The 57,671-nt window shown below is 68.9% G+C and carries 49 protein-coding genes, 2 tRNA genes and 1 pseudogene (1 of these 52 running past the window's edge); 25 read left to right on the forward strand and 27 right to left on the reverse strand.

The window, feature by feature from the left end:
- Window positions 1–346 precede the first annotated feature (346 nt).
- Window positions 347–419: transfer RNA gene (locus PSS76_RS09225), tRNA-His, on the reverse strand.
- Between the two features lie 83 nt (window positions 420–502).
- Entirely contained in the window at window positions 503–1,102 is a 600-nt protein-coding gene (gene orn / locus PSS76_RS09230) for an oligoribonuclease (RefSeq protein WP_013416560.1), read from the reverse strand.
- An 83-nt stretch (window positions 1,103–1,185) separates the two neighbouring features.
- On the opposite strand from orn, the gene PSS76_RS09235 reads away from it, so the two are divergent.
- Window positions 1,186–2,790 (forward strand): helicase HerA-like domain-containing protein, encoded by a 1,605-nt coding sequence (locus PSS76_RS09235; RefSeq protein WP_221278061.1) that lies wholly within the window; start codon window positions 1,186–1,188, stop codon window positions 2,788–2,790.
- Window positions 2,791–2,809: 19 nt separating this feature from the next.
- Here the strand turns inward: PSS76_RS09235 and PSS76_RS09240 are convergent, their stop codons facing one another.
- The 7 genes from PSS76_RS09240 to PSS76_RS09270 form a co-directional block, all read right to left on the reverse strand.
- Window positions 2,810–3,928, reverse strand: a complete 1,119-nt coding sequence (locus tag PSS76_RS09240) for an NDMA-dependent alcohol dehydrogenase (protein ID WP_013416558.1) — start codon at window positions 3,926–3,928, stop codon at window positions 2,810–2,812.
- 97 nt (window positions 3,929–4,025) lie between these two features.
- Window positions 4,026–5,369, reverse strand: coding sequence for a diaminopimelate decarboxylase (gene lysA, locus PSS76_RS09245; RefSeq protein WP_081182134.1), 1,344 nt, complete (start codon window positions 5,367–5,369; stop codon window positions 4,026–4,028).
- A gap of 140 nt (window positions 5,370–5,509) precedes the next feature.
- Window positions 5,510–6,313 (reverse strand): mycolate reductase, encoded by an 804-nt coding sequence (gene cmrA, locus PSS76_RS09250; RefSeq protein WP_064077577.1) that lies wholly within the window; start codon window positions 6,311–6,313, stop codon window positions 5,510–5,512.
- A gap of 45 nt (window positions 6,314–6,358) precedes the next feature.
- Window positions 6,359–8,389, reverse strand: a complete 2,031-nt coding sequence (locus PSS76_RS09255) for an FAD-dependent oxidoreductase (RefSeq protein ID WP_337456124.1) — start codon at window positions 8,387–8,389, stop codon at window positions 6,359–6,361.
- Window positions 8,390–8,408: 19 nt separating this feature from the next.
- The gene (locus tag PSS76_RS09260) at window positions 8,409–8,963 is read right to left on the reverse strand and encodes a PadR family transcriptional regulator (protein ID WP_005512143.1); all 555 of its coding nucleotides are present in this window, start codon (window positions 8,961–8,963) and stop codon (window positions 8,409–8,411) included.
- Window positions 8,964–9,063: 100 nt separating this feature from the next.
- Window positions 9,064–9,195, reverse strand: coding sequence for a putative transporter small subunit (locus PSS76_RS09265; protein WP_037084035.1), 132 nt, complete (start codon window positions 9,193–9,195; stop codon window positions 9,064–9,066).
- Between the two features lie 47 nt (window positions 9,196–9,242).
- Window positions 9,243–10,931, reverse strand: coding sequence for a sodium:solute symporter family protein (locus PSS76_RS09270; protein WP_081182126.1), 1,689 nt, complete (start codon window positions 10,929–10,931; stop codon window positions 9,243–9,245).
- Between the two features lie 578 nt (window positions 10,932–11,509).
- Between PSS76_RS09270 and PSS76_RS09275 the strand changes: the two genes are divergently transcribed.
- Entirely contained in the window at window positions 11,510–12,856 is a 1,347-nt protein-coding gene (locus PSS76_RS09275; protein WP_242420590.1) for an MFS transporter, read from the forward strand.
- Window positions 12,857–12,916: 60 nt separating this feature from the next.
- Here the strand turns inward: PSS76_RS09275 and PSS76_RS09280 are convergent, their stop codons facing one another.
- On the reverse strand, window positions 12,917–13,744 hold the full coding sequence (locus PSS76_RS09280) for an acyl-CoA thioesterase (protein ID WP_013416553.1): 828 nt from the start codon (window positions 13,742–13,744) through the stop codon (window positions 12,917–12,919).
- 89 nt (window positions 13,745–13,833) lie between these two features.
- Here PSS76_RS09280 and PSS76_RS09285 point away from each other — a divergent pair, with 89 nt between their 5' ends.
- Window positions 13,834–14,403, forward strand: coding sequence for a TetR/AcrR family transcriptional regulator (locus tag PSS76_RS09285; RefSeq protein WP_037084038.1), 570 nt, complete (start codon window positions 13,834–13,836; stop codon window positions 14,401–14,403).
- A 7-nt stretch (window positions 14,404–14,410) separates the two neighbouring features.
- On the opposite strand, the gene PSS76_RS09290 is transcribed toward PSS76_RS09285, so the two are convergent.
- Both PSS76_RS09290 and PSS76_RS09295 read right to left on the reverse strand, forming a co-directional pair.
- Complete coding sequence (locus tag PSS76_RS09290) at window positions 14,411–15,256, reverse strand: alpha/beta fold hydrolase (RefSeq protein WP_242420589.1); 846 nt, start codon at window positions 15,254–15,256, stop codon at window positions 14,411–14,413.
- 21 nt (window positions 15,257–15,277) lie between these two features.
- Window positions 15,278–15,925, reverse strand: a complete 648-nt coding sequence (locus PSS76_RS09295) for a TetR family transcriptional regulator (RefSeq protein WP_069856568.1) — start codon at window positions 15,923–15,925, stop codon at window positions 15,278–15,280.
- A 133-nt stretch (window positions 15,926–16,058) separates the two neighbouring features.
- Here PSS76_RS09295 and PSS76_RS09300 point away from each other — a divergent pair, with 133 nt between their 5' ends.
- From PSS76_RS09300 to PSS76_RS09310, 3 genes are read left to right on the forward strand one after another with little or no spacing between them, the layout of a single operon-like run.
- Complete coding sequence (locus PSS76_RS09300; RefSeq protein ID WP_242420588.1) at window positions 16,059–17,144, forward strand: ferredoxin reductase; 1,086 nt, start codon at window positions 16,059–16,061, stop codon at window positions 17,142–17,144.
- A 33-nt stretch (window positions 17,145–17,177) separates the two neighbouring features.
- A complete protein-coding gene (locus PSS76_RS09305) occupies window positions 17,178–18,362 on the forward strand; it encodes a fatty acid desaturase family protein (protein WP_005512154.1) in 1,185 nt (394 codons plus the stop codon).
- Between the two features lie 14 nt (window positions 18,363–18,376).
- Complete coding sequence (locus PSS76_RS09310; RefSeq protein WP_013416549.1) at window positions 18,377–18,589, forward strand: hypothetical protein; 213 nt, start codon at window positions 18,377–18,379, stop codon at window positions 18,587–18,589.
- Window positions 18,590–18,657: 68 nt separating this feature from the next.
- Here the strand turns inward: PSS76_RS09310 and gdhA are convergent, their stop codons facing one another.
- Complete coding sequence (gdhA, locus tag PSS76_RS09315) at window positions 18,658–20,001, reverse strand: NADP-specific glutamate dehydrogenase (RefSeq protein WP_172504590.1); 1,344 nt, start codon at window positions 19,999–20,001, stop codon at window positions 18,658–18,660.
- A gap of 357 nt (window positions 20,002–20,358) precedes the next feature.
- On the opposite strand from gdhA, the gene PSS76_RS09320 reads away from it, so the two are divergent.
- Window positions 20,359–21,765 (forward strand): glycoside hydrolase family 183 protein, encoded by a 1,407-nt coding sequence (locus tag PSS76_RS09320; RefSeq protein WP_083282795.1) that lies wholly within the window; start codon window positions 20,359–20,361, stop codon window positions 21,763–21,765.
- Window positions 21,766–21,904: 139 nt separating this feature from the next.
- Entirely contained in the window at window positions 21,905–22,867 is a 963-nt protein-coding gene (locus PSS76_RS09325) for an esterase/lipase family protein (RefSeq protein WP_337456125.1), read from the forward strand.
- A gap of 29 nt (window positions 22,868–22,896) precedes the next feature.
- Here the strand turns inward: PSS76_RS09325 and PSS76_RS09330 are convergent.
- A tRNA-Arg gene (locus PSS76_RS09330) sits at window positions 22,897–22,973 on the reverse strand.
- A gap of 48 nt (window positions 22,974–23,021) precedes the next feature.
- Window positions 23,022–23,978: a LysR family transcriptional regulator gene (locus tag PSS76_RS09335; protein WP_064077176.1), complete on the reverse strand. Its 957-nt coding sequence runs from the start codon at window positions 23,976–23,978 to the stop codon at window positions 23,022–23,024.
- 88 nt (window positions 23,979–24,066) lie between these two features.
- Here PSS76_RS09335 and PSS76_RS09340 point away from each other — a divergent pair, with 88 nt between their 5' ends.
- The 12 genes from PSS76_RS09340 (at window position 24,067) to PSS76_RS09395 (ending at window position 37,347) form a co-directional block, all read left to right on the forward strand.
- Window positions 24,067–25,191: an XdhC family protein gene (locus PSS76_RS09340; RefSeq protein ID WP_013416545.1), complete on the forward strand. Its 1,125-nt coding sequence runs from the start codon at window positions 24,067–24,069 to the stop codon at window positions 25,189–25,191.
- A 106-nt stretch (window positions 25,192–25,297) separates the two neighbouring features.
- Complete coding sequence (locus tag PSS76_RS09345; RefSeq protein WP_013416544.1) at window positions 25,298–26,182, forward strand: FAD binding domain-containing protein; 885 nt, start codon at window positions 25,298–25,300, stop codon at window positions 26,180–26,182.
- Window position 26,183: 1 nt separating this feature from the next.
- Complete coding sequence (locus PSS76_RS09350) at window positions 26,184–26,681, forward strand: (2Fe-2S)-binding protein (RefSeq protein ID WP_005512166.1); 498 nt, start codon at window positions 26,184–26,186, stop codon at window positions 26,679–26,681.
- Window positions 26,678–29,074, forward strand: coding sequence for an aerobic carbon-monoxide dehydrogenase large subunit (locus PSS76_RS09355; protein ID WP_337456126.1), 2,397 nt, complete (start codon window positions 26,678–26,680; stop codon window positions 29,072–29,074). Before PSS76_RS09350 ends, PSS76_RS09355 begins: the two co-directional genes overlap by 4 nt.
- 13 nt (window positions 29,075–29,087) lie before the next feature.
- The gene (locus PSS76_RS09360; RefSeq protein WP_005512169.1) at window positions 29,088–29,972 is read left to right on the forward strand and encodes an XdhC family protein; all 885 of its coding nucleotides are present in this window, start codon (window positions 29,088–29,090) and stop codon (window positions 29,970–29,972) included.
- Window positions 29,963–30,553, forward strand: a complete 591-nt coding sequence (locus PSS76_RS09365) for a nucleotidyltransferase family protein (protein ID WP_337456127.1) — start codon at window positions 29,963–29,965, stop codon at window positions 30,551–30,553. Before PSS76_RS09360 ends, PSS76_RS09365 begins: the two co-directional genes overlap by 10 nt.
- Window positions 30,554–30,588: 35 nt before the next feature.
- Entirely contained in the window at window positions 30,589–31,449 is an 861-nt protein-coding gene (locus PSS76_RS09370; RefSeq protein ID WP_044991273.1) for an AAA family ATPase, read from the forward strand.
- 10 nt (window positions 31,450–31,459) lie between these two features.
- Complete coding sequence (locus tag PSS76_RS09375) at window positions 31,460–32,125, forward strand: SRPBCC family protein (protein WP_005512177.1); 666 nt, start codon at window positions 31,460–31,462, stop codon at window positions 32,123–32,125.
- Window positions 32,122–33,423 (forward strand): vWA domain-containing protein, encoded by a 1,302-nt coding sequence (locus tag PSS76_RS09380; RefSeq protein WP_337456128.1) that lies wholly within the window; start codon window positions 32,122–32,124, stop codon window positions 33,421–33,423. The genes PSS76_RS09375 and PSS76_RS09380 overlap by 4 nt, the downstream gene beginning before the upstream one ends.
- The gene (locus tag PSS76_RS09385; RefSeq protein WP_044991249.1) at window positions 33,404–35,434 is read left to right on the forward strand and encodes a bifunctional copper resistance protein CopD/cytochrome c oxidase assembly protein; all 2,031 of its coding nucleotides are present in this window, start codon (window positions 33,404–33,406) and stop codon (window positions 35,432–35,434) included. The genes PSS76_RS09380 and PSS76_RS09385 overlap by 20 nt, the downstream gene beginning before the upstream one ends.
- Window positions 35,435–35,631: 197 nt before the next feature.
- The gene (gene ssb, locus PSS76_RS09390; protein WP_064078128.1) at window positions 35,632–36,105 is read left to right on the forward strand and encodes a single-stranded DNA-binding protein; all 474 of its coding nucleotides are present in this window, start codon (window positions 35,632–35,634) and stop codon (window positions 36,103–36,105) included.
- Window positions 36,106–36,204: 99 nt separating this feature from the next.
- A complete protein-coding gene (locus PSS76_RS09395; RefSeq protein WP_005512181.1) occupies window positions 36,205–37,347 on the forward strand; it encodes an alpha/beta hydrolase family protein in 1,143 nt (380 codons plus the stop codon).
- Window positions 37,348–37,513: 166 nt separating this feature from the next.
- On the opposite strand, the pseudogene PSS76_RS09400 reads toward PSS76_RS09395, so the two are convergent.
- Window positions 37,514–37,672, reverse strand: a pseudogene (locus tag PSS76_RS09400) (TetR/AcrR family transcriptional regulator); the annotation flags it as partial.
- Between the two features lie 128 nt (window positions 37,673–37,800).
- Here PSS76_RS09400 and ettA point away from each other — a divergent pair.
- The 5 genes from ettA to PSS76_RS09425 all read left to right on the forward strand — a co-directional run bounded on the left by ettA (window position 37,801) and on the right by PSS76_RS09425 (window position 46,025).
- Window positions 37,801–39,474, forward strand: a complete 1,674-nt coding sequence (ettA, locus tag PSS76_RS09405) for an energy-dependent translational throttle protein EttA (protein WP_022596787.1) — start codon at window positions 37,801–37,803, stop codon at window positions 39,472–39,474.
- A gap of 4 nt (window positions 39,475–39,478) precedes the next feature.
- Window positions 39,479–39,901, forward strand: coding sequence for an acyl-CoA thioesterase (locus PSS76_RS09410; RefSeq protein ID WP_013416534.1), 423 nt, complete (start codon window positions 39,479–39,481; stop codon window positions 39,899–39,901).
- A 121-nt stretch (window positions 39,902–40,022) separates the two neighbouring features.
- Complete coding sequence (locus PSS76_RS09415) at window positions 40,023–44,888, forward strand: NAD-glutamate dehydrogenase (protein ID WP_064078597.1); 4,866 nt, start codon at window positions 40,023–40,025, stop codon at window positions 44,886–44,888.
- Complete coding sequence (locus PSS76_RS09420; protein ID WP_005512191.1) at window positions 44,885–45,352, forward strand: acyl-CoA thioesterase; 468 nt, start codon at window positions 44,885–44,887, stop codon at window positions 45,350–45,352. The genes PSS76_RS09415 and PSS76_RS09420 overlap by 4 nt, the downstream gene beginning before the upstream one ends.
- Window positions 45,345–46,025 carry a DUF8010 domain-containing protein gene (locus PSS76_RS09425; protein ID WP_337456129.1) on the forward strand — a complete coding sequence of 227 codons (681 nt, stop codon included), beginning with the start codon at window positions 45,345–45,347 and terminating at the stop codon, window positions 46,023–46,025. The genes PSS76_RS09420 and PSS76_RS09425 overlap by 8 nt, the downstream gene beginning before the upstream one ends.
- Before the next feature lie 7 nt (window positions 46,026–46,032).
- Here PSS76_RS09425 and PSS76_RS09430 read toward each other — a convergent pair whose 3' ends face one another.
- From PSS76_RS09430 to PSS76_RS09480, 11 genes are all read right to left on the reverse strand, one after another.
- A complete protein-coding gene (locus PSS76_RS09430; RefSeq protein ID WP_022596784.1) occupies window positions 46,033–46,560 on the reverse strand; it encodes an FAS1-like dehydratase domain-containing protein in 528 nt (175 codons plus the stop codon).
- 78 nt (window positions 46,561–46,638) lie between these two features.
- Window positions 46,639–47,220, reverse strand: a complete 582-nt coding sequence (locus tag PSS76_RS09435) for a TetR/AcrR family transcriptional regulator (protein ID WP_145236811.1) — start codon at window positions 47,218–47,220, stop codon at window positions 46,639–46,641.
- A gap of 2 nt (window positions 47,221–47,222) precedes the next feature.
- Window positions 47,223–48,455, reverse strand: a complete 1,233-nt coding sequence (locus tag PSS76_RS09440) for a cytochrome P450 (RefSeq protein WP_337456130.1) — start codon at window positions 48,453–48,455, stop codon at window positions 47,223–47,225.
- A 58-nt stretch (window positions 48,456–48,513) separates the two neighbouring features.
- A complete protein-coding gene (locus PSS76_RS09445; protein WP_005512200.1) occupies window positions 48,514–49,455 on the reverse strand; it encodes a 3-carboxyethylcatechol 2,3-dioxygenase in 942 nt (313 codons plus the stop codon).
- A 16-nt stretch (window positions 49,456–49,471) separates the two neighbouring features.
- Window positions 49,472–50,335 (reverse strand): alpha/beta fold hydrolase, encoded by an 864-nt coding sequence (locus tag PSS76_RS09450; protein ID WP_337456131.1) that lies wholly within the window; start codon window positions 50,333–50,335, stop codon window positions 49,472–49,474.
- Between the two features lie 11 nt (window positions 50,336–50,346).
- Entirely contained in the window at window positions 50,347–52,071 is a 1,725-nt protein-coding gene (gene mhpA / locus PSS76_RS09455; protein ID WP_337456132.1) for a bifunctional 3-(3-hydroxy-phenyl)propionate/3-hydroxycinnamic acid hydroxylase MhpA, read from the reverse strand.
- 206 nt (window positions 52,072–52,277) lie between these two features.
- Window positions 52,278–52,991 carry an IclR family transcriptional regulator gene (locus tag PSS76_RS09460; protein WP_013416525.1) on the reverse strand — a complete coding sequence of 238 codons (714 nt, stop codon included), beginning with the start codon at window positions 52,989–52,991 and terminating at the stop codon, window positions 52,278–52,280.
- An 87-nt stretch (window positions 52,992–53,078) separates the two neighbouring features.
- Window positions 53,079–54,215, reverse strand: a complete 1,137-nt coding sequence (locus PSS76_RS09465; RefSeq protein WP_337456133.1) for an esterase-like activity of phytase family protein — start codon at window positions 54,213–54,215, stop codon at window positions 53,079–53,081.
- Window positions 54,216–54,221: 6 nt separating this feature from the next.
- A complete protein-coding gene (locus tag PSS76_RS09470; protein WP_084923037.1) occupies window positions 54,222–54,995 on the reverse strand; it encodes a glucose 1-dehydrogenase in 774 nt (257 codons plus the stop codon).
- Window positions 54,996–55,023: 28 nt separating this feature from the next.
- A complete protein-coding gene (locus PSS76_RS09475) occupies window positions 55,024–56,715 on the reverse strand; it encodes an FAD-binding protein (RefSeq protein ID WP_064078592.1) in 1,692 nt (563 codons plus the stop codon).
- Between the two features lie 131 nt (window positions 56,716–56,846).
- Window positions 56,847–57,671 carry the 3' portion of a glycoside hydrolase family 13 protein gene (locus tag PSS76_RS09480; RefSeq protein ID WP_013416522.1) on the reverse strand. The gene runs 780 nt beyond the window's last position, so only the last 825 of its 1,605 coding nucleotides appear in the window; its start codon lies beyond the right edge, outside the window — the gene reads right to left on this strand; the stop codon is at window positions 56,847–56,849.

Here is a 57,671-nt window from a genome sequence, read left to right on the forward strand (position 1 = left end):
CATCGAAGATGCTGCGCGTCACAGTAGAGAACGGATGAACATACGGTTAAGAACAGGTCTCACTGAGTGGGACTTGTGAGTTTTTCCTGGTCAGGCGCGTTTGTTCCTACTGTCCGGTAACGAACGGTGAAATAGGTCACGTTTCTTGTTCTACCTCGCGTTTTGCGCACTTGTCGCGCGATGCGGGGTTCCGCACGCGCGACAAGTGCGCAAAACGCGGGAGTGGGGTAGGGGCGGCTGGGAGGCGGCTGTCGCGCGGCACGAGCGCGGGTTGGGGCCGACACAGAGTCCCGGGGGCGGCGCGGAAACGAGAAAAGCCCCGGCGGATGCCGGGGCTTTTCTTCGGGGTGACTGACGGGACTCGAACCCGCGACAGCCAGGATCACAACCTGGTGCTCTACCAACTGAACTACAGTCACCATCGCTGTAACTTCCGGCGGGGCCGGTTGCTGCAGCGAGATGAATACTAGCCTGTCGATCGAGGAAAGTGCCAATCGGCAGGTCAGGCGGGGCCCAGGGCCTCCACCACGGCGGCGATCTCGGTGGTCGACGGACCCGGATCGGCGACGAACGCCGTGCGGCGGTAGTACTGCAGTTCGCGGATCGACTCCTTGATGTCCGCCAGCGCGCGGTGCGACAGGCCCTTCTCCGGCTGACCGAAGTAGATCCGGGGGTACCAGCGCCGGCACAGTTCCTTGATGGAGCTGACGTCGATCATGCGGTAGTGCAGGTGAGAGTCGAGTTCGGGCATGTCGCGGGCGATGAAACCGCGATCGGTCGCGATCGAGTTACCGGCCAGCGGCACCGTGCCGGCGACGGGTACGTGCTCGCGGATGTACGCCAGCACCATCTGTTCGGCCTCGGCGAGCGTCACCGTCGACGCGCGCACCTCTTCCGTCAGTCCCGACTTCGCGTGCATCTGGGTCACGACGTCCGGCATGTCCGCCAGCGCCTCGTCGTCGGCGTGGATCACGATGTCCACGCCTTCGCCCAGGATGTTGAGGTCGCTGTCGGTCACGAGGGCCGCGATCTCGATGAGCTTGTCCGAACCGAGCCGAAGCCCCGTCATTTCGCAATCGATCCATACCAATTTGTCTTGCACGAGAAACACAGTAGTCAGGGACCGTCGGGATATTGTCCACGGTGGAGAACTTCCCGCACGCTTTCTGCTCGAGGAGGACGTCCATGACGGTTGATCCGAGTGCCGACGGCGCGCAGTCGCCCGCGGGGAACGGCCGAATCGCCGCCGCCGCTGCCGAGATCGCGTCCGGCTACGCGTCGGACGGGGCGGCCGTGGAACTGGGAGCGATCGTCGTCGACGACGTCGTGGATCCGTCCGCGCGCGTGCGCATTCCGCTCGCCACCCTCAACCGTCACGGACTCGTGGCGGGGGCGACGGGCACCGGCAAAACCAAGACACTCCAGGGCATCGCCGAACAGCTCTCGGCCGCCGGGGTTCCCGTCGTCATGGCCGATGTGAAGGGCGACCTGTCCGGGCTGTCCGTCGCGGGGGCCTCGAACGACGCCATAGTGACGCGCGCCCGCGAGACGGGCGACGCGGACTGGTCTCCCGCGCGCTACCCGGTGGAGTTCCTCTCCCTCGGCACGGAGGGGAGCGGCATTCCGGTGCGCGCGACGATCACGAGCTTCGGGCCGATCCTGCTCGCCAAGGTGCTCGGACTCAACGCGACGCAGGAGTCGACCCTCGGGCTCATCTTCCACTGGGCGGACACCCGCGGGCTGGCGCTGCTGGACCTGAAGGATCTGCGGGCGGTGATCGCGCACCTGACGTCCGACGAGGGCAAGGCCGACCTGAAGGGCATCGGAGGAGTGTCGGCGGCCACCGCGGGGGTGATCCTGCGGTCGCTCGTGAACCTCGAGGCGGACGGCGGTGACACGTTCTTCGGTGAGCCCGAATTCGAGACGGAGGATCTGCTCCGCCTCGCCGACGACGGCCGCGGGATCGTCACGCTGTTCGAGCTCGGCGCCCAGGCAGCACGACCGGTGATGTTCTCGACGTTCCTGATGTGGGTGCTGGCGGACCTGTTCCAGACGCTGCCCGAGGCCGGGGATCTCGACAAGCCCAAGCTCGTCTTCATCTTCGACGAGGCCCACCTGCTGTTCGCGGACGCGTCGAAGGCGTTCCTGGCGCAGGTGGAGCAGACCGTGAAGTTGATCCGTTCCAAGGGCGTCGGCGTGTTCTTCTGTACGCAGTTGCCGACGGACGTGCCCAATGCCGTCCTGTCGCAGCTCGGGGCCCGGGTGCAGCACGCGCTGCGCGCCTTCACCCCGGACGATCAGAAGGCGCTCACGAAGACGGTGCGCACGTATCCGACGACCGCGCACTACGACCTCGCGAAGGCGCTGACATCGCTGGGCACGGGCGAGGCGATCGTGACGGTGCTGTCGGAGCGGGGTGCACCGACGCCGGTGGCGTGGACCCGGATGCGGCCACCGCGCTCTCTCATGGGCACGATCGGCGGCGACGGCATCCGCTCCGCGGTTGCGGCGAGCACACTGCAGCCGAAGTACGGGCAGACGGTCGACCGGGAGTCGGCGTACGAACTCCTGAGCGCCAAGGTGGCCGGGGCGCCGAACGCAGACCCGGCGCTGGACGTGCCGCCGGTGCCGGACCTTCCCGACCTGCCGCCGGCGCCGGACGAACCGAGTGTGACCGAGCAGATCCTCGGTAACGCTGCCGTGAAGAGTTTCCTGCGGTCGGCCGCGTCGGCGGCGGGACGAGAGATCTCGCGGAGCATCTTCGGTACCGGGCGCCGCCGACGGCGGTGACGCCCGGTACCGAACGCGATCAGTCGAACAGCACGACGCCGCGAATGTTCTTGCCTTCGTGCATGTCGATGAAGCCCTGGGCGATGTCGTCGAGCTTGTAGGTGGTGGTGACGAGCTTGTCGAGTTCGAGCTTGCCGGCCTTGTACATCTCGACCATCCACGGGATGTCCGCGCTCGGGGCGGAGGCGCCGAACAGCGACCCCTGGATGCGCTTCTGGTACAGCGTCAGCTCGAGCAGGCTGATCGGCAGCCCGACGTCCTCCATCTTGCCGAGACCGGTGACGACGCACGTGCCGGCCTTGCGGATCGACGAGAAGGCCTGCGCGACATGCTCACCGGTGGTGACACCGACCGTGACGACGGCCGCGTCCGCGCCCTGCCCGTTGGTGAACGAGCGCGCGATCTCGGTGGCCTCCTCCATCGTGGCCACAGCGTGGGTGGCACCGAACTCGAGAGCCGCATTGCGCTTGAACTCGACCGGATCGACCGCGATGATGTGTGACGCCCCCGCGTGCGCCGCGCCCTGGACGGCGTTGATGCCGATGCCGCCGATGCCCATGACGATGACCGTGTGCCCGGGGTAGACCTCCGCCGAGTTGACGGCGGCGCCCCAGCCGGTGCCGACGCCGCAGCCCAGCAGGCACAGGGTCTCGAGGGGGAGATCCTTGTCGACCTTGACGGCGGAATCGATGCTGACCGTGGTGTATTCGCTGAACGTGCCGAGTCCGCAGGTCTGCGCGACGGGTGCGCCGTCGAGCGTCAGCCGGTAGCTGTTCGGGTCGTCGGGGCGGCCGCCGGTCATGATCGCGGCGCCGCGGTCGCAGAGGTTCTGCAGGCCCTTGGCGCACCAGCGGCAGCGGCCGCAGCCGGCGAGGAACGAGAAGATGACGTGGTCGCCCACCTCCCAGCCGACGGTGTGCGGTCCGACCTCGACGACGATGCCGGCGCCCTCGTGGCCGCCGCAGATCGGGTAGCGGCCCACGCCGTGGTCGCCCTTGGCGATGTGATCGTCGGAGTGGCACAGGCCCGACGCGACCATCTTGACGGTGAGCTCGTTCTGGCGGGGGCCCTCGAGTTCGAGTTCGACCACCTTGTAGGTGCCGGGCGCTTCGGTGATGACGGCGGCGCGGGTCTTCACAGGGTTCCTCCTGGCTGGATCGCAATGTTGTGGTGCGCATCACTATCTGCCCGGACGGTCTGTTTCCGTATGACCGGTCTCACTCACTGGAACCGGGTTACAGTCCGACGTCGCGCGACAGCAGATCCGCGGCCGTCTCCCGGCGGATCAGTTCGCGCGCGGAGCCCCCGCGGACTGCCACCATCGGCGGTCTCCCGACGCTGTTGTAGGTCGACGCGAGGCAGTGGTGGTAGGCGCCGGTGCACGGCACCGCCAAGACGTCCCCGGGATGCAGATCGCACGGCAGGGACACGTCGCGGGCGAGTACGTCCCCGGCCTCGCAATGCCGTCCGACGACCGTCACAGGCATGTGAGCGCCGGTCGGATGCCGGTTGGCGACCGCGACGTCGTAGTGGGCGCCGTACAGCGCCACCCGGGGGTTGTCGCTCATACCGCCGTCGACCGCGACGAATGTCCTTCCACCCGAACCGGTCTTGATCGACACCACGCGGTACAGCGTGACGCCGGCGCGTGCGACGATTCCGCGTCCGGGCTCGAGGGTGATGTCCGGTCGCGGGAACCGATTGCGGGCGCACGCCTCGTCGAGCGCGTCGTCGAGGACTCCCGCCAGGCGGGTGAGATCGATCTGCGGATCGCCCGGGAGATACGGGACGGCGTGCCCGCCACCGAGGTTCAGGTTGGTGAGGATCACCCCGTGATCGCGTCGGATCTGCTCCATCCGGCCGATCATCCGCTCGACGGCCGATGTGAAGAGTTCGACGTCGGTGATCTGGGAACCGAGGTGACAGTGCAGTCCGACGAGTTCGAGAGACGGTTGCTCGAGCACGAGGCGGACTGCGGCGTCGAGGTGACCGCCGTTGATCGGGAACCCGAACTTCTGGTCGTCGACGCCGGTCGTGACCGCCGGGTGGCCGTGGATGTCGATGTCCGGAGTCGCACGGACGAGCACCCTCTGCCGGCGTCGGGCGAGGGAGGCCAGCAGTCGGATCTCGGTGTGCGAGTCGACGACGATCCGCCCGACCCCGACGCCCACCGCGGTGCGAAGTTCCGTCGCCGTCTTGGCGTTGCCGTGCAGGATGATCCGGCTGGGATCCACCCCTGCGGACCGCACGATCGCGAGTTCGCCCTCGGAGCAGACGTCGAGGGACAGGCCCTCGCTCGTCACCCAGTCGGCGACGGCGCGGGTCGTCAGTGCCTTGGCGGCATAGGCGATCTCGGACTCGGGGAAGGCGGTTCGGTAGGCGCGGCACCGGTGGCGGACGTCGTCCTCGTCGAGCACGTACGTCGGCGTGCCGTACTGGTCGGCGATGTCGTCGAGCGCGACGCCGCCCACCCGGATCCGGCCGCGCTCGTCGTGATCCGTGGTGACCGGCCACAGTGCCGGATCGAGACGCGGGGCCATCGCGGCGCGGAGCGAGGGAAATATGTCGAGCAGGGTCACCGGCGTCTCCTGGGGGGTGCCCGCGTTCCGGTCGGAGCGGGTTCACCTTCAGGACTACGCCGACGCCCTGCTCGGTGGTCGGTTCTTGACGGGGACTTGACGGGGGCCGCGGCAGCCCTGACGCGCGGTTGACGCCGCGGTCAGCCGCCCAGCTTCTTGTAGAACGTGCCGACGATGGGTGCGATCGCGGCGCGCGGGCTGTACTGCCCCGCGACCGACATGCCCTTGCTGAGGATGCCGGGCACGATTCGCATCTTGTTCTCCGCGAGCGCGTCCAGCGACACCTTCGCGACGTACTCGCTGGAGATCCACAGGAAGTCGGGTACCAGCCTGTCGACGATCGACGCCTCGGCCGGGTCCGGAGTCTCGGTGCGCACCGGGCCGGGCGCGAGGAGGGTGACGTTGACGCCGCTGCCCTTCAGTTCGCCGCGCAGCGACTCGGAGAACGTGTTCACGAACGCCTTCGTCGCCGCGTAGGTGGCGTTGTTCGGGATCGGCATGTTCCCGGCGGCCGAGCCCACCATGAGGATCGCACCGGACTTGCGGGCGACCATGCCCGGCAGAACGGCGAGCGTCAGGTCGTGCACGGCGACGGCGTTGAGCTCGACCTGGTCGCGCTCGTAGCTCGGATCCAGGTCGACGACCGGACCGAACGTCGCGATGCCCGCGTTGTTGCACAGGATCGAGATCTCCCGCTCGGCCAGTTCGGCGACGAGCGGGGCCCGACCGTCGCGGTCGGACAGGTCGACGGCGCGGACCTCGACCTCCACGCCGTGCTTCTCGCGCAACTCGGCGGCGAGCTTCTCCATGATGTCGCCGCGGCGGGCGACCAGAATCAGCGAGTGTCCGCGCGCGGCCAGTTCGGCGGCGAGGGCCTCGCCGATGCCGGAGGAGGCGCCGGTCACGACCGCGCGGGCGTCAGGGGTGGGATTCGGCAGGCTCACGACAGTGCAGCGTAGCGGGTCGTCGGGAAGGCGGTGGTCACGCGCTCAGATCCGCGCCGCGAGACGCGTGCCCTGTTCGATTGCGCGTTTGGCGTCGAGTTCGGCGGCGACGTCGGCGCCACCGATGACGTGCGTCGTGACGCCGGCCACGGTCAACTCGTCGACCAGGTCGCGCACCGACTCCTGACCCGCGCAGACCACCACGGTGTCCACCTCGAGTGTGCGTGGATTCTCGCGCTTCTCGCCGAAGGTGATGTGCAGGCCCGCGTCGTCGATGCGTTCGTAGTTGACGCCGGAAAGTTCTTGCACTCCCTTGGCCTTCAACGCGGCGCGGTGCACCCAACCGGTGGTCTTCGCGAGTCCGGCGCCGATACGGCCGGGTTTGCGTTGCAGTAGGAACACCTCGCGGGGCGACGGCGACGGCTGCGGGACGGTGAGTGCGCCGGGCGCCGATTCGGGGTCGGTCACCCCCCACTCACGCTTCCACTCCGCGACGTCGAGCGTGGGGGAGTGCGCGTGGGTGAGGAATTCGCTCACATCGACGCCGATGCCACCCGCACCGATCACCGCGACGGACCGGCCGACGGGCCTGCCGTCGCGGACCGCCTCGGCGTACGAGAGCACCTTCGGGTGGTCGATGCCCGCGATGGCGGGCACGCGCGGGGTGACGCCGGTCGCAATCACCACCTCGTCGTAGCCGGCGTCGATCAGGTCCACCGCGTCGACGCGGGTGCCGAGGCGCACGTCGACGCCCGCGAGATCGAGCTGACGCCGGAAGTACCGGATGGTCTCGGCGAACTCCTCCTTGCCGGGGATCTTCTGCGCGATCCCGAACTGGCCACCGATCTCGTCGCGCGCCTCGAACAGCGTGACGGCGTGCCCACGCTGGGCCAGGTTGAGCGCCGCGGACGACCCGGCGGGTCCGGCGCCGACGACGGCGAGGTTCTTCTTGCGCCGTGTCGGCAGCAGCGTCAGCTCGGTCTCCCGGCCGGCTCGCGGATTGAGCAGGCACGAGACGTGCTTGTTGACGAACGCGTGGTCGAGGCACGCCTGGTTGCACGCGATGCACGTGTTGATCTCGTCGGCTGCGCCCGCTTCGGCCTTGCGTACCCACTGCGGGTCGGCCAGCATGGGCCGTGCCATCGAGATCAGTTGCACCTCACCGCGCGTGAGGATCTCCTCCGCGATCTCGGGCATGTTGATCCGGTTCGACGCCACCACCGGAATCGACACGTGCTTGGCAAGCTTCTCCGTGACGTCCACGAACGCGGCCCGTGGCACCGACGTCACGATGGTTGGCACCCGGGACTCGTGCCAGCCGATGTCGGTGTTGATGACGGTCGCGCCCGCGGCCTCGACTTCCTGTGCGAGCGCGACGATCTCGTCCCAGCTCTGACCGCCCTCGACCAGATCCGCCATCGACAGCCGGAAGAGGATCACGAAGTTCGGCCCCACCGCCGCGCGAGTGCGGCGCACGATCTCGACGGCCATCCGGCGGCGGTTCTGCGGTGTACCGCCCCACTCGTCGGTGCGTTTGTTGGTCCGTTCGCACAGGAACTGGTTGACGAAGTAGCCCTCGCCGCCCATGATCTCGACTCCGTCGTACCCGGCCGAGCGGGCCAGGCGGGCGCAGCGTACGAAGTTGCGGATCTGCCACCGCACGCCGCGGCTCGTCAGTCGGCGCGGCCGAAAGGGATTGATGGGCGCCTTGATCGACGACGCGCTGACACTGAAAGGCTGGTAGCTGTATCGGCCCGCGTGCAGGATCTGCAGCGCGATCTTGCCGCCCGCATCGTGCACGGCTCGGGTGATCGTGCGATGCCTGCGGGCCTCGAACCGGTTGGTGAGCTTGGCGCCGAACGGCAGCAGCCACCCGGTCCGGTTGGGGGCGTAGCCGCCGGTGACGATGAGGCCGACGCCGCCGCGGGCGCGTTCGGCGTAGAACTCGGCCAGACGCGCGGTGTTCTTCGCGCGGTCCTCGAGTCCGGTGTGCATCGAACCCATGACGACACGGTTCCTCAACGTCGTGAATCCGAGGTCGAGGGGTGCGAGCAGATGCGGGAACGGGGAAGTCATGCCGGGCCTTTCGGTCGGGTCAGGGCTGTTCCGAGTCCGCTTCGGACCCGAGGGCGGCGAGCACCTCGTCGCACCAGTCGACGAAGCCCTGCTCGACGCGGATGCCGCCGCGCAGGACGAGGAACTGGTGCAGGGCGCGGCCGCTGCGGGGGCGGGACTCGGGAAAGTCGTGGTCGGCGATGCGGTGGTACAGGTCCAGGCGCGCGGCGTGCTCGTCGCGGTGCCGGCGCACCTCGGCGAGCAACGAACCAGGGTCCCCGTACGAGGCGCCGCGGATCTTCACGGCGAGTTCGTTGCGCAGGTGTCCCGGTTCGGTGGGCTCGGCGATCCAGCGGGCAAGTTCGGCCCGTCCGGCGGTCGAGACGCGGTACACCTTCTTGTCGGGGCGGCCGTCCTGTGCGATCGCTTCGCCCGTGACCCATCCTGCGTCGTCCATCCGCTTGAGTACGCGGTAGATCTGCTGGTGGGTGGCACTCCAGAAGAAGCCGATCGATCTGTCGAACCGGCGCGCGAGTTCGTACCCCGAGCCGGACTGCTCGCTGAGGGACACGAGGATCGCGTGTTCGAGTGCCACACGCCCATTCTCTATGCAACGAGGTGAATATGCAATCGGGCGTATAAACAGAACGGGTGTCCCGGAACGCTCCGGGACACCCGTTCTCCGGGAAGAGTCGTCAGACGAGGTCTCGACCCGTCCGGCGGGCTGCCACCCACTCGCGGATCACACCGCGCGTGATGACGAACAGTGTCGCGGCCACCAGAACCGGCCAGATCAGGACGTACACGGTCAGCACTGCAGCATTCACGAAAAGCCTCCTGGGGCGAATCGAGTGGGTCGGACGAGACGCGGTGGTCAGTTGCGCGCCGGCGTCTCGTCCCGCGTCGGGCGGTCGTCGTCTGCGCCGGTCGGCCGATCGAAGTCGCCCACTCGTTGCTCGATCGTCGCGAAGTCGAAAGTGTCGGGATTGCGCACCGACATCGCGAAACAGACGACCGTGCTCACGGCGTAGGCGACGAGTGAGCCGCTGAGGGTCGCGTAGTCGTGGAGGAATCCGATGCCGAAGGGCGCGGTGACGACGACGGCGACGATGCCGACGATCTTGGCGATTCGGAGTCCGAAGAAGCCGAACGCCATCAATCCCGCGACCACACCCACGCCGACGACCGAAGCGACGTCGATGAGGAACCCGGATGCGCCGTCTGTGGGAAGCCAGCCGAACCGCACCGGCAGGAAGGTCGCGACGGCGGAGATCGTCGCCACCGTGAACGCCTTGTTGGAGACCTTGTTCCAGTAGAAGCTGGCGATGACCGGGAAGACGAGTGCGCCCCAGAGTGCGCCGACGAACACCAGCAGATCCAGAATGTTCAGCCTCATGCTGGCGAACGCGACGGCCAGTGCGGTCGCGACGATCATGGTCGCGCGGCCGATCAGCAGCATTCGGCGCGGATCGGCTTTCGACCTGCCGGCGACCGTGTGGCCGTAGCCGTCGGTCATCACGATGGACGACAGCGCCGCCAGGTCCGAGTCGGCGGTCGAGGACAACGCGCCGAGGACGAGCAGGAAGAACAGAGCGACGAGAATCGCGGGCAGGTAGGTGCCGGCCATCTGCGGGATGAGGTTGTTGACATCGCCGTCCAGCGGTTCGATGCCGAGATAGAGCGCGAGCACGCCGAACATGCCGATCCCGATCACGGTCGAGCCGTAACCGACGGCGGCCGTGACGAACGTCGGTTTGATGAGGTCCTCGCGGACCGCGAACAACCGTTGCGCGATCGTCTGATTGCCGATCGCGTACGCGAGTACCGCGGCGATGTACGGCGCCCCCTGGTTGAAGAAGGCTTCGCTGGAGAAGAAATTGCCCTGGGCGGGAGTCAGATTCGCCGCGCCCGTCTCGAACGCGGCCGGGAACCCGGCGGCGAAGAACACGATCGGGATCAGTACGACGACGGCGCCGAGCATTCCCAGCAACTGGATCACATCGGTCAGCACGGACGCGCGGAATCCGGACCACAGCGTGTACAGCAGCACGCCGCCCGCGATGACGAGCACGCCCTGGATGAAGTTGAGTGGCGACAGCAACGAGATCAGCACGCCGCCCGCGATGAAGTTGGACATCAGGCTGATGAGGCTGCCGACGACGTTGGAGCCGGCCAGCATGAGCTGGCTGGACCGTCCGTGGCGCGCGTACATGATCTCGGCGAGCGTGTGCGCCCGCGGCGCCAGCGTCCGGATCCGCCGGCCGAAGGGGTAGATGAACAGGATCATCAGTGCGCCCCACAGCCCGTAGTGGATGGGGCCGGAGATCCCGTAGGTGTATCCGGAGGTCGCCGACGCGTACATCGACGACGCCCAGATCCAGGTGGCCGTCATGCTGGCGGCGGAGATGCCGAAACCGACGTGGTTTCCGGCGGTCATGAAGTTGTCGGCGTTCTCGTTCTTCCTGCCGATGCGAAGGGATATGAGAAATGTTCCTCCGTAGAAGAACAGCAGCAGCAGGACAATTGCCACGGCACTGAATTGGACGAGTTCGGGAACGTCCATTCGTTACCTCCTTGACATTTATTCGCACAAAAACGGGTCGCGAAATTCCGACGCGAGCCGGCGCCGGCGAGGGGTGCCGTGAGCCGCGCGGTGGCGCTGCGCACGGGGCGGTGCCGGTGCCGCTGCGCAGCCGTGTTCGCGACTCCGGGAGTGCGAAATCTGTTCGGTCCGAGCGGGTCATGTCCCTCGACGCGGCTCGTGGACCGACGGGGCCGAGGCGGCACACGACGCCCGTCGGCGCGGGAGTTGCCCGCGCCGACGGGCGTGCGGATGCGCACGAGGTGCGGTATTCGCAGGTCGTGCGCGAGGATCGACGAGTTCCGGATCAGGAGTCCGCGCGTATTGTGCACAGAATCGTCGAAGCATTCCCATCAGTCGCCGTGAAGTGTAACACGCACAAAATTGCTTCCGGGATTTCGTCCCGCGAAATTGAAAGGCCTGCAGAAATTTGATAGAAGGATGGACTCCCTTTTTTGCAGGTGGTTCCGGGGTGCGGGTGATCGGGCGCCGACGTCGGTCGGCGACACGGACGCGCACGTCGTCCTGCGGTTCTCGCCCGACTACGTAGGCTCACCGCCATGGGTGCGGAAGTGGTCGGCGAAGCAGGCATCGGGCAGGCGGCGTCCCGCCGGCAGGTCGCGGCGTGGGGACTGTGGGACTGGGGCAGCGCGGCTTTCAACGCCGTCATCGTCACGTTCGTCTTCTCCGTCTACCTCACCGACGCGGTGGGTGACGACCTCCCGGGATCGATCTCGGCGAGCACCTGGCTCGGGTGGTCACTCGGCATCGCAGGCTTCTTCATCGCCGTCCTCGCGCCGGTCAGCGGCCAGAGGTTCGACGCGACCGGGCGCCGCAAACGGTCGCTCGCCGTGCTGACGTTCCTGACGGTCGCGACCATGGCGGCGATGTTCCTCGTCGTCGACGACTACCACTACCTGTGGCTCGGACTGGTGCTGCTCGGTGTCGGCTCTGTCATCTTCGAGCTGGCGGGTGTGCCGTACAACGCGATGATGCGGCAGGTGTCCACCCCCGAGAACATCGGCCGAGTATCCGGTTTCGGCTGGGCCATGGGCTATTTCGGCGGCATCGTCCTGCTGCTCGTGTGCTATCTCGGGTTCATCGCGGGCGACGGCGACAGCCGCGGACTGCTGGGGCTGACCACCGGAGGTGGCCTCAACATCCGGCTCGTCGCGCTCCTCGCGGCAGCGTGGTTCGCGGTGTTCGCCTTGCCGGTTCTCTTCGCGGTGCCGGAACTTCCGCGCAGTGCCGCCGATCCCGGCGCCGCCAAGGCGGGATTCGTCGAGTCGTACCGCGTCCTGTGGCGCGATCTGAAGGACCTCTGGGAGGCGGACCGGCGGACGGTCTGGTTCCTGATCGCCAGTGCACTGTTCCGCGACGGGCTGGCCGGAGTCTTCACGTTCGGTGCCGTGCTCGCGGTCAACGTGTACGGGATGGCGTCGGACAGCGTCCTGCTGTTCGGAGTCGCTGCCAACGTCGTCGCCGCACTCGGCGCGATCGTCGCCGGGCGTCTGGACGACCGGGTCGGCCCGAAGGCGGTCATCGTCGCGTCACTGGTCTCGATGATCGCGGTCGGTGTCGTGCTGATCGGTGTCTCGGGGACGCTGCTCTTCTGGATCTTCGGCCTCTTGCTGTGCCTCTTCGTCGGGCCCGCACAGTCGTCGGCTCGCACCTTCCTCGCGCGCATCACCCCGCCGGGCCGGGAAGGTCAGTTGTTCGGTCTCTACGCCACCACGGGCCGCGCGGTGTCGTTTCTCGCGCCGACACTGTTCGGTTTCTTCGCCTGGTGGTTCGGCGCCGACCGGGCGGGCATCGTCGGGTTGCTCGTCGTCCTGGGGATCGGCCTCGCCGCGCTGGCCGCGGTGCGGGCACCGGAGCGCGACACGGCCGAGTCCCTCCCCACGTGACGGCCGGATGTCACACGCGTCCAGTTCAACTGACTGTGTGTGACATGCAGTCACCGGAGATCAGTCCTTGAAGTACACCAGCTGGTGGGTGGTGGCGAGCAGGGCTCCGTCGTGGCCCCAGATCTCACCGGACTGGTCGAAGTAGCCCTTCCCGAACCGCTGCGCTCGGGCGGTGGCGAGGACGGCGTCGTCAGCCTGCGCGGCGAGCAACGTCGCGTCGGCGTGGAAGTACACCGTGAGTGAGACGGTGCCCGCGGGCAGGTACCGACCCAGACGCAGGAACGCGCGTGGGTAGAAGACGTCGCACAGCGATGTCAGTGCCGGAAAGTCCAGCGCTCGCGGCGGGGCGTCGCGCACCCACATCGTGGTCGTCGAATCCGGCTGTCCGCCCGCTTCGGGAGTGGGGAGCTCGCCGGCGACGAACCGCATCTCGTAATTGCGCGCCCACGCGATGAAGTCGGGGAAACCTGCAGCGGCCACGTCATCGGCGGGCGGGGCCGGGGGCGCCTCGATCTCGGTGGACGCCCACGTATCCCGGCGATTGCCGAATACCGCGGTGGCCGTCGTCGTGACGACGCCGTCCTGGGCGAGTTCGATGCTCCAGTGCTGCGTGGACCGATTCGTCCGCGTCGGGCGGGCGGACACCTCGAACGCGCCGTCGGCGATGGGACCCGCGAAGTTCACCGTGAGGGACAGCGGGTCGCCCAGACGTTCGGGATGTTGCAGGACCGCGCGCAGCAGGGTCGCGGCAGTGATGCCACCGAACGGACCCACCATGTTCGCGTACGCGGGGGAGGTGTGGCCCAGGAAGACGCCGGGCGCGCCCAACTCGGGGGAGAGTTCGACGGCCACGTCGAACGGGTGCGTAGGTGCGACGATCTGGGTCACGACCACTCCTGACGGCTGACGATCCGGTTCTAAGTATGACAACATACATAAAAGCGGACGGCAACCGTGCGACGGCGGAAGGTGACGACATGGCGAGGCGGCAGGACCCCGGGGCCGGGCCCCGGGCCGCAATGATCGACAGCGCGGTCGCGCTCATCCGTGAGCAGGGCGTCGCTGCGACGTCGTTCGCCGACGTGCTCGCGCACAGCGGCGCGCCCCGCGGTTCGATCTATCACCACTTCCCGGGCGGTAAGTCGCAGCTCGTCGAGGAGGCCACCCGGTCCGCCGCCGCCTACCTGGGCCGCGGTGTGGCCCGGGTACTCGAGTCGGGTGACACCGTGTCGGCGCTGCGGGCGCTCGTCGATCTGTGGCGACGCGGGCTCGAGGCAACGGATTACGAGGCGGGATGCCCCATCGTCGCGGCGGCTCTGGGCACCGAGCGCGGCGCGCGTGAGGTCGCCGGCGTCACCTTCGCCGAGTGGTGCGAGCTGATCGCCGCGAGTCTCGTCGAGGACGGGGTGCCTCAGGACCGGTCGGCGTCGCTGGCGGTGTTGGTGGTCAGTGCTCTCGAGGGCGCGCTCGTGATGGCCCAGGCGCAGGGCACGTCGGCGCCACTCGACGCCGTCGTCGACGAACTCGAGGTGCTGCTGCGCGCGTGACCGTAGGTCAGGCCTGCGCCACGCGGGCGAGGATCGCGTCCGCCAGCGCGTCCGGATGCTCCTCCGGGATCCAGTGGCTCGCGCCGTCGAGGACCACGAAACGGTAGGACGCATCGACGAACTCGGCGCACCGCTTGGCGGCCGCCGGCCCGAGCGCCGGGTCTGCGGTACTCCACACATACGTCGTCGGCACCCGGACGGGCGGTAGATCGCCGAACGCCCGGGTCATAGCGCGGTACCAGTTCATCGCTGCCGTGAGCGCACCTGGCTGCGACAGCAGACGCACGTGCTCCTCCACCAGTTCCGGGTCGTTCCCGTCGCCGAACATGGCGCGCAGGCGACGCGAATCGTCTTCGAGCAGAACGGCTTCGGCCTTCCCTTCCTGGCGGAGCAGGCCGATGTAGCCGGACCGGCGCTGCTGATCGGCATCCTCCCTCAGCGCCCACCCGAGCGCGGCCGGGTGCGGAACCGAGACCGCGGTGAGGCTGCGGATCCGTTCCGGATGGCCCCCGGCGACCTGCCAGGCGACGGCCGCACCCCAGTCGTGGCCGACCAGGTGCGCCGACTCGATGTCGTAGGCGTCGAGCAGTCCGACGACGTCGCCGACGAGACGGTCGAAGCGGTACTCGTCCACCCGCTCCGGCCGGGCGTCGGGGGAGTAACCGCGCTGGTTCGGGGCGATCACCAGCAGACCGGCGCGCACCAGGCGCGGGGTGACCGGGCGCCACGACGCCGAACTCTCCGGGAAACCGTGCAGCAGGAGGATCGGGGTTCCGTCGTCGGGGCCCGCGACGGTGACATCGAAGGTCAGTTCGCCCAGGCGCACGCGATCGGTCCGTGAGTCGTCGGTCATTGCGCCACGGTAGCGGAATCGCTATGGGCGCGCCGGTTTCCACCCGCCCATGCCGATCGTGATCAGCCGCAGTTGCTTCGCGGTGCGGTCGACCACCGCCCGTTCCTCGGCCGAACCGGGGCGATCGACCTCGAGCAGATCGACGACCGCGGCCAGCATCGCCTGCACGATCAGGTCTGCGGCCATCTCGAGGTCCGGGGCATCCCAGTCGCCCAGCGCCGGCATGCGTCCGAGGTCGATGGTGAGTTCGCTGACGAACAGGCGCAGTTCGGTCGCGATCGCGCGCCGCACCTCCGGGACGCCGCCGTACCGTTCGCGGGCGACGAACCGGAACTCGGCCTCGTGGGCGCGCACCTGGCGCACGAGGATGTCGAGGGAGTCGCGGGCGTTTCTGCTGCTCGGAGTGCGCCGGGCGTCCCGCAGCATTCGGCGCAGCACGCGCATGCTGTCCTCCGCCAGCACGACGCCGAGTTCGTCCATCGACGCGAAGTGCCGGTAGAAGGCCGTGGGCACGATGCCCGCGGCGCGCGCGACCTCACGCAGGCTCACGCTCGCGAAAGTGCGGTCGGCGTGGAGTTCGAGTGCCCGGTCCAGCAAGGCCTGCCGCGTGCGCTCCTTGCGCTGCGCGCGGGTCTCCACCGGTTCGGTCACGGCGTCGAGTCTAGGCATCGGGTCCCGGGCACCGTCCGGGTCGTGCAGTGATCGCCGTCACGCGCCTCCGGGATTGACAGGTAGGGGGTAATCGCGTTCACACTAATCAGTGTACGAGTGTGCACTGAAAATCTCTCGTGAGGAGATGATCATGACGACGACTTCCCCGGAGCGAGCGCGCCGACGGCCGCTGCTGTCGCTGCTCGAGGCGCTCGCCACCCCCCATGCGGTCGACCGTTACCTCGAGTTGCTCGACCCGATGGCGACCGCTCGCGACATGCGGGCCCGCGTCGTGCGGGTCGAGCGCTCCACATCGGATTCGGTGGTGCTCGATCTGCGGCCCACCAGGCAGTGGCGCGGCTTCGCGGCGGGCCAGTTCGTGCAACTCGGCGTCGTCATCGACGGCGTGCGGCACACCCGGTGCTATTCGCCCACCGGTGCCCAGGGCGGGGCGCGGGACTCGATCCGGCTGATCGTGCGGGCGCACCCCGGCGGGCTGGTCTCGCAGTATCTCGTCCGCGAAGCGGCCGTGGGCATGGTGCTCGACCTGTCCACGGCGGCAGGCGAATTCACACTGCCCGAGCCGCGACCGGCGCAGGTGGTCCTCGTCAGCGGCGGTAGCGGGATCACTCCGGTGCTGTCGATGCTGCGCACCCTCGTCGACGAGGGGTTCGCCGGGTCTGTCGCGTTCCTGCACTACACCCGCACGCTGGACGACGTTCCCGTCCCGGGCGAGTTGCGGGCGATCGACCGGGCGCACGACAACGTGACTGTCCGCGTCGTCGAGACCTCGGTCGACGGGCGGTTCCGGCGCGAGCACCTCGACGCCGTGGCGCCGTGGTTCGGTCCGGAATCGGAGGTGTTCGTGTGCGGTCCGGACACGCTCTCGGCGGCGGTCGAGGAGATGCTCGACGCCGAAGGATTCGGTGAACAGATGCACACCGAACGGTTTCGGATCGACCCGCCGGCGGCCTCCGGACCGGCGGACGGCGTCGTGTCCTTCACGCGCAGCGGCGTCACCGCGGAGAACACCGGAGCCAGCCTGCTCGACCAGGCCGAGGCCGCGGGTCTGCAGCCGGAATTCGGCTGCCGGATGGGCATCTGCTTCTCGTGCACCGCGGTCAAACGGTCCGGGCGCACCCGCAACCTGCGCACCGGTGATACCCACGACGACCCGGAGCAGTCGATCCAACTGTGCATCTCGGCGCCGGTCGGGGACGTCGAGATCGATGTCTGACCTACCGGTCCACCACGACCAGAGGAGAAACCCATGTTCGGACTGAGCGTTCCCGGGTTCCTGGCCCTGCCCGGGTTTCTGAAATTCGGTGGCCGCGACCCCGAGCCCGAGGTCACCGTCATCGGCTACGACGACGTCGAGGCACTCGGCCGGGAACTCGACGCGCTGCGTGACGAGGTCGTCGCCGATCTCGGCGCCGCAGACCGCGAGTACATCTACCGGATCATCAAGGCGCAGCGCGGTTTCGAGGTCGCCGGCCGCGGCCTGATGTACCTGGGATTCCTGCCGCCGTTCTGGTTGGCGGGAGTGGGGGCACTGTCGATCTCGAAGATCCTCGACAACATGGAGATCGGGCACAACGTCATGCACGGCCAGTACGACTGGATGCGTGAGCCCGGCCTGAACTCGCGGGTGTTCGAGTGGGACACCGTGTGCCCGGCGGATCAGTGGAAGCACTCGCACAACTACATGCACCACACCTACACGAACATCGTCGGCCGCGATCGCGACATCGGGTACGGCATCCTGCGGATGGACGAGGCGCAGCGCTGGAACCCCTACTACCTGGGCAATCCGCTGTATGCGACCGCACTGATGTTCCTGTTCGAGTGGGGCGTGATGCTGCACGACCTCGAGGCCGAGAACGTGATCCAGGGCAAGCGCAGGTGGTCGGACGTCAAACCGCTCGTGCGGGGCTGGTGGCGCAAGGCCGGCCGTCAGGTGCTCAAGGATTACGTGCTGTTCCCGGCACTCACCGGCCCGCTGTTCGTCTCGACCCTGCTCGGTAACGCCACCGCCAACGTGGTCCGCAACGTGTGGGCGTACTCGATCATCTTCTGTGGTCACTTCCCGTCCGGCGTGCAGAGTTTCACCGAGGACGAGACCGCCGACGAGACGCGCGGCCAGTGGTACCTGCGGCAGATGCTCGGCAGCGCCAACATCACCGGAAGCCCGTTGTTCCACATCATGTCGGGCAATCTGTCGCACCAGATCGAGCACCACCTCTTCCCGGACATCCCGGCGCACCGGTACCCGGAGATGGCGCCGCGGGTCCGGGAACTGTGCGAACGCTACGACCTGCCGTACAACACCGGCGGCTTCTTCCGGCAGATCGGCACCGTGTGGGCCAAGATCTTCCGGTTCGCGTTGCCGCCGTCGCTCGTCGGCCGGGCGCCGGTGAGCGGTGTTATCGTCGAGCGTCGGAAGACCGCTGCATGAGAGGCACGTCGAACATGGTGGGGAAGTTCGAGCGAGGTAAGGACACGGTGCAGGAACTGACCGAGTCCGCGGCCACACACGTCGGCGCGATCGCGGTAATCATCGCCGGTGCCGTCCGGGACGTCACCCGGGAGGTGGGCGACTGGATCACCGACGGCATCGAGATGCGCGAGGCGGCACGGAAAGCGCGCGAGGACGGTGAGCGGCCGGACGCCGACGAGAGCTGATCCCTGACAAACGAATCGGGCCCGGCACCTGTCACAGGTGCCGGGCCCGACTTCTGTCTGCGGGTCGATCAGATGACGCCCATGGCGAACATTCCGTCGGCGACCTTCACGAAGCCGGCGATGTTGGCGCCCAGGACGTAGTCGCCCGGCTTGCCGTACTCCTCGGCCGTGGTGGAGCAACGCTCGTGGATGCCGCGCATGATCTTCGACAGGCGCTCGTCCGTGTAGGAGAAGCTCCAGGAGTCACGCGATGCGTTCTGCTGCATCTCCAGCGCGGAGGTCGCGACGCCACCGGCGTTGGCTGCCTTGCCCGGCGCGAACGCGATGCCGGCCTCGCGGAACACCGCGATACCACCCGGCGTGGTGGGCATGTTGGCGCCCTCGGCGACGGCCTTGACGCCGTTGTTCACCAGGGCCTTCGCCGACACGTCGTCCAGCTCGTTCTGCGTGGCACACGGCAGCGCGATGTCGCACGGCACGTTCCAGATGTTGCCGCCCGGGAAGTACTGCGCGTCCGGACGCTCGTCGACGTACTCGGAGATGCGGCCGCGACGGACCTCCTTGATCTCCTTGAGCAGTTCCAGATCGATGCCGGCGTTGTCCACGATGTAGCCCGAGGAATCGGAGCAGGCGATGGACGTGCCACCGAGCTGGTGGATCTTCTCCATCGCATAGATGGCGACGTTGCCCGAGCCGGACACGACGGCCTTCTTGCCCTCGATGGAGTCGCCCTTGGCGGCCATCATCTCGGCGACGAAGTAGGCGGCACCGTAGCCGGTGGCCTCCTTGCGGACCATCGAACCGCCCCACGTGAGGCCCTTGCCCGTGAGGACGCCCGACTCGTAGGAGTTGTTGAGGCGCTTGTACTGGCCGAACAGGTAGCCGATCTCGCGTCCACCGACGCCGATGTCACCGGCCGGGACGTCGGTGTACTCACCGATGTGGCGCTGCAGCTCGGTCATGAAGGACTGGCAGAAACGCATGATCTCGGACTCGGACTTGCCCTTGGGGTCGAAGTCCGAGCCACCCTTGCCGCCACCGATGGGCAGGCCGGTGAGGGAGTTCTTGAAGATCTGCTCGAAGCCCAGGAACTTCACGATGCCGAGGTTGACGCTCGGGTGGAAGCGCAGGCCGCCCTTGTACGGGCCGAGCACGCTGTTGTACTGCACGCGGAAACCACGGTTGACGTGGATGTTGCCGTTGTCGTCCTGCCACGGCACACGGAAGATGATCTGCCGCTCGGGCTCGCAGAGACGCTCGATCAGGGCGCCGTCGGCGTAGTTCGGGTGCCGATCGAGAACCACGGTGAGCGACTCGAAGACCTCGGCGACCGCCTGGTGGAACTCCGGCTCGCCAGCATTGCGAAGGAGTACCTGCTTGTAGATCTCCTCAACGCGGTCGCGTACAGACAACATTCACCTACCTGATTCCGTGAGAACTTATTAATCTTTCCGTTACACGATAGTCCGCGAGGGTGCACGACTTCGACGGTTACCTGCGGAAAGTGAGATTAGCCACGTGTGAACATCGTGTTACGTGGTTGCGAAGATTGCTAGGAGACCCGTCTCGGGGCCGGTGGCACGAGTTCGAGTCCGGCGTCCGAGGGTCGGTGCAGAGTCACAGTTTCCCCAGCAGTCACACAGGAAACGTCGTGATCGGGGGTTTTCCGTGGTTTGATCATTGACCGACGAACGTATTCGGGGGAATCAGCGGTCGGGCCGCACTGGGGTTGTCTCCCTCCGTCTCCACCTGTGGAAGGGAATCGGTCTGTGAGAGAAGCAAATCGGAGGTGGGCGGCAGCTCTGTCGGCCGCCGCGGTCACCGCCGGACTGTCGGTCGCGATGGCGACGCCGGCCGCTGCAGTCGGTGGCCCGTGCGGTCAGGGCGGCGGCAGCCTCGGGAGTTCTGGGCTGACGGGCAGCCTGATGGGCAGTCTGGGCGCGGGCAGCCTCGGAAGCGCGACGGGATCGCTGGCCAACTCGCTGCCCTGGATCACCGGCGCGCCCAACGGCGCGCTACCGGTGTTGTCCGGCCCCACCAAGGCACTCGAGATGGTGACGGGGCCGGGCAGCCCGAACGACACGATCGACCGCTTCAGCGTCGCCGGCACCGACCTCGGGATCATGTGGGACAACGGGGCCGGGCAGGTGCTGATGGCCTTCGGTGACACCGTGGGCGACTGCGGTATCGACGGCGACCAGTGGCGCAGCAACGTCCTGTTTCGCAGCAACGACGCCAATCTGGCCGACGGAATGCGCATCGACAGTTCTCCGCTCGACACCCCTGGCGGGAACTTCTCGCGACAGGTCATCAAGGGGTTGCTGAACCTGCCTCCGGGAACGATGCCCGAGTTCACGGTGATCCCGACCGGCGGCGTCGCGGTCGACGGCGTGCAGTACGTGCGTTGGATGTCGGTCCGTTCGTGGGACGTGCCGGGAGAGTGGACCACCAACTACTCGGGCCTGGCCTTCTCCACCGACAACGGTGAGAACTGGACCACGGATCCGGCCACCGTCCGCCTCAACCGCGAGGGCGTGCTGGACGGTCTCGACCTGCCCGGCGTCCCGAATCTGGCGACCAGCAACAAGAACTGGCAGATGAGTGCGTTCGTGCCGGATCGGGGCGACGGCTACGTCTACGAGTTCGGAACGCCCTCCGGTCGATCGGGGGAGGCGCGCCTCGCCCGTGTACCGAAGGCGGACATTCGTAACCTCAACGCTTACGAGTACCGAACCGGTTCGGGGTGGAGCCAGGACATCGCCGACGCCGTTCCGGTGATCCGCGGCAACGTCAGCGAACTGTCGGTGCAATGGAATCCGTACCTGGGCAAGTACGTCGCGATGTACACCGACATGGGCGGTCTGAAGATCCGGCAGTCGTCGGACCTGATCAACTGGAGTGGCACGCAGACGTTGATCGGCTCGACTGCGTTGCCGTCGCTGTACGGCGGTTTCATGCATCCGTGGACGAACAAGAACGGCACCGACAAGAATCTCTACTTCGTGCTGACCACGTGGGACCGCTACAACGTGATCTACATGAAGACCGATCTGAGCGGCATGCGGGTGGCGTCCACCGACACGTTCGATCGCCCGGACCCGGCGATCACCGGCGAGCAGAGGCTCGAGGGCTTCCAGACCCCCGAGGGCTTCGTCGAGCCCGACGCGGTCGAGTGATCGATCGCAGTTCGTAGCAAGTGGCCCGTCCCCGTCCACCGGGGGCGGGCCGCTTGCAGTTCGCGTCCGAAACCTCACGCGGGTGCTGGGTTTCGGTCGGTCGGTCGGGGTTCTGGTGGAACAGCCGAGGGGGATCTACATGCGTGCGTTCTTCGCCGCGGTCTGTGCGTCAGCGTTGTGGGCGCTCGCCCTGTCCGTTGTGGCGACGCCAGGCGTCGGGGCCGATCCGCTACCCGTGCCGCACAATTTCTTCGAAGGTATCGCGCTCGAGACGGCAAACCCTGGCGGCTCGATTCCGGGTTCGAACGACTGGGCCTGTGTGCCGACCGAGGCCCACCCGAATCCGGTGATCCTCGTCCACGGCACGGGTGCGAATCGGCAGACAAATTGGGCCACATACGGTCCCCTGCTGAAGAACGAAGGCTATTGCGTCTTCGCGCCCACCTACGGCACGCGTCCGGACGCGACGTGGCCGATGAGTGCCTTCGGCGCACTCACGCCGCTCGAGCAGAGCGCACAGGAGTTGTCGGTCTTCGTGGACGAGGTGCTTGCCGCCACCGGCGCGAGCAACGTCGACATCGTCGGCCACTCGCAGGGCACCCTGATGCCGAACTACTACGTGAAGTTCCTCGGCGGCGCGGCGAAGGTGGACAAGTACGTGTCACTGGCTCCGCTCTGGGGTGGGGCCGGCTCCTTCGGCGCCGGCGAGATCACGGCCCTCGTCGAGCAGTTCGGGCTGAAGGCATTGCAGGAGCAGACGTTCGGACGGCTGTGCGCGTCCTGCCTGGACATGGCGCCGGGCGCCGATTTCATCGAGAAGATGAACGAGGGCGGCAGTCCGTATGCGCCCGGCGTCGCGTACACGAACATCGCCACCAGGTACGACGAGCTCGTCGTGCCGTACACCAGTGGTCTCGTCCCCGGTCCGAACGTGACGAACATCGTCGTCCAGGATCGGTGCCCACAGGACTACTCGGAGCAGGCAGCGCTGGCCGCCTCGCCCGTCGCAGCCGGATATGTGCTCAACGCGCTCGATCCGCAGTACCCGGAACCGGTGCCGTGCGTGATGGTTGCCCCGTTCACCGGTACGCCGGTGGGATGATCACATGCCGGTTCGGTCGCTGCAGTTTGTGGTGCCCCCGGCAGGAATCGAACCTGCGACCTAGAGATTAGAAGGCTCTTGCTCTATCCAACTGAGCTACGGAGGCGCGGCCAAGAGCATACCTGCTGAATCGGGGTGATTCGCGCATCCGGGGTCAGCTCCAGAGTGTGACGTGCACCTTGGGTTTGAAGTGGGCGACGTCGACTCCGGTGCCGCGGATCATCGCCTGGATGCATCGCGGTGTGCTGACGAAGTGCAGCAGTTCGGTCGCGGCGGGCTGGAGGTGCTGGTGGTGCAGGGTCGTGGCGCACCATTCGCCCGCCGCGCGCAGTTCCGGACCTTCGACGAGGTCGAGAGAGCCGGCCGACAGTTCGTCGTCGATCGCGAAGCCGAGTGCCAGCGTCAGCGCCGATGACCGCCGGACCGCCTCCACCGCGGCGGCGTCGCTCTGGAAGATCCGTTGCCGCTCGTGGGGGATGTCGAGTGCGCGGAGCATGTGCCGCATCACGCCGTCGCCGCCGGCCGCGGACGGTCCGAGGAACCACTGCTGCTCGCGCAGTTGCCGCAGCGACGGCCGGGTCCGCGCCATCGGGTGCTGGGGTGCGCACACCGTGAGCACCTCGTACTGCAGGAACGGGTGCAGGCACAGCGGCTGCCGCTCGCCCAGGACCCGCGGCCCCAGCGCGACGTCGACGGCCCGCGAAGAGATCAGATTCGCGAACTGACGGACGGGGTGGACGCTCAGCTCGACCGACAGATCCTTCGCGCGCCCGGCAAACAGGTCGATCAGCCCGGGGGCGGCGTGTTCGGCGAACAGCGGGGACGCCGCGATCCGCAGGAGACGCCGGCCGTTGCCGGCCTGGCTCACCTCGAGCGCCGTCTGCTGCTGTAGCCCGAGGATCTCGACGGCCCGGCTCGCGAGGCGCAGCCCGCCCGGTGTGAAAGCGAGCCCCGACGGCCGTCGGCAGTACAGGGGGTCGTCGAGTTCCTTGCGGAGCTGGGCGATATGCATGGAGACACCCGAATCCGTCATGCCCAATTCACGCGCTGCCGCTCGAACCGATCCGAGCCGCACCACCGCGGAATAGGCTCGCAGTTGAGCGGGTGTCACGCCCTCGAGGGTACGGGCCGAGGAAGATCGACATCTGCGAATGGACCGGCCTCACCTGCGGCGACGGCCGGGGCTGGAGGCTGAAGCCATGCGCGACGTTCTGTCCGATCTGCTCGCGATCTGGCGCTCGGACGAGACGGCCGGACTCGCCACGGTGGTCGCCACCTTCCACTCCGCGCCGCGCGCTCCGGGGGCTGCGATGGTGGTCGCCCCCGACGGCCGCGTGTCCGGTTCGGTGTCCGGCGGGTGCGTCGAGGGCGCGGTTTACGAATCGGCGTCCGAGACGGTCCGGACGGGGAGGCCGACCCTCGAGCGGTACGGCGTCAGCGACGACGACGCGTTCGCGGTCGGGCTCACGTGCGGCGGCATCCTGGACGTGTTCGTCGAGCCGGTCTCTCGCGCCACGTTTCCCGCACTCGCAGACGTCGCCGACGACATCGCGGAGCGGCGTCCGGTGGCGGTGGCGACGGTCGTCGACGACGTCGCCGGTCGCGTCGGGCAGCACCTGGTAATCCGACCCGACGACGTCTCGGGGACGCTCGGTTCGGACCGGCTCGACGCCGCGGTCGTCGACGACGGCCGCGGTCTGCTCGCGGCCGGCCGGACCGCGGTACTTGCGTACGGGCCGGACGGGCAGCGGCGCGGCGAGGGCATGCGGGTGTTCGTCGCGAGCTATGCGCCGCCGCCCCGGATGCTGGTGTTCGGGGCGATCGACTTCGCGGCCGCGGTCGCTCGGCAGGGGAAGTTCCTCGGATACCGGGTGACCGTGTGTGACGCGCGCGAGGTGTTCGCGACCGCGTCGCGCTTCCCGACCGCCGACGAGGTCGTGGTCGACTGGCCGCACCGGTACCTCGAAGCGCAGGCCGACGCGGGGGAAGTCGACGGCCGCACGGCGATCTGTGTGCTCACCCACGATCCCAAGTTCGACGTCCCGTTGCTGGCGGTCGCGCTCCGACTGCCGGACGTCGGGTACGTCGGGGCCATGGGCTCACAGCGCACCCACCGCGACCGATTGGACCGGCTGCGCGAGGCCGGTCTCACCGACGTGGATCTGGCCCGGCTGTCGAGCCCGATCGGTCTCGATCTCGGGGCCCGCACTCCCGAAGAGACGGCGGTATCCATCGCGGCGGAGATCATCGCGCGGCGCTGGGGCGGCGGCGGGCTACCGCTGCGTGACCTGCGCGGACGTATCCATCACGAGCGAAACGGGTGATCGGGGCGGCCGTGTCGAGTCGAGATCAAGCTTTCGCTGAATCGCGCTTGACGCCCCGCCTGACCGGGCACACGCTGGAGGGTGTCCGGGCTGTGAGGAGTGCCACATGCAGGTTCCGGGACTGTTCGAATACGAGCGCGCCACCGACGTCGAGAATGCGATCGCCCTGCTGGATCGGCTGGGCGACGAGGCGCGGATCGTCGCGGGTGGCCACAGTCTTCTACCGATGATGAAGTTGCGGCTGGCGAACCCCGAATATCTCATCGACATCAACGACCTGGCGGCCGAGCTCGGCGACATCACGGTCGAGGCGGACGCGGTGCGGATCGGGGCGATGGTCCGGCATCGCCAGATTCTCGAGTCCGACGATCTGGCTCGGCTGCTGCCGATCTTCCGGGACGCCGAGAGGGTGATCGCGGACCCGGTGGTGCGGAACCGCGGCACGATCGGCGGGTCGCTGTGCCAGGCCGATCCGGCCGAAGACCTCACGACGGTGTGCACGGTGGTGGGCGCGGTCTGTGTGATCCGTGGGCCGACCGGGGTGCGGGAGGTGCCGATGGAGGAGTTCCTCGTCGGGCCCTACGAGACGGCCGTCCGCGGCAACGAGATCCTCACCGAGGTGTGGATTCCCCGGGTGCCGTCGGGATCGAGTGCGTACACGAAGGTCGAACGGCGGGTGGGGGACTGGGCGATCGCGGCCGCCGGCGCCGCGGTCCGGTTGGACGGTGACCGCATCGCGGCGGCGCGGCTCGGTCTCACCGCGGTGGTGCCCGACGCCGAGCGTCTGGCCGACGTCGGGGACGTCCTGCGCGGGCAACCGGCCGACGAGGAGAACTTCCGGCGGGCGGGCGAACTGGCCGGGCAGGCCTGCGAACCCGTCACGGATTCGCGCGGCACCGCCGCCTACAAGCGGCATCTCGCCGAGGAACTGACCGTCCGATCGCTGCGGACCGCCGCAGAGCGGGCGCACACCGGACGGACGGAGCTGTGAGATGCAGGTGACGATGACGGTCAACGGCGCGGAGGTCGCCGACGACGTGGAGCCGCGCATGCTGCTGGTGCACTTCCTGCGGGACCGACTGGGCCTCACCGGAACTCACTGGGGATGCGACACCAGCAACTGCGGGACGTGTGTGGTCGCGGTGGACGGCGAACCGGTGAAGTCGTGCACGATGCTCGCGGTGATGGCCGACGGGCGCGCGGTCCGCACCGTGGAAGGGCTGGCCACCGACGGCGTCCTCGACCCGGTGCAGGAGGGCTTCATGCAGTGCCACGGCCTGCAGTGCGGATTCTGCACGCCCGGCATGATGATCACCGCCCGCGCACTGCTCGACCGCGACCCCGACCCGGACGAACAGACGATCCGCGAGGCGATCTCGGGCCAGATCTGCCGGTGCACCGGTTACACCACGATCGTCCGGTCCGTCCGGTGGGCGGCCGAGCACGGCGGCGCGACCACCGACACCGTCACCACGGGAGGCGCGTCGTGACCACGCTCGACCACCCGCAGACGGACCCCGACCGCCCCGTCAACGACGGCAAGCCATGCGGGCACGGTCGCATGCTCCGCAAGGAGGACCCGCGGTTCATCCGCGGCCAGGGACGCTATGTCGACGACGTGCAGTTGCCCGGCATGCTGCACCTGGCGATCCTGCGGTCGCCGGTGGCGCACGCGCGGGTCGTGCGGATCGACACCACGGCCGCGCAGGCGCACCCGAAGGTCGCGGCGGTCGTCACCGGCGTCGATCTCGCCGAGAAGGGCCTGGCGTGGATGCCGACTCTGTCGAACGACGTGCAGGCGGTGCTCGCGACGGACAAGGTCCGGTTCCAGGGGCAGGAGGTGGCGTTCGTCGTTGCCGAGGACCGGTACTCGGCGCGCGACGCGCTCGAGTTGATCGATGTCGAGTACGAGATCCTGGACCCGGTGATCGACGCCCGCCGAGCCCTCGCCGCGGACGCCCCCGTCATCCGCACCGACCTGGACGGCAAGACCGACAACCACTGCTTCGACTGGGAGACGGGAGATTCCGCCGCCACCGCGGCCGTGTTCGACAGGGCCGACGTGGTGGTACGGCAGGAGATGGTCTACCCGCGCGTGCATCCGGCACCGATGGAGACGTGCGGCGCGGTCGCCGACTACGACGCCGTCGACGGCAAGCTCACGCTGTGGTCGACCAGCCAGGCCCCGCACGCGCACCGCACGCTGTACGCGCTGGTCGCAGGGTTGCCCGAGCACAAGATCCGGGTGGTCTCGCCGGACATCGGCGGCGGTTTCGGCAACAAGGTACCGATCTACCCGGGCTACGTGTGCGCCATCGTCGGGTCGCTGCTCACCGGCAAACCCGTCAAGTGGATGGAGGATCGTAGCGAGAACCTCACCAGCACCGGCTTCGCGCGGGACTACATCATGGTCGGCGAGATCGCCGCCACGCGGGAGGGGAAGATCCTCGCGATCCGCACCGACGTCCTGGCCGACCACGGTGCGTTCAACGGCACCGCGGCCCCGGTGAAGTACCCGGCCGGGTTCTTCGGCGTGTTCACCGGTAGCTACGACCTCGAGGCCGCGTACTGCCACATGACCGCGGTCTACACGAACAAGGCACCGGGGGGAGTCGCGTACGCGTGCTCGTTCCGGATCACCGAAGCGGTATACCTGGTGGAACGGTTGGTCGACTGTCTCGCGTTCGACCTCGACCTGGACCCCGCGGAGCTGCGGCTGCGAAATCTCTTGCGCCCAGAGCAGTTTCCGTACACCTCCAAGACCGGGTGGAAGTACGACTCGGGCGACTACGCGACGACGATGCGCAAGGCCATGGACATGATCGGCTACGACGACCTGCGCCGCGAGCAGGCCGAGCGGCGTCGGCGCGGCGAGCTGATGGGCATCGGGATGTCGTTCTTCACCGAGGCGGTCGGCGCCGGACCGCGCAAGGACATGGACATCCTCGGGCTCGGCATGGCCGACGGCTGTGAACTCACCGTGCATCCGACCGGCAAGGCCGTGGTCCGGCTGTCCGTGCAAACCCAGGGCCAGGGGCACGAGACGACGTTCGCGCAGATCGTCGCGGAGGAACTCGGCATCCCGCCCGAGGACATCGACGTGGTCCACGGCGACACGGACAACACCCCGTTCGGACTCGGCACGTACGGCAGCCGGTCGACGCCGGTGTCGGGCGCGGCGGCGGCGCTGGTGGCCCGCAAGGTCCGCGTCAAGGCGCGGATCATCGCGTCGGGGATGCTCGAGGTGTCCGTCGCCGACCTGGAGTGGGAGAAGGGCAACTTTCACGTCAAGGGCGACCCGTCGGCGGCGGTGACAATCCAGGACATCGCGATGCGCTCGTACGGGGCCGGCGATCTGCCCGACGGCATCGAGGGCGGGCTCGAGGCCCAGATCTGTTACAACCCGGAGAATCTCACGTACCCGTACGGCGCGTACTTCTGCGTCGTGGACGTCGACCCGGGCACCGGGCAGGTGAGCGTGCGCCGCTTCCTCGCCGTCGACGACTGCGGCACCCGGATCAACCCGATGATCATCGAGGGTCAGGTGCACGGCGGCATCACCGACGGAATCGGCATGGCGCTCATGGAGATCGTCGCGTTCGACGAGGACGGCAACTGTCTAGGCGGGTCGCTCATGGACTACCTCATTCCGACCGCGCGTGAGGTGCCGCACCTCGAGACCGGGTACACCGTCACCCCCTCGCCGCACCACCCGATCGGCGCCAAGGGGATCGGCGAGAGCGCGACGGTCGGCTCACCGCCGGCGGTGGTGAACGCCGTCGTCGACGCCTTGAAACCGTTCGGGGTGCGGCACGCGGACATGCCGTTGACACCGTCGCGGGTGTGGGAGGCGATGCAGGGTCGCGCGACACCGCCGATCTGACGAAGGAGTTCGCATGGACCTGAGTGCGCGCGCCGCCGAACTGACGGGCGAGCGGCGTCCGTTCGTGCGTGCGACGGTGGTCCGCGCCCAACAGCCCACGTCGACCCGGCCCGGCGATCGGGCGATCGTGTTGCCGGACGGCATGATCGAGGGATTCGTCGGTGGACACTGTGTTCAGAACTCGGTGCGCCGCGCGGCGCTCGATGCCGTCGCGTCGGGGGAGAGCGTGCTGCTGCGCATCCTGCCCGACGGCGGACCGGCCTTCCCGGACGCGCCGGGCGCCGACGTCGTCGTGAACCCGTGCCTGTCCGGTGGGGCGATGGAGATCTTCCTCGAACCGTGCCTGCCGGCCCCGATCGTGCGGGTGGCCGGCGCCACGCCGGTCGCCGACGCCGTCGCCCGGGTCCTCGAGGTTCTCGACGTCGACGTCCGCCGGGGCATCTCCGTCGGCGGCGGGGAGGCCGCGGTGATCGTCGCGAGTCTCGGCGGCGACGAACCTGCCGTGATCCGCGAGGCGCTGGACTCGGGAGTCGGTTACGTCGGACTGGTGGCGAGCAGCAGGCGCGGCGCCGCGATCGTCGACGAACTCGACCTCGACGAACCGGAACGGGCTGTCGTGCACACCCCGGCAGGGCTTCCGATCGGTGCCCGAACTCCGGGGGAGATCGCGGTGTCGATCGCGGCCGAACTGGTGCGCGCGATCCGGATCGGGCAGCTGGATTCGGCTGCGGCCGAAGCGGAACCGGATGCGGCCCTCACTGTCATCGATCCGGTGTGCGGCATGACGGTCCTCGTCGGCGCGGACACGCCGCACCTGCAGATCGACGGGGAGGACTACTGGTTCTGCGCGCCGGGCTGCCGCCGCGCCTACGAGAAGGAGCGTGCGCGATGTTCGTGACCGGACTGGTGCTCGCCGCCGGATCGTCGCGGCGGCTGGGTCGGCCGAAACAACTCCTGCCCTACCGCGGGGCGACGCTGCTCGACGCGACGCTCACGGTGGCCCGCGCCTGCCGCTTCCACCAGCTGTTGGTGACGGTGCCCGGATCCGCCGACGCCATCGAGGACCTCGTCGACCTCGGTGGATGCACCGTCGTGCACTGCCCGGACGCCGCAAGCGGATGCTCGGCTTCGGTGAAAGCCGCCCTGCCGCACATCGACCCCCTCGCCTCCGGGATCGTGCTGATGCTCGGTGACCAGCCCGGGGTGTCTCCCCGTGCGGTCCGCGCGCTGGTCGAGCGGGGCCGTCTCGAGAACATCGGACTGTGTCGCTACAGCGACGGCGAGGGACATCCGCTGTGGCTGGGGCGGGACGTGTTCGGCGACCTCGCCGACCTGTACGGCGACAAGGCCGTGTGGAAGCTGTTCGACCGCGACGACATCGACGTGTTCGACGTGCCGGCGGAAGGCCGGATACCCCTCGACGTCGACACGTGGGACGAGTACCGGGCGCTGCTCGACCAGGACCGGGACGCCTCGTGACCGAGGCCGTCACCGCGATCGTCCCCGACGTCGACATGCTGATCCGCCGCTTCGACGAGCGGGACTATCTCCTCGACGAGGGCACCGCCACGGCGCTGTTCCTGGCGCTGCAACTGGGGCGGCCGTTGCTGCTCGAGGGGGAGCCCGGGGTGGGGAAGACGACCGCGGCCAAGGCGCTCGCTGCCGCGTTGACCACACCGTTGGTGCGACTGCAGTGCTACGAGGGCCTCGGCGCCGACGAGGCCCTGTACGACTGGAACTACCAGCGGCAACTGCTGGCCGTGCGGGTCTCCGAGGCGCGCGGTGACCGGCTGCAGGAGGCGGACCTGTTCACCGAACCGTTCCTGCTCGAACGCCCGATCCTGCGCTGCGTGCGGCACCGCGGGCCGATCCCACCGGTGTTGCTGATCGACGAGATCGACCGCGCGGACGACGAATTCGAGGCGCTGCTGCTCGAGTTCCTCGGCGAGGCGGCCGTGACGGTGCCCGAGATCGGTACGTTCGTCGCGGACCGGCCGCCGATCGTCGTGCTGACGTCGAACCGCAGCCGGGACCTGCACGACGCACTTCGCCGACGCTGCCTCTACCACTGGATCGACTACCCGGCTCCGGAGCGGGCCGCGGCGATCCTGCGTCGCACGGTTCCCGGCGCGACGCAGCCGCTGATCGCGAGCGTCACCGACTTCCTGGGCGTGGCCCGCCGTCTCGACCTCGACAAGGCGCCGGGCGTCGCCGAGGCCGTCGACTGGGTGTCGGCACTCGCCGCGCTCGGCGCCGCCGACCTCGTGGCGGCCGATGCGCTCGCGAGCCTCGGCGCGATCGCGAAGACCCCCGACGACCGGACCGTGCTGGCCGAGGCGGTGACTGCGTACGCCGCGTGCGGGAGGACAGGATGAGAGGACGACGATGAAGATTGCAGACCAGTTCACGGTCGACGCCCCCATCGAGCGGGCATGGGAGGTGCTCACCGACCTCGAGGGCATCGCACCGTTGTTGCCGGGCGCGCGGATGACGGGCCGCGAGGGCGACGACTACCTCGGCACCGTCAAGATCAAGGTGGGGCCGGTCACGACCGAGTTCGCCGGCCGCGCCTCCTTCGCCGAGAAGGACGCCCGGTCCCACACCGCGGTGATCGACGCGCGCGGCAAGGAGAAGCGGGGCAGCGGCAACGCGTCCGCCACCATCACCGCGCGCCTGCACGAGGAGGGTGACGCGACGCGGGTGACCGTCGACACCGACATGAAGGTGGTCGGCAAGCTCGCCCAGTTCGGCAGCGGGATGATCTCGCAGGTGTCCGCGAAGCTCATGGGGCAGTTCGCGTCGTCGCTCGAGGACCGGCTCGCTTCCGAGACGAGTGGCACTGCGACGGGTGCGCTGCCTCCGCCCGACAACGGCCCCGGCGTCGCTGCTGTGTCCGGGCTGACCGGGCCGGTCGCCGTCGAACCGGACGTCGAGCCCATCGACCTCGTGGCACTGTCCGGGATCGGGGCCGCGCGCCGGCTGCTGCCCTGGATCGCCGCGGCGGTCGCGGCCGCCGTCGTCTTCACCGTCCTGCGAGCGCGCCGGCGGTGACGGCCCCCGACGCTCGGGCCCCACTGCTGCGCGGGGTGGACCTCGCGGCGTTCGCCGTCGCGTTGGTGTCGCGGGCGCGATCGGTCGGGATCGCGGTGTCGGCGAGCGGAGCGGCGCGGTTCACCGAGGCGCTGCGGGTGCTGCCGCCGACCGACCGGCGCCGGCTCTACTGGACCGCCCGCATCACGCTCGTCGGCCGCCGGATCGATCTCGAGCGATTCGATGCCGTGTTCGCGACGGTGTTCTCCGACGCGGTCCTCACGCTCGACCCGGCTGCCCGCGCCGCTGCACGGAACGGCCCGCACGATCGTTCCGTACGGCCGGAGCCCGGTCCGTCGGTGCACGAGGGAGATACGAGGGGGGAGCGGACGGCACTGCCGTGGGTGACGCGCGCCGGAGCGTCCGACGACGAGACCTCGGCGGCCGTCGGTGCCTGCAAGCGGTTACCCAGCCCGCGCGAGGATCTCGCGGGCGAGCCGTTCGACGCGTTCGACGACGCAGATCTGCGGGCACTCGGCGCACGGCTCGAGCGGGCGCGGCGACGATGGCCGGCACGGCGGAGCCGTCGGCGCGAACCGCATCGGCACGGCCGGGTGGATCTGCGGGCGACGATGCGTCGTGCGGGACGTACCGGGTTCGAGCCGGTCCGGGTGGCGCGGGACCGGCCTCGCCCCCGTCCGCGTCGCATCGTGCTGGTGTGCGACGTGAGCCGATCCATGCGCGGGTACGCCGACGCCTGTCTGCATCTGATGCGCGCGGTCGTGCTCGGATCCCGGCCCGGCGACGCCGAGGTGTTCGTGTTCTCGACCCGGCTCACTCGGCTGACGCCGACGCTTGCGCACCGCAGCGCCGAGGTCGCCGCCCAGCGCGCGACCGAACGAGTCGTCGACCGATTCGGCGGCACTCACATCGCCCGCAGCCTCGACGCACTGTTGTCCTCGCCACACGGGTCGTCGTTGCGCGGCGCCGTCGTGATCGTCGCCTCGGACGGCTGGGACAGCGACGACCCGGCCGACCTGGCGGGGGCGGTGGCCCGGGTCGGCCGCCGCGCCCACCGACTCGTCTGGCTCAATCCCCGCGCCGCCCAACCGGGTTTCGAGCCGCTCGCCGGGTCGATGGCCGCGGCGTTGCCGTACTGCGACGACTTCCTGCCCGCGCACACCGTGGCGGCGCTGGCGGAGGTGCTCGAGATCGTCGGGGGCCCGCCCGCGCTCCGGCAGCCGCGGCCGGGGCGAGGCACGAGTCCGACAGATTGTCGTAGGTCCTACCCTGGTAGGCATGGCAACACCCGTGCGTGAGCAGACCGAGCACGCTCCCGTTCCCTCGTCCCGTCCCGGTTCCGGCCTGTTCTTCGCGGTCAGCGGCGTCTTCGCCGGCCTCGTCGCCGCCCTCGTGGTCGCCATGTCGGCGTCGCAGGCGCTGGTGCTGATGGGCATCCCGGATCCGGGCCCGCTCACCACGTACGGCCTGCCGGCCCTGCGCGCGGTCAGCGAGATCGCCGCCGTCATCGCGATCGGCTCGCTGCTGTTCGCGGCGTTCATGGTGCCGCCCCAGAAGTCGGGCGTCCTCGACATCGACGGCTACCGGGCGGTGCGCACCGCCTCGCACGCCGCGTTCGTGTGGGCGGTCAGCGCGGTGATCCTGGTGCCACTCACGCTGTCGGACACATCGGGTCAGCCGTTCTCGGAAGCCGTCAAGCCGTCGAACCTGTTCTCGGCGATCGGTCAGGTGGAGACGGCCGTCGCGTGGCAGTGGACCGCGATCATGGCCGTGGTCCTCGCCGTGCTGTGCCGGATCGCGCTGCGCTGGTCCTGGACGCCGTTCCTGCTGGCGCTGGGAGTCGCGACGATGATGCCGTTGGCGCTGACCGGGCATTCGTCCTCGGGGGGCTCGCACGACGTCGCCACCAACAGCCTGATCTGGCACCTCGTCGGCGCAGCGTTCTGGGCGGGCGGCCTCTTCGCCCTGCTCGCGCATGCCCGCCGTCGCGGTGCCCACACCGATGTCGCCGCCCGACGGTTCTCGTTCGTGGCGACCATCTGCTTCGTGGCGATGGCCATCAGTGGCGTCGTCAACGCGCTCGTCCGCGTTCCGCTGGACGACCTCTTCTCCACCACCTACGGGCGCCTGATCGTCGCGAAGATCGTCGCGCTGGTGGTGCTCGGTGTGTTCGGCTTCCTCCAGCGTCGACGCGCGCTGCCCGCGCTCGCCGCCGACCCGGAGTCGCGGGGCGCGCTCATCCGGTTCGCGGGCGCCGAGGCCCTCGTGTTCGCCGCGACGATCGGCATCGCCGTCGGACTCGGCCGCACTCCGCCGCCCCCGCCGTCGTCGGTGCCGACGCTCACCGAGGTGGAACTCGGCTACAACCTCGACGGTCCGCCGACCTTCGCGAAGCTGATGCTGGACTGGCGTTTCGACCTGATCTTCGGCACCGCCGCGATCGTCCTCGCCGTGCTGTATTTCGTCGGTCTGCGGACCCTGCGCAAGCGCGGCGACAGCTGGCCGGTGGGCCGGACCATCGCGTGGTTCGCCGGCTGCCTGGTTCTGCTCATCGGTACGTCGTCCGGTGTCGGCCGGTACGCACCGGCGATGTTCAGTGTTCACATGGGCGCCCACATGGCGCTGTCGATGCTGGCGCCGGTGCTGCTGGTGCTCGGCGGACCGTTCACCCTCGCGCTGCGGGCGATGCGCCCCGCCGGCAAGGACGGCGTCCCGGGCCCGCGCGAATGGCTACTGGCGTTCCTGCACAGCCCCATCTCGCGTTTCCTCACCCACCCGCTGGTGGCGTCGGTGCTGTTCGTCGGCGGCTTCTACGCGCTGTATCTCGGCGGCATCTTCGGGGCTAACGTCGACAGCCACACCGCGCACCTGCTGATGAACGTGCACTTCATCCTCAGCGGCTACCTGTTCTACTGGGTCGTGATCGGCGTCGACCCGTCGCCGCGGCAGTTGCAGCCCATCACCAAGCTGGCCATGGTGTTCGGGTCGCTGCCCTTCCACGCGTTCTTCGGTATCGCGCTCATGAGCATGGGCGAGGTCATGGGCGCGACGTTCTACCGGTCGCTCGGCCTCGACTGGAACACCGACCTGCTCAACGACCAGCAGTTGGGCGGCTCCATTGCGTGGGCCACCGGCGAGGTTCCACTGGTGCTCGTCATGCTCGCGCTGCTGGTGCAGTGGTCGCGCAGCGACCAGAAGACCGCCAAACGCGTCGACCGTGCCGCCGAGCGCGACGACGACGCGGACCTGGCCGCGCACAACGCGATGTTCGCCGAACTCGCGCGACGTGACCGGGAGGCCGGCCACTAGCACACACCGCCGACAGGCCCCGGGCGTCCGGGCGCCTTCGGCGCACCCTGTGGATGGCGATTCGGTTCATCCACAGATCACCCCGCCGGCCCGTTTCCGGGCGCGATCCACGGCACAGTCGAATGCACCGTCCCGACCGGGGCGGTGCATTCGCCGTCTCGGGGACCCACCCGAGCGGCCGATCCAGGGGGATGGCGATGTACGAAACGCACGGCACGGTGGTGGGCACCGTGATCACCGACCCGATCAAGCGTGAGACCACGTCCGGCGAGGAGGTCATGAGCTTCCGGATGGCGAGCAACGTCCGTCGGCGCGACCGCGAATCCGGCGAGTGGGTCGACGGCGGCACCCTGTACCTGACGGTGAGCTGCTGGCGCCGGCTCGTGCAGGGCGTGGGTGCGTCGCTGATGAAGGGCGACCCGATCATCGCGCACGGCGAACTGCGCACCAACGAGTACAAGACGCGCGACGGCGAGCCGCGCTCCGACCTCGAGATGAGGGCCACAGCGGTCGGTCCGGATCTCGCGCGCTGCAGCGCCCGGCTCGACCGGGCGGGCCGGGCGCGGGGCGGCGCCACCGACGGATCCGAGGGCGAGGCTCCTTCCGAATCGGAAGGCAGGGACGGGGAGGCCGGTGCCCGTGAGGAACGGGTCGAGGCTCTCACCGGGTAGGTCGGAAAGGTTCGGCGTTTCGCTGGGCGAACCATCCGGTGGTCTGCGACAGTGACTGCGGCCCAGGCCGAACGGAAACGAAAACCCGAGGGAGCGAACATGCGTCGATCGATCGGTGAGTCACTGCGTCGCGCGACCGCGGTCGGGGCGGCGTTCGCCCTCACCGCGCTGGTGCCGGCGGTGGCGTCGGCGGGCGGTGCACCCGCCGACGCCACGGCGGGGAAAGTGCAGTCCGTCGAGGCTCTGCCGGCAGGGCTCGGACTGCCCGGCGCCGCGCGGGAGTACCGGATCACGTACATCACGCGCGATGCGGTCGGGCGTCCAGCGGAGAGCTCCGGAGTGGTCTTCGTCCCGCAGGGCACTCCGCCCGAGGGTGGGTGGCCGGTGTTGTCGTGGGCGCACGGCACGGTGGGTCTGGGCGACGCGTGCGCGCCCTCGCGGAATCCGCGCAGCCAGCGCGACGCGAACTATCTGGGCCATTGGCTGTCCCAGGGGTATGCCGTCGTGGCGACCGACTACATCGGGCTCGGCACCCCGGGCGTCCATCCCTATCTCCAAGGGGCCTCCGAGGCGACCGCGGTGATCGACATGGTGCGCGCGGGCCGGGCCGTGGTGCCGGAGCTGTCACCGCGGTGGATGACGATCGGGCAGTCGCAGGGCGGGCACGCGGCGCTGTTCACCGCGCACGACGCGACTCGCTATGCACCCGAACTCGACTTCCGCGGCGCCGTCACCACCGGCGCGCCGTCGAACCTCGAGACGGCGTTCTCGATCGGCGGACCGTGGATTCCGCCCCTCGGACTGGACGGGCTGACGGTGTTCGCGACGTACATTCTCGCCGGGATGCGCGCGACCATGCCGCAGGTCGACGTCGACAGCTACCTCACCCCGCGCGGCAAGGAACTCGTCGACGCGGCCGAGACCCTGTGCTACGACGAACAGTCCGAGGCAGTGAAGGGCGTGTCGGTGGGCGAGTTGCTGACCAGATCGCTCGGCGAACCCGCGATGCATGCCGCCATGACCGAGTATCTGGGCGTGCCCACCACCGGTTACGACCGGCCGCTGTTCATCGCGCAGGGGCTGCTCGACACCGTGGTCCCGGCACCGCTGTCGTTCAAGCTCATCGCCGACCTGCGGCTGGCCGGCGTCGACGCCACCTACATGACGTACCCGACCAACCATGACGGGACGATGGCCGCGTCGCTGCCGGACTCGACGCCGTTCGTCCGGCAGCGCCTGTGACCGGTCGACGAGCGGTGAGAGAAGTTCGGGGGCAACCGGTTTGGTGCGGGTGATGATCCTCGGATCGAACAACCGATGGCCGTCCCCGGCGCAGAGCAGCGCGCAGCCGACTGCCCGGCCGTGAGCCGGGCACGGATGTCGCCGAGCACCTCGACGGGGCGGCGATCGCGTGTGAGACGAGATCCTCGCGCGTGCCGAAGATCGAGTACACCGTCTGCCGGGTGACACCCGCAGCGGCGGCCACGGCGGCGATGTCGACACCCTCGAACCCGGCGCTGCCGATCAATCCGAGAGTGGCGTCCAAGATCTTCTTCCGCGACCGCACCGCGTCATTTTCGGGTACCGGTCGCGCACGCGGGAGGGGTGCGGGACCGGCGCGGTAGGCTGGCGGTCGAGTCGTACGTTCTCGCAGCCGGTGAGCTGCGCTTTTCCAGTCCAGATTGGAGCCTTTGGGTGGCTGAGTTTATCTACACGATGAAAAAGGTGCGCAAGGCGCATGGTGACAAGGTCATTCTCGACGACGTCACCATGAGCTTCTACCCGGGCGCCAAGATCGGTGTGGTGGGCCCGAACGGCGCCGGTAAGTCGAGCATCCTGAAGATCATGGCCGGTCTGGACCAGCCGTCGAACGGCGAGGCCTTCCTCGACCCCGAGGCGACGGTCGGCATCCTGCTGCAGGAGCCGCCGCTCAACGAGGAGAAGACGGTCAAGCAGAACGTCGAGGAGGGCCTCGGCGAGATCAAGGTCAAGCTCGACCGGTTCAACGAGATCGCCGAACTCATGGCGACCGACTACTCGGACGAGCTGATGGAGGAGATGGGCAAGCTCCAGGAGGAGCTCGACCACGCCGACGCGTGGGACCTCGACTCGCAGCTCGAGCAGGCGATGGACGCGCTGCGGTGCCCGCCGGCCGACGAGCCCGTCACGCACCTGTCCGGCGGTGAGCGTCGCCGCGTCGCGCTGTGCAAGCTGCTGCTGAGCAAGCCCGACCTGCTGCTGCTCGACGAGCCCACCAACCACCTCGACGCCGAGTCGGTGCTGTGGCTCGAGCAGTTCCTCGCGAGCTACCCCGGCGCCGTCCTCGCCGTCACCCACGACCGCTACTTCCTCGACCACGTCGCCCAGTGGATCTGCGAGGTCGACCGCGGCAAGCTGCACCCGTACGAGGGCAACTACTCCACCTACCTGGAGAAGAAGGCCGAGCGCCTCGAGGTCCAGGGCAAGAAGGACCAGAAGCTGCAGAAGCGGCTCAAGGAGGAGCTCGCCTGGGTCCGCTCCGGCGCCAAGGCCCGCCAGACCAAGAACAAGGCCCGCCTCGACCGGTACGAGGAGATGGCCGCGGAGGCCGAGAAGCACCGCAAGCTGGACTTCGAGGAGATCCAGATCCCGACGCCGCCGCGCCTGGGCAACGTCGTCGTCGAGGTCGACCACCTCGACAAGGGTTTCGAGAACCGGGTGCTCATCAAGGACCTGTCGTTCACGCTGCCCCGCAACGGCATCGTCGGTGTCATCGGCCCCAACGGTGTCGGCAAGACGACGCTGTTCAAGACCATCGTCGGTCTCGAGCAGCCGGACTCCGGCACGGTGAAGGTCGGCGACACGGTGAAGCTGAGCTACGTCGACCAGTCCCGCGCCAACATCGACCCCAAGAAGACGGTGTGGGAGGTGGTCTCCGACGGGCTCGACTTCATCGAGGTCGGTCAGAACGAGATGCCCTCGCGCGCGTACGTCTCCGCGTTCGGGTTCAAGGGACCGGACCAGCAGAAGCGGTCGGAGGTGCTCTCCGGTGGTGAGCGCAACCGTCTGAACCTGGCGCTGACCCTCAAGGAGGGCGGCAACCTGATCCTCCTCGACGAGCCGACCAACGACCTCGACGTCGAGACCCTCAGCTCGCTCGAGAACGCCCTGCAGCAGTTCCCGGGCTGCGCCGTCGTGATCTCCCACGACCGCTGGTTCCTGGACCGTACCTGCACGCACATCCTCGCGTGGGAGGGCAACGTCGAAGAGGGCAAGTGGTTCTGGTTCGAGGGCAACTTCGAGGCGTACGAGGCCAACAAGGTCGAGCGGCTGGGTGCCGATGCGGCGCGTCCGCACCGGGTCACCCACCGCAAGCTGACCCGCGACTGACCCCGTGTCGAACCAGGTCTACAGCTGCGACGTCCAGGTGCGTTGGGGCGATTCCGATCGCCTCGGACACGTCAACAACGCCCGCGTCGTGGAGTACATGCAGGAAGCGCGGTCGCTCTTCCTGACGGAGGGTGCGGCGTCGTCGGGCGCCGCACCCCGGGCCGTCGTCGTCCGCAAGATGGACGCCGAGTTCCTGCGCCCCATCACCGATGCCTCCGGCCCGGTCCGGGTGGAGGTGTCGGTGGTCCACGTCGGGACGTCGTCGTTCACGTTGCGGCACGTCGTCAAGGACACCGCCGGCACCGTCTGCGCCAAGGGCGACGCCGTCATGGTGGGCTTCGACGCGCGGGCGGAGACGTCACGTGTGCTCTCCGATGTCGAGCGCGAGGTGCTCGGCCGGTACCTGCCGGCCACGACGCCCGCGTAGCCCACGCGGGGGTCCGTCCGGGACCCGTCCGCATCGGCAGTTCCGCGCGACCCGGGGTCGCCGCGGTTAGGCTCGCCATTGAGCCAACCGCGGTGATCTCGAACAGGGACGGAGCGTCGCGATGACGGATTCTGTGGATACCGACTGGTCACTGACGCTGTCCTCGGACGTGCGGGCCGGCCTGGCGGACCTGAGGGCGGTGTATTTCCGTCACACGTCCGCCGGCGAACCCGACAGCGTCCTCGACCGGCATGCCGACGCGATCGTCCGGGAGCACGTGTTGCTCGCGGCGCGGCGCCTGCCGGGTGAAGCGGTCACCCGCGTCCACCGTCCGTCCGACGGCTCCGGCGTCGGGGCCGCACTGCAGATCGTCGCCGACGACATGCCGCTGCTCGTCGAGTCCGTCACCGCGTTGCTGGGCCGACTCGATGCGTCGATCAGCGAGGTCGTCCATCCGATACTGGGTGTGCGCCGGGATGCCGACGGCATGCTGGAACAGATTCTCGCCGACGTCCCGATTCGCGACCTCCCGACCGATGCCCTCGCGGAGTCGTGGATGCACGTGCAACTGCATCCTGCGACCGAGGACGAGATCCTCGACGAGCTCGAATCCTCCATCGCCGCGGTGCTCTCCGACGTGGGACAGGTCGTGGCGGACACCGATGCCATGCGCGGACTGCAACTCGCGGTCGCGGCCGAACTCGACGTCCGAGCGGAGAATCCGCCGCCCGGCCGGTCGGCCGACGAACTGCGAGACTGCGCCGACCTGCTGCGCTGGCTCGCCGACGGGCACTACACCGTGCTCGGCTATCGCCGCTACGAATGCGGAGACGACCACCGCACCCGGCGGATCCAGGAGAGCGGACTGGGTGTACTGCGGTCGGAAGCCCACGCCGACGAGCACGTCAGAATCCCGCTCACGGTGGACATTCCGGATCGTCCGCTGTTGGTGTTGACGCAGGGCTCGGCGCCGGCCACGGTGCACCGGTCGGTGTATCCGTACTTCGTGGGTGTCAGCATCCTCGACGACGACGGTGCGATCGTCGGTGAGCATCGCTTCCTCGGGGTGTTCACGGTGACCGCAATGCACGAGAACGTCCTGGAGATTCCGGTGATCGCGCGTCGGGTGCGCACCGCGATCGAGCGCGCAGGTTTCGGTATCGACTCCTTCTCGGGCCAGGCGATGCTCGAGGTGGTGCAGTCGTTTCCGCGCACCGAACTGTTCTCGATCGACGCCGACGCGTTGCTCGAGACGATGACCGCGGTGCTCAACATCGGGCTGCGCCGGCAGATCCGACTGTTCATGCGCGAGGACAGCTTCGAACGGTTCGTCTCGTGTCTGGTGTACCTGCCGCGGGACCGCTACACCACCCGGGTACGCCTGGCGATGCAGCAGATCCTGCTGGACGAGCTGGGCGGTGGATTACTCGACTACACCGCGCGGGTCTCGGAGGGAGACCTCGCGATGCTGCACGTGACGATCCGGAAGCCGCCCGGCTCACGCGACGGCCGCGTCGACACGTCGGAGGCCAATCGGCTCCGCATCCAGGGCCTGCTCGCCGAGGCGAGCCGCAGCTGGGACGACCATTTCGCGGACGCCGTGGCAGCCGATCCCGACGTGGATCCGGCCGTCGCCGCGAAGTATGCGGCCGAGCTCCCCGAGGCCTACAAGGAGGACTTCGACGCCGCGGAGGCGCTCGTCGACATCAGCCGCTTCGAGGGTCTCGACGCCCACTCGATCGACATGCGGATCCACCACGACTCGCCCGCTCCGGCGTGGCGGTGGCAGTTCGCGCTCTACTTCGTCGGCGACGGAATCTCGCTGTCCCACATACTTCCGGCGCTGCACAGCCTCGGTGTCGAGGTGCTCGACGAGCGTCCGTACGCGGTACGGCGTCCGGACGGCCTCCAGTGCTGGCTGTACGAGTTCGGGCTCGCGGTACCCCGGGAGCTGCTGGGTGACGCCGCGGCGGGGATCGGCGCGGACGGGCCCGGTGAACAGCTGCGCGATCGGCTCACCGAGGCGTTCGCCGCGATCTGGCACGGGCGGTGCGAGGCGGACCGGTTCAACGAGCTTGTGCTGCGCTCCGGGCTGGACTGGCGGCAGGTTTCGGTGCTGCGCGCCTACGTGAAGTACCTGCGCCAGGCGGGCTTCGCCTACAGCCAGGGGCACATCGAGTCGGTGGTACTTGCGCACCCCGAGGTGGCCCGCCTGCTCGTCGAACTGTTCGAGTCGATGTTCGACCCCGACGCCGCGTCGGCGCAGCGGTCGGAGTCCCTCGAGCACGACTTGCGCACGGCGATCGACACGGTCGTCAGCCTCGACGTCGACCGCATTCTGCGGGCGTTGTTCGGGCTCGTCCGTGCGACGTTGCGCACCAACTACTTCGTGCAGGGGGCCGACGGGCTATCGCGAGAGTTCCTCTCGCTCAAGTTCGAGCCCGCCCGCATCGCCGAACTGCCGAAGCCGCGCCCGCAGTTCGAGGTGTTCGTGTACTCGCCGGAGGTCGAGGGCGTGCACCTGCGGTTCGGTCCGGTCGCGCGCGGCGGACTGCGCTGGTCGGACCGGCGCGAGGACTTCCGCACCGAGATCCTCGGCCTGGCCAAGGCGCAGGCGGTGAAGAACGCGGTGATCGTCCCGGTCGGTGCGAAGGGCGGTTTCGTCGTCAAGCAGCCGGTGGCGCCGACCGGTGATGCGGCCGTCGACCGCCAGGCGGTACGAGATCAGGGGGTGGCCTGCTATCGCAAGTTCATCTCCGGACTGCTCGACCTCACCGACAACGTCGACCGGGTGAGCGGCGCCGTGGTGCCGCCCGCGCGCGTTGTTCGGAGGGACGGGGACGACACGTACCTCGTCGTCGCGGCGGACAAGGGGACCGCGACCTTCTCCGACATCGCCAACGGCGTGGCCGCCGACTACGGGTTCTGGCTCGGCGACGCGTTCGCGTCCGGCGGCTCGGCCGGCTACGACCACAAGGAGATGGGCATCACCGCCCGGGGCGCGTGGGAGAGCGTCAAGCGCCACTTCCGGGAACTCGGGATCGACGTGGCCACAGACGATTTCACGGTGGCCGGAATCGGCGACATGAGCGGCGACGTGTTCGGGAACGGGATGCTGCTCAGCGAGCACATCCGGCTGGTCGCGGCATTCGACCACCGGCACATCTTCCTCGACCCGACGCCGGACGCGGCGCGCTCGTTCGCCGAGCGGCGGCGCATGTTCGCGTTGCCGCGCTCGTCGTGGGACGACTACGACCGCGCGCTGATCAGCGAAGGCGGCGGCGTGTACGCGCGGACCGCGAAATCGGTACCGGTGAGCCCACAGGTGCGGGCCGCGCTGGGACTCGGCGACGACGTGACCGAACTGTCGCCGCCGGATCTGGTCAAGGCCGTGTTGCAGGCGCCGGTCGACCTGTTGTGGAACGGCGGTATCGGCACCTACGTCAAAGCGGCGTCGGAGTCCGACGCGTCGGTGGGCGACAAGAGCAACGACGCGGTTCGCGTGCTCGGGGCCGACGTCCGTGCCCGCGTGGTCGGGGAGGGCGGCAACCTCGGTGTGACGCAGCTGGGACGAATCGAGTACGCGCTGCACGGGGGCAAGATCAACACCGACGCGATCGACAACTCGGCCGGTGTCGACTGCTCCGACCACGAGGTCAACATCAAGATCCTGCTCGACGCCGTCGTCAGCAGCGGTGAACTGCCGAGCACGGACCGCGATCCTCTGCTCGCATCGATGACCGACGAAGTGGCCCGACTGGTGTTGGCGGACAACATCGCCCAGAACGACCAGCTCGGCATGTCCCGTGCCAGCGCGCCCCAGATGCTGGGGGTGCACCGTCGTCTGATCGCCACGCTCGTCACCCACCACGGGCTCGACCGCAAGCTCGAGGCGCTGCCCACCGAGGCCGAGTTCGGCCGGCGGGCGCAGGCGGGCGGCGGGCTCACCTCTCCCGAGCTGGCGACGGTGATGGCGCACGCCAAACTCGCGCTGAAGCAGGACCTCCTCGCCACCGAACTGCCGGACAGCGACTTCTTCGCCGCTCGTCTGCCCGGTTACTTCCCGGAGCCGCTGCGCGATCGGTTCGGCGCGGCGATCCGCGGGCACTCGCTGCGTCGCGAGATCGTGGCCACGATGCTGGCGAACGAGGCGATCGACAACGGCGGCATCACGTACGCGTACCGGCTCGCGGAGGACGCGGGCGCGTCGAGCACCGACGCGATCCGCGCCTACGCCGCGGTGACCGAGATCTTCGAACTGCACGACGTGTGGTCGCGGGTCGGGACGGCCGACGTGCCGTCGGAGGTCTCGGATCTCCTCATGCTGCAGTCGCGGCGGGTGCTGGACCGCGCGTCGCGCTGGTTCCTGTCGAACCGGCCGCAGCCGATCGCGGTGGGTGCCGAGATCTCCCGCTACTCGAGTGAGTTCCGCAGGCTCGCGCCGAAGGTGCCGGGCTGGCTGCGCGGCCACCACGTCACCGATCTGGAACGCCGATCGCGGTCGGCGATCGCGGACGGCGCCCCGCGCGAACTCGCGCTCGAGGTGTACCGGCTGCTGGACCTGTTCTGTCTGCTCGACATCATCGACGTCGCCGACATCTGCGAGCGCGACGGCGAGGAGGTGGCGGAACTGTATTTCGCGCTGGACGCGCACCTGGGCATCGACTGGCTGCTCACCGCCGTGTCCGACCTCGCCCGCGGCGACCGGTGGCATTCGCTGGCCCGGCTGGCGCTGCGCGACGACCTGTACGGGTCGCTGCGCTCGCTCACCCTCGAAGTCCTCGTCGGCGGTGAACCGGACGAGACCCCCGAGGAGAAGATCGACTACTGGGAGTCCACGAACGCCTCACGACTCGCGCGATCGAGGTCCGCGCTGGCCGAGATCTTCGAGTCTGGAACGCTGGACCTTGCGACGCTGTCGGTGGCGGCGCGTCAGGTACGCAGCATGGTGCGGGGTGTGGGCACCAGATCGGAGGTCGGAAGGTGAGCGGTTCCCAGGAGACCGTGCACAACGGGAAGGCCGTCGGCGCGCAGCCGGTGGGATTCCATACACGGGTCGTGGTCCGGTGGTCGGACATGGACGCGTTCCAGCACATCAACCATGCGCGCATGGTGACGCTGCTCGAGGAGGCGCGGATCCCCTGGCTGTTCGAGGACGGGGCGCCGACGGTGACGTTGCGCGACGGCGCGGTGATCGCCGACCTACGGGTGCGGTATCGCGGGCAACTGCGTCACGAGGACAGCCCGCTCGACGTGCTGATGTGGGTGGAGCAGATTCGGGCTGTGGACTTCACGATCGCCTACGAGGTGCGTCCCGGGGGAGCGGCGCCGTCGACGCCGCCGTCGATCGTCGCGTCGACGCAGATCGCGGCCTTCGACATCGGGACGCAGCGGCTGCGGCGGCTGACCCCGTCCGAGCGCGGGTACCTGGAGTTGTGGAAGCGTGCGTGAGCGTGTCCTGACGATTCCCTCCGCAGCCGATCGCGCGGATCTCGCGATGTTCGTCGGGCGGGCGATCCGGCTCGACGAGGCCGCCGTCGTCCGGTTGAAGCGGAGAAGCGACGGACGAGTTTCAGTCTGGGCGCCAACGGGTTTCGATGCCCTGGCGACCCGTGTCGTGGCCGGCGACATCCGCCCTGCCGACACCACCGCTGCGGGGGACGAGCTACTGCGCGCGCTCGCCGGGGACAGCGGCGACATCGATCCGGGATTCGCGATGGATTCGGCGTGGCGCGGCGCCCTTCCGCCGGAATCGGGCTTCGTGCACGTGGACGACGTCCCGGCCCGGGTTCTCCTCGATCTGGCGCAGCGCGGCGCCGCACTGGCGAAGGAACACGGCAGCGCGCAGGGGCCGCCGACATCGCTGCTCGAGCAGAAGGTTCTCGAGGTCGCGGGCGGTGGTACCGAGGTGGCGATCGCCATGCGAACGGTGTTCGCGCTCACCGGAATGGGATTCGTGCCGCTCGCCGACGGTCGCCCGGCCACCGCGGACACCGACGTCCACGCTATCGCCGAGACCGAGGTCGTGCGGGTACGGGCAACCCCGTCGTGGCTGCGCCTGGACGCGCGGTTCGGCTCGGTCTACGCCCGCCGTGCGGGTGCGATCCCGCTGTTCACGGCATAGGTCCGGGTCAGCGGGCCCCCACCAGTTCCGGTTCGGGACTCGCCGGCTCGGTGTTGGGGGTGAGCAGGATCGACGACAGCACGGTCGACCGCAGCTCTCCCGCGGCGGTGTGCAGGGTGGTCTCGGTGTCGAGGAACACCGCCCCGCCACGCTCACTGACACCGGTGACGGCCAGTGACGCGGTGAGGGCGTCACCGGCCAGGATCGGCGCCGCGAGTGTGATCTTCTCGTTCACATGGATCGGGGTCTGCCGGCTCAGGTCGATTCCGGAGTCCGGATCGGTCAGCATGTCCCGGATCAGGGTTGCCGTCACCACTGCCGTGAAGGTGGGCGGGGCGACGATGTCCGCGTACCCGGCCTGCCGGGCGGCGTCGACGTCGTGGTGCGCCGGATCCGTCGCGAGAATCGCGCGGGCGAACTCGCGCACCTTCTCCCGTCCCACGACGTAGACATCGGACGACCGGAGCACCAGGCCCGGCTCGATCACCCCGGGGACCGAGCCCTCACAGGTGGTGTTCCGCGTGCCCATCGACATGTGTGCTCCCTCGAGTCCCCGACCGACTGTCCGATCGTGTATCCGACGGTGCGAGGCGGAGCGTTACAGTGTGCGGCATCACACGGAGGGCAGCAGCACCGGTACCAGGAATTGCTCGACCATGGCCCGCTCGTCCGCGTCGTCGATCCCCGGCACCGTGAGGAGCGAGACGATCGCCCGCACCGACCAGCGCGCACGACGGGCGATCTCGGCGTCGTCGGCGTGCCGGACGTCGGCGAGGAAGGCGGTGCCGAGCACCTCGATCACCTCCGACGTGCTCGCGAGCTCGGACGCCAGACCGGCGTCGCCCAGACCGAACCACGCTGCCAGCGCCGGCGTCGACCGGACCTCGCGGACCGCCATGAGCACGGCCTCGGTGACCCGCTCGCGCGGATCGGCGACGGCCGCGACGGCGCGGGCGATCCGATCACCGAGCCGCCGGGCCTCGCGGTGCACGAAGGCGCGGTGCAGTGCGCCGCGGTTCTCGAAGTACCGGTACAGCGTCGCCCGCGAGCAGCCCGCCGCCTTCGCGATGTCGGCCATGCCCGTCGTCGCGACACCGCGCTCGACGAACAACAGGGCCGCGGCGTCGAGGATCCTCCCGGCGGCCGCTTCGACTCGTTCGTCGCTCAGCCAGGTGCGGGATGTGCTGGAGGACATCGTCACCCGGCGCGGAACGGAACGTGGGTTGGGCGGCGCACGTAATTGCCGGCGGCGTACTCGACTCCGTCGATGTCGACGTCGAAATCGGGGCAGCGAGCGAGCAGTTCCTCGAGCGCGACGCGGGCCTGCATCCGTGCGGCCGCTGCGCCGAGGCAGTGGTGGTTGCCGTGGCTGAACGTCATGATCTGCTTCGGGTTTCGCCGAACGTCGAGTTCCTCGGCGTTCTCGCCGAACGCGCGAGGATCGCGGTTCGCGGATCCGTAGACCAGCAGCACCTTGCGTCCTGCGGGGATGGTGGCGTCGTCGATCGTGACGTCGCACGTCGTGGTGCGCGCCAGCCCTTGGACCGGCGACGTCAGCCGCAGGAGCTCCTCGGTCGCCCCCGGGATCAGCCCCGGGTCGGCGAGCAGCAGATCCCGCTGATCGCGGCGCTGAGTCAGTAGTTGCACTGCGCCGCCGAGCATTCCGGTGGTGGTGTCGTTGCCGCCGGTCACCATGGTGAACGCGAACCCGAGGATCGACAGCAGGCCGGAGACGTCGCCGTCCGCGCCGATGCCAGCGGCGACGAGGTGCGAGATGGTGTCGTCACCGGCGTTGCCCGCCTCGGCCTCGGCTTTGCGGCGTTCGATCAGACCACCGAAGTACGTCATCAGCTCGACCACTGCGGTCTGGGCCGCGAGGGGGTCACCCGTCGCGTTCGCGGCGACGATCGCATCGGTCCAGCCGTCGAACCGGCCGCGATCCTCCGGCGGCACACCCAGGTAGTGGGCCACGACCATGCTGGGCAGCGGCTTGAACAGCGCGGTGACGATGTCGCCCTCGCCGGCGGCGCGCAGGCCCTCGAGTCGTTCGACGACGAAGCGGCGCACCTCCGGTTCGACGGCCTCGACCTGGCGGGGAGTGAAACCGCGCGCGACGAGGCGACGGAACTGCGTGTGCACCGGCGGATCGAGCATCACCAGCGGAGGATTGTCGCGCAGCCCGATCTTGTCGAGCTCGCCGTACGTCATCGTCAGGCCCTCGGCCGACGAGAAAGTCTCGGCGTCACGCGCCGCGGTGTACACGTCCTCGTGCCGGGTGAGCACCCAGTAGTCGTCCTGCGGCGATCCGTCGGGCACGACATGGTGCACGGGGTCGTGATCGCGCAGCGCCGCGTACATGCCCCACGGATCCCGCCACGACTCGCCGGATCGGGGAACGTAGGACGCCTTGCCGGACATGGTCGTCGTCATGTCTCGACTGTGAGACAGATCACCGAACTTGTCAACCCTCGTCCGGAACGGGTGTGGGTCAGCGCGGGACGGCGGTGGTGACGGCGAAGCCCGCGATGTACTCCGGGATGGGCCGGTAGAACTCGTACGTCACGGCGTAGTCCCCGCACGCGTGCAGCGCCGAATATGCGGCCACCCAGGTGCGGACCTCGTGCGAGGAGTGTCCGGCGGCGGCATCCATGTCGTCGGCGGTGTAGCGGTCGAAGTCCTCCACACGTCCGGACCGGCAGACGTCGAGGAATCCGCGGTCCCAGTCCGGGTTGAGGTCCATGATGTCCGCCTCGCCGGCCGCGAACCGGCGCGCGGTGGCGATCGTGTTCGCTTGTCGCGCTGCGCGCGCCTCCGCTGTGGGATGTCTTCCCGCGGTGAGGAACTCACGCTGCGCATCGGTGGCCGTCGCGTACTGGGGTACCGGGGGATCGTGCGACAGGCCCCCCGAACCGATGAACAGCACCCGGCGGTCGGTGCCGCGGAAGTACTCGCCCACGGCCTGCCCGAACGCCCGCACCCGGGACATCGGGACGAACGGGCGGGCCACCGAGTTCACGAAGACCGGGAGAACCGGCCGGGCGGCGGCGTCACCGTCGTGGAGGATCTCCATCGGCTGCACCGCACCGTGATCGACCTCCATTCGCCGCGAGATCGCCAGATCGATGCCGCGGTCGATCACGAATTGCGCGAGGTCTTCGGCGATCTCCTCGGGGACGTCCAGCTCACCCGCGAACGAGTCGTAGTCACCGGTGCCGTGCGCGCGGTAGCCGAGGCAGAACGGCGGCATCAGGTCGTAGAAGAACCCGTTGAAGTGGTCCGGGCCGAAGTTCACCACCAGATCCGGATCGAAGTCGCGAACGAACGTCCGCGCGTGCTCGAACGCACCCTGCACCGACGCGACGACGTCGGCCGGCGGGTCGGCGTGGTCGAGCAGTGGGCTGTGGGACATGCACAGCAGTGCCTGTGGCATGACGATCCTCCTCCGATCAGCGGCGGGTGTCGGCGTGGCGGGCGAGGTAGCTGCCGACGACCTCGTTGAACTCGGCTGCGCGCTCGACCTGGGACCAGTGGCCGCACTGGCTGAAGATGTGCGCGTCGGCGTGGGGGATCACGTTGAGCAGCTCCCACGTCCGCGACACCGGGATCACGACGTCCTGGACGCCGTGGACGAGCAGGACCGGGATGTCGAGGCGGGCGAGGACCTCGAAGTCCAGCGGCAGGGCGTGGCGGTCCCGGTCGCGGGCGGCGACGACGTCGGCCAGCCTGTCGGAGGCGGTGTCGTTGAGGGCCGACTGGTAGCGCAGCGACACCAACTCGTCGGTGACCAGCGACTTGTCGACCACGAACATCTCGAGGGTCTTGCGGATGCCGTCCTCGGTGAGCGTCGGATTCGAATGCGCGGCAAGCGCTCCCGTCAGTTTGGCGCCGCCGGTGCCCATCGACACGATGCCGAGGAGCCGGTCGGGGAAGTCGATCGCGAACTGGAAGGCCAGCCAACCGCCGAGGGAGTTGCCGACGATCCACGTCTTCTCGATGCCGAGCGCATCCAGGACGCGCACCGCGTGGCGGACCCATTCCTTGATGCCGTACGCGGTGCCGTCGGCGACGACGGACTGCCCGTAGCCGATCGAGTCGATCGCGATGCAGCGCCCGTAGCGGCTCAGTTCGGGGAGGTTGAGCCACCAGTTCGCGGCCGCGGTGACGCCGGTGCCGGAGCCGTGCAGGAACAGGATCGGGGTGCCCTCACCGAGGTCGTGGTAGTGCGTGAGCTCGTCGGCGGCGGTCTCGAGCCACTTGTCCTCGAGCCCGAAGAAGGCGTCGGTCGTGTAGTCGGGGGTCGGGACGGACATGGAAATCTCCTTCAGTTGGCGAGCGACGGCTGGGCGGTACCGGACGCGGGTCGGCCGGTGAACGACATCGCCGCCAGGATGGCGTCGAGGGTGGCGGGAGCGTGCTGGGCCAGGCAGGCGCCGGCCACGAACCGGTCCGGGCGCAGGAAGATGATCGGGGTGGGCCGGTCGTCGAACCAGTTCTTCACTGCGCCGGTGTGATCACCGAGGACGACGACGTCGTCGTCCATGTACTTCTCGGCCCACTCGCGCTGGGTCTCCGGAACGATCGCGACCAGTCGGGCACCCAGCACGGCGAGCTTGTCGAGCGATTCCTGCGGCAACAGATCGCGCGGGTTGTTGCCCCACACCAGCACCGACCACCAGTTGCCGATCGCGTCGTCGAGCAGAACGTCGGTGGCTCCTCGGGTGGTCACCCGTGGCTGGGGAAACTGCACGCCGACCGGGGACACGGTGCTGTTGGCGGTTCGGACCGGGACCAGTCTGCTGGTCAGGCGGGCCGCGGCCCGGCCGGACGCCTGCGTCGTGGGATCGGCCAGCACCCCGCGGGTGTAGCGCGGCATGGGCTTGAAGCGCATGTCCGCGAAGTAGCTTTTCACCTGGGGGAAGAGGTTCAGTGCGGACGACGCGGCGTCGCGCAGGGCGGCGGCCGCCGGGTTGGTGATCTTGATGAACCTGCCGAACGTGAGCGACAGGTCGACCATCGCCTGCGCGTGCTCCTTGCGCTCGTCGGTGTAGGTGTCGAGGAGGTCGTCACCGGCCTGTCCGGACAGCACCGCTGCCAGCTTCCAGCCGAGGTTGGTCGCGTCGCGCATGCCGGAGTTCCAGCCCTGGCCCATCCACACCGGCATCAGATGTGCGGCGTCGCCGGCGACGATCTGGCGCCCCTTCCGGAAGCTCGACGCCACCCGGCCGTGGTGCGTGAAGACCCGGCGGCGGATGAACTCGAGCTTCGACGGATCCGGAACATGCTCGGCGAGAAGCTGATCGACGAAGGCCGGGTCGGTCACCTGCTCCTCGGTCTCGCCGTCGAGGAGCATGAACTCCCAGCGGCGCACTGCGTGCGGCAGACCGATCGAGACGTACGGTCGCTTGGGATCGGCGCCGAGGAACACGTTCGGCGTGCCGAGTGGATCGTTGTTCACGTCCACAACGAGCCATCGCGTGGACGGCGACTCACCCTCGAAGGTGACGCCCAGGCGCTTGCGCGTCGGCGACTTGCCGCCCTCGCAGCCCACCAGGTAGCGGGCCCGGAAGCGGTGCTCCTCGACCGTGCCGTCGCGTCCGGTGACGTGAGCGATCGCGGTGACCGACTCGGTGTCCTCCTCAACGGTCTCGACCTGGTGGCCGAACAGGACACGGACGTCGTCGAACCGCGAAAGTCCTTCGTACAGTGCGCGATCCACCTCGGGCTGGATGAATCCGTGCTTGCGCTCCCACCCGAACTCCACGGTCTGCGGATTGTTGACCAGGATCACCTTCCCGGCGCCGTTGACCAGCCGCATGATGTGCTGCGGATTGGTGTGCGGGCGCACGGAATCGACCAGGTCGACGGTCTGGATCGTCCGGAAGGACTCGTCGTCGAGCCCGACGCCGCGCGGGTAGTCGATGAGGTCGTCGAGGGCCTCGAGCACGGTCACCGACCGGCCGTACATGCCGAGGATGTTCGCGAGCATCAGGCCGACGGGCCCGGCGCCGACGATGATCACGTCACTGTCGTGGTGGGTGGTGTTCATAGGTTCCTCACTGCGGTTGCGCCGGCCCGGGGTTCGAGTGTGCGAATAGCGCGTCTTGGTGACCGTTAGTTGCACATCGATACGCACTATGTGAACACGGACACGCCGCCCCTCGCAAGCCCACGTGGCTGTCACCCTGCAGAACGCACGAAACCCGCACCGAACGGGTCGGTGCGGGTCTCTCGTCCGGAAATCGGGCCGTCAGGTCAGGTGGTGTACCGGCGCAACTGCGCCACGGCCTCGAGGGTTGCGTCCACGGATCCTTCGATGAGTTCCTTCGATGCGCTGATGATGGTGAGGCAGGCCGCCGGTTCGTTCTCGACCTGGGCGAGGGGGGCGCCCAGGCCCCAGTAGCCGGGTTCGACCTCGCCGAAGCTGATGACGTAGCCGGTCCGGCGTCCCTCGGTCACCCGGGGATCCTCTCCGGGGCGCGGGGGGAGTGCGGAGAGCAGGGCGTACCCTGCGGCACCGCGATCGAGAGGGTGGCGGCCGCCCTGGCGGAACGAGACCCGGACCGTCGAGTTCGCGGGCTCGGTGACCACCACGGCGACGGCGTCGTCGGCCTCCGCCACGAACAATGCGACGCTTGCGCCGAGGCGGTCGGCGAGATTCTGCATGAGCGGCGTCGCGACCTCGCGCAGGCCGGAGTAGACCTCGCGGCCGAGCGCGGCCAGACCGCCCGCCGCGCGGTAGCGGCCGTCCGGTCCGCGGCTGATGAGGCGCCGGTCGGCGATGGTGGCCAGCAGTCGGGTCGCGATGCTGCGGTGCACACCCAGTCGATCCGCGACATCCTGGATGGTCAGTCCACTCGCGGAGTTCGCAACGAGTTCGAGCGCGTGCAGGCCGCGGGCGAGCGTCTGCGTCCCGGCCGCGCGAGTGGGCGCGGGGGTGGTCTGCGGGTTCGGATCGGTGTCGGCCACGGGCTCACCCTATGCCGCAGGGTGTGCACAATGTGCACACGCGGGGTGCGGCGATCGACGACGCGGTCGCCGCACCCCCCCGCGCGGTCAGCGCGAGACCGACAGCAGATGGAACGTGGTGCGTCCGGCGAGGCCGAAGTCGTCGTCGGCGACCACGACCAGCGAACGGGAGCCGTCGGGCAGGCGGGGTCCCCACGTGATGCCCTCGATGCAATCGGAATCTTCGGCGACGGTGGCGAAGTCGAACACGAGCTCCTTGCGCATCACGCGCTCGGCGCCGGTGAGAGCGGGCACGTCCTGCACGTCGTCGGCGCCGTCGATGGTCGTGCGGTAGATCTTCCCGGTGAAGCCCCGGCCCGGGATCAGCGTGCGCTCGAGGGTCAGGTAGGCGTCGTCGCCGGCCGCGAGGATCTCGGCGACTCCGGTGGCCTGCGCCATGCCGCCGGGCGGGACCGCGTCCACCGGGTACACGTACTCGCCGAGGTCGGCCCCCGTCGCGCGATCGAGAACCACCAGCCGAGACGGCGACGGGCCGTCGAGCGACGCGGCCGGACCGTCCTGGACCAGCGCGTTCTCGGACACCGCCACGACGCGGGAACCGTCGTGCGACAGGGTCATCGCCTCGAAACCGAGGTTGTCGCGGATCCCCGACACGAGCGCACCGTCCAGGTCGAGACGTGGTGCGAAATGCTCCGGCAGCGGCACGTCCCTCAGGAAGATGCCGTCGGAGGACGTTTCCCGGACGAAGCCGGGCCGGCCGGTTCTCGACTCGCCTTCGCTGGTGTAGATGTAGCCGCCGCGATCGGGCAACCACCGCACGGACTCGGTGTCGGCGGTGCGCGGCGCGTACGGCGCACCGTCGACGTCCCGCAGGTGCACCACCTCGTCGAACCGGGCGGTGGCGAGGCGGCCGTCCTCGAGCGGGAGGTCCAGGGTGTACAGGCGGACCGGACCCTGCTCGCCGCGATTGTCGCTGATCGCGACGAACTCGCCCGACGCCTCGTCGAAGTCGATGCCCGACAGCCCGCCCACGCGGGAGCCGCCGAACTCGAGGCCGGCGGGCAACGTGATCGCGTTGACATAGTCGACGCGCGGCGGGGGAGTGGCACCCGCGAGGGAACCGGCGTCCACCGACCCGGCACCGAGGGATCCGGCGCCGGGCAGCAGTCCGCCCAGCCCTGCGAGCGCCACCGCGCCGGCCGCGAACAGGTGCGCAGTGGCCATCTTTTCCTACTGTCCCATCACGTATTTCACGGTCGGACCGGCAGTCCAGCCGCCGTCGACGGCGATCTCGGCGCCGGTGACGTACGACGCCGCGTCCGACAGCAGGTAGGTCACCGCGCCGGCGATCTCGTCTGCCTCGCCGACCCGTCCCATCGGGGTGTTGGGGTAGTTGCCTTCCCCTTGCTGGATGCCGACGCCCGCGGTCATCGGCGTGTACGTCATGCCCGGGTGAACCGAGTTGACGCGGATCCGGTCGGTGCCGAGTTCGACGGCGGCGATCTTCGACAGGCCTCGCACGCCCCACTTCGACGCCCCGTAGCCGGCGGTGAGCGCGAGCCCCATCAGGCCGGCAGCGGACGAGATGTTCACGATCGACCCGCCGCCCGCGGACCGCATGGGGGCGATGACGGCCTGGATGCCGTTGAACACCCCGACGAGGTTGATGTCGAGGACCTGCCGGAAGTGCTCGAGCGGCTCGTGCTCGATGTACTGGCCGGTCGATACTCCCGCGTTGTTCACCAGGCCGGTCAGCGACCCGAACTCGGCGACCGTGAACTCGACGGCGGACCGCCACGCGTCGGCGTCCGTGACGTCCAGGTTGACGTAGCGGGCGGCGTCGCCCAGCTCGGCGGCGGTGGTGCGGCCGTCGTCGTCGAGGACGTCCGCGATCACCACCTTGCCTCCGCCCTCGACGATTCGGCGCGCGAATGCGGCGCCGAGGCCACGGGCGCCGCCCGTGACGAGAACGACCTTGTCGGACAGCATTGCCGATTCACTCATATGGCTCACCTTCCAGCGTTTGGCTTTGTCACTTGCTGCGGGCGGCGTGGCGGGCACCGATGTAGCCGAACACCATCGCGGGTCCGATGGTGGCGCCCGCTCCCGCGTAGTCGTTGCCCATGACCGACGCCGACGTGTTACCGGTGGCGTACAGGCCGTCGATCACGGAGCCGTCCGCGCGCAGGACCTGACCGTTCTCGTTGTACACCAGTCCGCCCTTGGTGCCCAGGTCGCCGGCGCGCATCCGCAGCGCGTAGTACGGAGCGGTGTCGATCACGTCGAGGGTGGGGTGCGGCAGGCTCGGATCGCCGTAGTAGTTGTCGTACGCGCTCTCGCCGCGGTGGAAGTCCTCGTCCTTCCCGTTTCGGGCGAATCCGTTGAAACGGGAGAGGGTTTCGGTGAGTCCAGCAACCGGAACGTCGATCTGGTGGGCGAGTTCCTCGACCGTGTCGGCGACGACGACCAATCCGCCGTCGATCCACGATGTGGGGAACTTCTGCCCCGGCATGATGCCGCCGATCGGGTAACGCTTCTTGGCGCGTTCGTCGAACACGAACCAGGTGGGCTCGTGGCCGCCGGCCAACTGGTCGTGCACGAACGTGACGTACGGCGCCGCCTCGTTGGTGAATCGTCTGCCGTGCTGGTCCACGATGACCGACCGCGGTACGGAACGCTCGGCGACCATCACCTGCACGATGCCGTCGGGCCGTTGGAACGACGGCATCCACCACGCGTCGTCCATGAGATCGACTGCGGCGCCGACACTCCGGCCCGCCACGATGCCGTCTCCGGTGTTGTCCTTCGATGCGGCGCTGAAGTTGTCCCGACCGCCCTCGGGCAGGTACGTCTTGCGCATGTCCTGGTTGAACTCGAATCCGCCCGTGGCCAGGACGACGCCACGACGAGCGCGGATCCGCACCGCGCGACCGCCCCGCTCGGCGACCAGACCGATCACGGCACCGGTCTCGTCGGTGACGAGCGTCTGCATCGGCGTCTCGAGCCACAGCGGCACCCCGGCGTCCTTCAGCGCCAGCCGCAGTCGCGCGATGAGAGCGCGGCCCAGGGTGTCCATGTGTCGGCGCAGCAGGATCGACTTCACGGCGTTGAACCCGGTTCGGAGCGCGGTGAGTTTGGCCCTCCACGTGCGCATCACCATGTTGAGCTGCACGAAGTCCTTGGATGTGATGAACAGGCCCGGCGGCGTCGCGAGGGCGGCGGGGCGCAGCAGGTGCTCGTCCGCGCCGAGCTTCCTGAGATCCACGGGGAGCGGCTCGATCGTCCGGCCCGCGGGACGGCCGCCCGGCTGCTCGGGGTGGTAGTCGGAGTATCCGGTGCACCACTGGAAACGCATGTGCGGGCTCGACGTCTCCAGGAACTCGAGGGTTTTCGGGCCCTCGTCGATGAATGCGTCGACATTCGCCGACGGCACCCGGTCGCCGAGCACCGCGTCGAGGTAACGGCGGACGTCGGCGCGGGAATCGCCCAGCCCCTCACGGATCAGCAGAGGATTGTTCGGAACCCACACCCCGCCGCCGGACAGCGCGGTGGCACCGCCGTAGACGTCGGACTTCTCGATCAGCAGAGTGTCCAGACCCTCCGCGGCGCCGGCGAGGGCGGCCGTGAAACCCCCTGCGCCACTGCCGACGACGAGCAGATCCACCTCGTGGTCCCAGTGGGACTGCCCAGGTTTCTCGGTCGGGTTCGGTTCGGTCGCGGCCATCGCGGAGCTCCTCGGGGTGCGTTGGGGGAGCGACCCGAGGCGCCTGTGTCCGGTCGCGTCGCGTCCACGACCCTAGGAAGCGCGTGAAGGGTGGCGAAATCGTCCCTCCCGCTGGGCGGGAGGACGGCGAATCAGACCAACCAGGCCGCCGAGTCGGCGGGGAGCAGGCCGTCCACGAGCGGCAGACTCGACAACACGACGGTGCCTGGTGGCAGCTGGATCGGTCCGTCGGTGGCATTGAGGACGCAGACGAGACCGCCGCGGCGGCGGTACGCGAAGCATCCCGGAGGGCTTCCGTACCAATCGATTTCGCTGCCCGAGCATTGGGGGAGCGTCGCGCGCAGCTCGAGCGCTGCGCGATACAGCGACAGTGTCGACGTGACGTCCTCGAGCTGTGCCTCGACGGTCAGGTCCGCCCACTCCGCCGGAATCGGCAGCCACGTGTCCGGCGCGGTCGAGAAGCCGAAGGGCGGCGACGTCCCCTCCCACGGCATCGGCACGCGGCATCCGTCCCGGCCGCGTTCGGTGTGGCCCGATCGTTCCCACACCGGATCCTGCAGCGCCGCGTCGGGCAGATCGACGTTCGGCAGTCCCAGTTCGGCACCGTTGTAGATGAACGCCGCCCCCGGCAGCGCGAGTTCTACCAGCGCCATCGCGCGGGCACGGGTCGTCCCGCGAGACCCGTTGCCGTACCGGGTGACCTCTCGTTCGACGTCGTGGTTCGACAACGTCCACGTGGCCGTGCCGCCGACCCGGGCGACCGCGTCGAGCGAGTTCTCGATCGCGGCGCGCACCGAGTCGGCGTCGAACGGCGTCTCGGCGAGGCGGAAGTTGAAGCCGAGATGGAGTTCGTCGGGGCGGATGTACTCGCCGAACCGCTCGTTGTCGCGGACCCAGATCTCGCCGACTGCCATCGCGTGCGGGTACTCGTTCATCACCGCGCGGATGCCCCGGTG

Source organism: Prescottella sp. D32 (assembly GCF_037287305.1).
GTDB lineage: Bacteria > Actinomycetota > Actinomycetes > Mycobacteriales > Mycobacteriaceae > Prescottella > Prescottella equi.

Bases quoted from the DNA above. Each gene is read 5' to 3' on its own strand.
- PSS76_RS09375 (WP_005512177.1), top strand. From the start codon at position 31,460: ATGAAGATTGCAGACCAGTTCACGGTCGACGCCCCCATCGAGCGGGCA.
- PSS76_RS09270 (WP_081182126.1), bottom strand. From the start codon at position 10,931: ATGGACGTTCCCGAACTCGTCCAATTCAGTGCCGTGGCAATTGTCCTG.
- PSS76_RS09340 (WP_013416545.1), top strand. From the start codon at position 24,067: ATGCGCGACGTTCTGTCCGATCTGCTCGCGATCTGGCGCTCGGACGAG.
- PSS76_RS09350 (WP_005512166.1), top strand. From the start codon at position 26,184: ATGCAGGTGACGATGACGGTCAACGGCGCGGAGGTCGCCGACGACGTG.
- PSS76_RS09325 (WP_337456125.1), top strand. From the start codon at position 21,905: ATGCGTGCGTTCTTCGCCGCGGTCTGTGCGTCAGCGTTGTGGGCGCTC.
- PSS76_RS09255 (WP_337456124.1), bottom strand. From the start codon at position 8,389: ATGACTTCCCCGTTCCCGCATCTGCTCGCACCCCTCGACCTCGGATTC.
- PSS76_RS09415 (WP_064078597.1), top strand. From the start codon at position 40,023: ATGACGGATTCTGTGGATACCGACTGGTCACTGACGCTGTCCTCGGAC.
- PSS76_RS09370 (WP_044991273.1), top strand. From the start codon at position 30,589: ATGCTGATCCGCCGCTTCGACGAGCGGGACTATCTCCTCGACGAGGGC.
- PSS76_RS09235 (WP_221278061.1), top strand. From the start codon at position 1,186: ATGACGGTTGATCCGAGTGCCGACGGCGCGCAGTCGCCCGCGGGGAAC.
- PSS76_RS09300 (WP_242420588.1), top strand. From the start codon at position 16,059: ATGACGACGACTTCCCCGGAGCGAGCGCGCCGACGGCCGCTGCTGTCG.
- PSS76_RS09345 (WP_013416544.1), top strand. From the start codon at position 25,298: ATGCAGGTTCCGGGACTGTTCGAATACGAGCGCGCCACCGACGTCGAG.
- PSS76_RS09365 (WP_337456127.1), top strand. From the start codon at position 29,963: ATGTTCGTGACCGGACTGGTGCTCGCCGCCGGATCGTCGCGGCGGCTG.
- PSS76_RS09470 (WP_084923037.1), bottom strand. From the start codon at position 54,995: ATGAGTGAATCGGCAATGCTGTCCGACAAGGTCGTTCTCGTCACGGGC.
- PSS76_RS09275 (WP_242420590.1), top strand. From the start codon at position 11,510: ATGGGTGCGGAAGTGGTCGGCGAAGCAGGCATCGGGCAGGCGGCGTCC.
- PSS76_RS09465 (WP_337456133.1), bottom strand. From the start codon at position 54,215: ATGGCCACTGCGCACCTGTTCGCGGCCGGCGCGGTGGCGCTCGCAGGG.
- PSS76_RS09430 (WP_022596784.1), bottom strand. From the start codon at position 46,560: ATGTCGATGGGCACGCGGAACACCACCTGTGAGGGCTCGGTCCCCGGG.
- PSS76_RS09445 (WP_005512200.1), bottom strand. From the start codon at position 49,455: ATGCCACAGGCACTGCTGTGCATGTCCCACAGCCCACTGCTCGACCAC.
- PSS76_RS09440 (WP_337456130.1), bottom strand. From the start codon at position 48,455: ATGACGACGACCATGTCCGGCAAGGCGTCCTACGTTCCCCGATCCGGC.
- PSS76_RS09395 (WP_005512181.1), top strand. From the start codon at position 36,205: ATGCGTCGATCGATCGGTGAGTCACTGCGTCGCGCGACCGCGGTCGGG.
- mhpA (WP_337456132.1), bottom strand. From the start codon at position 52,071: ATGAACACCACCCACCACGACAGTGACGTGATCATCGTCGGCGCCGGG.
- PSS76_RS09475 (WP_064078592.1), bottom strand. From the start codon at position 56,715: ATGGCCGCGACCGAACCGAACCCGACCGAGAAACCTGGGCAGTCCCAC.
- PSS76_RS09450 (WP_337456131.1), bottom strand. From the start codon at position 50,335: ATGTCCGTCCCGACCCCCGACTACACGACCGACGCCTTCTTCGGGCTC.
- ssb (WP_064078128.1), top strand. From the start codon at position 35,632: ATGTACGAAACGCACGGCACGGTGGTGGGCACCGTGATCACCGACCCG.
- PSS76_RS09305 (WP_005512154.1), top strand. From the start codon at position 17,178: ATGTTCGGACTGAGCGTTCCCGGGTTCCTGGCCCTGCCCGGGTTTCTG.
- PSS76_RS09285 (WP_037084038.1), top strand. From the start codon at position 13,834: ATGGCGAGGCGGCAGGACCCCGGGGCCGGGCCCCGGGCCGCAATGATC.
- PSS76_RS09385 (WP_044991249.1), top strand. From the start codon at position 33,404: ATGGCAACACCCGTGCGTGAGCAGACCGAGCACGCTCCCGTTCCCTCG.
- PSS76_RS09435 (WP_145236811.1), bottom strand. From the start codon at position 47,220: ATGTCCTCCAGCACATCCCGCACCTGGCTGAGCGACGAACGAGTCGAA.
- PSS76_RS09360 (WP_005512169.1), top strand. From the start codon at position 29,088: ATGGACCTGAGTGCGCGCGCCGCCGAACTGACGGGCGAGCGGCGTCCG.
- PSS76_RS09310 (WP_013416549.1), top strand. From the start codon at position 18,377: ATGGTGGGGAAGTTCGAGCGAGGTAAGGACACGGTGCAGGAACTGACC.
- PSS76_RS09295 (WP_069856568.1), bottom strand. From the start codon at position 15,925: ATGCCTAGACTCGACGCCGTGACCGAACCGGTGGAGACCCGCGCGCAG.
- PSS76_RS09290 (WP_242420589.1), bottom strand. From the start codon at position 15,256: ATGACCGACGACTCACGGACCGATCGCGTGCGCCTGGGCGAACTGACC.